The 57,671-nt window shown below is 62.9% G+C and carries 51 protein-coding genes (1 of these 51 running past the window's edge); 34 read left to right on the top strand and 17 right to left on the bottom strand.

From position 1 onward, the window contains the following. The 9 genes from NKJ00_RS28285 to NKJ00_RS28245 form a co-directional block, all read left to right on the top strand. Positions 1-21 carry the 3' end of a hypothetical protein gene (locus NKJ00_RS28285; RefSeq protein WP_352610374.1) on the top strand. Its footprint begins 363 nt before the window's first position, so only the last 21 of its 384 coding nucleotides appear in the window; its start codon lies off the left edge, out of view; its stop codon occupies positions 19-21. Between the two features lie 179 nt (positions 22-200). Next, positions 201-1,286, top strand: coding sequence for an ABC transporter ATP-binding protein (locus NKJ00_RS28280; RefSeq protein WP_352632093.1), 1,086 nt, complete (start codon positions 201-203; stop codon positions 1,284-1,286). 38 nt (positions 1,287-1,324) lie between these two features. Beyond that, a complete protein-coding gene (locus NKJ00_RS28275) occupies positions 1,325-2,650 on the top strand; it encodes an ABC transporter substrate-binding protein (protein ID WP_352610372.1) in 1,326 nt (441 codons plus the stop codon). Positions 2,651-2,843: 193 nt separating this feature from the next. Further along, positions 2,844-3,695 carry a carbohydrate ABC transporter permease gene (locus NKJ00_RS28270; RefSeq protein WP_372337954.1) on the top strand — a complete coding sequence of 284 codons (852 nt, stop codon included), beginning with the start codon at positions 2,844-2,846 and terminating at the stop codon, positions 3,693-3,695. Between the two features lies 1 nt (position 3,696). Then, the gene (locus tag NKJ00_RS28265) at positions 3,697-4,590 is read left to right on the top strand and encodes a carbohydrate ABC transporter permease (protein WP_023810030.1); all 894 of its coding nucleotides are present in this window, start codon (positions 3,697-3,699) and stop codon (positions 4,588-4,590) included. 128 nt (positions 4,591-4,718) lie between these two features. Continuing rightward, positions 4,719-5,330, top strand: a complete 612-nt coding sequence (locus NKJ00_RS28260; protein WP_352441887.1) for a rod-binding protein — start codon at positions 4,719-4,721, stop codon at positions 5,328-5,330. Positions 5,331-5,342: 12 nt separating this feature from the next. Then, positions 5,343-5,768 carry a hypothetical protein gene (locus tag NKJ00_RS28255; RefSeq protein WP_352632091.1) on the top strand — a complete coding sequence of 142 codons (426 nt, stop codon included), beginning with the start codon at positions 5,343-5,345 and terminating at the stop codon, positions 5,766-5,768. A 97-nt stretch (positions 5,769-5,865) separates the two neighbouring features. Continuing rightward, positions 5,866-6,381, top strand: coding sequence for a hypothetical protein (locus NKJ00_RS28250; RefSeq protein WP_023810033.1), 516 nt, complete (start codon positions 5,866-5,868; stop codon positions 6,379-6,381). A 197-nt stretch (positions 6,382-6,578) separates the two neighbouring features. Continuing rightward, positions 6,579-6,863 carry an SCP2 sterol-binding domain-containing protein gene (locus NKJ00_RS28245; RefSeq protein WP_013529756.1) on the top strand — a complete coding sequence of 95 codons (285 nt, stop codon included), beginning with the start codon at positions 6,579-6,581 and terminating at the stop codon, positions 6,861-6,863. A gap of 95 nt (positions 6,864-6,958) precedes the next feature. On the opposite strand, the gene NKJ00_RS28240 is transcribed toward NKJ00_RS28245, so the two are convergent. Next, entirely contained in the window at positions 6,959-7,528 is a 570-nt protein-coding gene (locus NKJ00_RS28240; protein ID WP_352554065.1) for a GNAT family N-acetyltransferase, read from the bottom strand. Between the two features lie 171 nt (positions 7,529-7,699). Then, positions 7,700-8,833: an ornithine/lysine decarboxylase gene (odc2, locus tag NKJ00_RS28235; protein ID WP_352632088.1), complete on the bottom strand. Its 1,134-nt coding sequence runs from the start codon at positions 8,831-8,833 to the stop codon at positions 7,700-7,702. Positions 8,834-9,373: 540 nt separating this feature from the next. Here odc2 and NKJ00_RS28230 point away from each other — a divergent pair. The 4 genes from NKJ00_RS28230 (at position 9,374) to NKJ00_RS28215 (ending at position 13,395) form a co-directional block, all read left to right on the top strand. Next, on the top strand, positions 9,374-10,570 hold the full coding sequence (locus NKJ00_RS28230) for an amidase (protein ID WP_023810037.1): 1,197 nt from the start codon (positions 9,374-9,376) through the stop codon (positions 10,568-10,570). Between the two features lie 2 nt (positions 10,571-10,572). Beyond that, a complete protein-coding gene (locus NKJ00_RS28225; protein WP_023810038.1) occupies positions 10,573-11,472 on the top strand; it encodes a LysR family transcriptional regulator in 900 nt (299 codons plus the stop codon). An 82-nt stretch (positions 11,473-11,554) separates the two neighbouring features. After that, entirely contained in the window at positions 11,555-12,223 is a 669-nt protein-coding gene (locus NKJ00_RS28220; protein WP_023810039.1) for a DUF1007 family protein, read from the top strand. Then, complete coding sequence (locus NKJ00_RS28215) at positions 12,220-13,395, top strand: nickel/cobalt transporter (protein WP_352632085.1); 1,176 nt, start codon at positions 12,220-12,222, stop codon at positions 13,393-13,395. Before NKJ00_RS28220 ends, NKJ00_RS28215 begins: the two co-directional genes overlap by 4 nt. Positions 13,396-13,420: 25 nt before the next feature. Here the strand turns inward: NKJ00_RS28215 and denD are convergent, their stop codons facing one another. The 4 genes from denD to NKJ00_RS28195 are packed head-to-tail and all read right to left on the bottom strand — an operon-like array spanning position 13,421 to position 16,398. Continuing rightward, positions 13,421-14,398 carry a D-erythronate dehydrogenase gene (denD, locus tag NKJ00_RS28210; RefSeq protein WP_352632082.1) on the bottom strand — a complete coding sequence of 326 codons (978 nt, stop codon included), beginning with the start codon at positions 14,396-14,398 and terminating at the stop codon, positions 13,421-13,423. 20 nt (positions 14,399-14,418) lie between these two features. Then, on the bottom strand, positions 14,419-14,703 hold the full coding sequence (locus NKJ00_RS28205; RefSeq protein WP_502895926.1) for a hypothetical protein: 285 nt from the start codon (positions 14,701-14,703) through the stop codon (positions 14,419-14,421). A 14-nt stretch (positions 14,704-14,717) separates the two neighbouring features. Beyond that, a complete protein-coding gene (locus NKJ00_RS28200; protein WP_352632080.1) occupies positions 14,718-15,701 on the bottom strand; it encodes a cation diffusion facilitator family transporter in 984 nt (327 codons plus the stop codon). Between the two features lie 10 nt (positions 15,702-15,711). Beyond that, positions 15,712-16,398, bottom strand: a complete 687-nt coding sequence (locus NKJ00_RS28195; protein ID WP_352632078.1) for a GNAT family N-acetyltransferase — start codon at positions 16,396-16,398, stop codon at positions 15,712-15,714. A gap of 83 nt (positions 16,399-16,481) precedes the next feature. Here NKJ00_RS28195 and NKJ00_RS28190 point away from each other — a divergent pair, with 83 nt between their 5' ends. Together NKJ00_RS28190 and NKJ00_RS28185 are read left to right on the top strand one after the other, a co-directional pair. Then, a complete protein-coding gene (locus NKJ00_RS28190) occupies positions 16,482-17,666 on the top strand; it encodes a pyridoxal phosphate-dependent aminotransferase (protein WP_023810044.1) in 1,185 nt (394 codons plus the stop codon). A gap of 151 nt (positions 17,667-17,817) precedes the next feature. Further along, positions 17,818-18,183: a YciI family protein gene (locus NKJ00_RS28185; protein WP_128303104.1), complete on the top strand. Its 366-nt coding sequence runs from the start codon at positions 17,818-17,820 to the stop codon at positions 18,181-18,183. Here NKJ00_RS28185 and NKJ00_RS28180 read toward each other — a convergent pair whose 3' ends face one another. The 3 genes from NKJ00_RS28180 to trhO all read right to left on the bottom strand — a co-directional run bounded on the left by NKJ00_RS28180 (position 18,184) and on the right by trhO (position 20,968). Continuing rightward, positions 18,184-18,939: an SDR family oxidoreductase gene (locus NKJ00_RS28180; RefSeq protein ID WP_023810046.1), complete on the bottom strand. Its 756-nt coding sequence runs from the start codon at positions 18,937-18,939 to the stop codon at positions 18,184-18,186. It abuts the gene before it with no gap. Between the two features lie 254 nt (positions 18,940-19,193). Continuing rightward, on the bottom strand, positions 19,194-19,931 hold the full coding sequence (locus NKJ00_RS28175) for a tellurite resistance TerB family protein (RefSeq protein WP_127809400.1): 738 nt from the start codon (positions 19,929-19,931) through the stop codon (positions 19,194-19,196). 116 nt (positions 19,932-20,047) lie between these two features. Continuing rightward, entirely contained in the window at positions 20,048-20,968 is a 921-nt protein-coding gene (gene trhO, locus NKJ00_RS28170; RefSeq protein WP_352632076.1) for an oxygen-dependent tRNA uridine(34) hydroxylase TrhO, read from the bottom strand. Positions 20,969-21,227: 259 nt separating this feature from the next. On the opposite strand from trhO, the gene NKJ00_RS28165 reads away from it, so the two are divergent. Together NKJ00_RS28165 and NKJ00_RS28160 are read left to right on the top strand one after the other, a co-directional pair. Continuing rightward, positions 21,228-21,866, top strand: a complete 639-nt coding sequence (locus NKJ00_RS28165; protein WP_352632073.1) for a 2-dehydro-3-deoxy-phosphogluconate aldolase — start codon at positions 21,228-21,230, stop codon at positions 21,864-21,866. A 209-nt stretch (positions 21,867-22,075) separates the two neighbouring features. Then, positions 22,076-22,291 carry a hypothetical protein gene (locus NKJ00_RS28160; protein WP_352632072.1) on the top strand — a complete coding sequence of 72 codons (216 nt, stop codon included), beginning with the start codon at positions 22,076-22,078 and terminating at the stop codon, positions 22,289-22,291. An 8-nt stretch (positions 22,292-22,299) separates the two neighbouring features. Here the strand turns inward: NKJ00_RS28160 and NKJ00_RS28155 are convergent, their stop codons facing one another. Then, positions 22,300-24,123: a peptidoglycan L,D-endopeptidase MepK gene (locus NKJ00_RS28155; RefSeq protein WP_352632070.1), complete on the bottom strand. Its 1,824-nt coding sequence runs from the start codon at positions 24,121-24,123 to the stop codon at positions 22,300-22,302. 406 nt (positions 24,124-24,529) lie between these two features. Continuing rightward, positions 24,530-26,065, bottom strand: a complete 1,536-nt coding sequence (locus NKJ00_RS28150) for a sigma-54-dependent transcriptional regulator (RefSeq protein ID WP_352632068.1) — start codon at positions 26,063-26,065, stop codon at positions 24,530-24,532. A 175-nt stretch (positions 26,066-26,240) separates the two neighbouring features. Between NKJ00_RS28150 and NKJ00_RS28145 the strand changes: the two genes are divergently transcribed. The 5 genes from NKJ00_RS28145 to NKJ00_RS28125 all read left to right on the top strand — a co-directional run bounded on the left by NKJ00_RS28145 (position 26,241) and on the right by NKJ00_RS28125 (position 32,040). After that, positions 26,241-28,073, top strand: coding sequence for a M3 family oligoendopeptidase (locus NKJ00_RS28145; protein ID WP_352632097.1), 1,833 nt, complete (start codon positions 26,241-26,243; stop codon positions 28,071-28,073). Positions 28,074-28,436: 363 nt separating this feature from the next. After that, complete coding sequence (locus NKJ00_RS28140; protein WP_352632066.1) at positions 28,437-29,177, top strand: helix-hairpin-helix domain-containing protein; 741 nt, start codon at positions 28,437-28,439, stop codon at positions 29,175-29,177. Between the two features lie 182 nt (positions 29,178-29,359). Continuing rightward, on the top strand, positions 29,360-30,505 hold the full coding sequence (locus tag NKJ00_RS28135) for an aminodeoxychorismate synthase component I (RefSeq protein ID WP_352632064.1): 1,146 nt from the start codon (positions 29,360-29,362) through the stop codon (positions 30,503-30,505). Next, positions 30,454-31,116, top strand: a complete 663-nt coding sequence (locus tag NKJ00_RS28130; RefSeq protein ID WP_352632062.1) for an aminotransferase class IV family protein — start codon at positions 30,454-30,456, stop codon at positions 31,114-31,116. Before NKJ00_RS28135 ends, NKJ00_RS28130 begins: the two co-directional genes overlap by 52 nt. 3 nt (positions 31,117-31,119) lie before the next feature. Beyond that, a complete protein-coding gene (locus NKJ00_RS28125; protein ID WP_023810057.1) occupies positions 31,120-32,040 on the top strand; it encodes a heme-dependent oxidative N-demethylase family protein in 921 nt (306 codons plus the stop codon). Here NKJ00_RS28125 and NKJ00_RS28120 read toward each other — a convergent pair. Together NKJ00_RS28120 and NKJ00_RS28115 are read right to left on the bottom strand one after the other, a co-directional pair. Continuing rightward, complete coding sequence (locus NKJ00_RS28120; RefSeq protein ID WP_031212814.1) at positions 32,037-32,480, bottom strand: hypothetical protein; 444 nt, start codon at positions 32,478-32,480, stop codon at positions 32,037-32,039. The two genes, NKJ00_RS28125 and NKJ00_RS28120, sit on opposite strands and share 4 nt — an antisense overlap. 95 nt (positions 32,481-32,575) lie before the next feature. After that, positions 32,576-32,905 (bottom strand): MoaF-related domain-containing protein, encoded by a 330-nt coding sequence (locus NKJ00_RS28115; protein WP_352632060.1) that lies wholly within the window; start codon positions 32,903-32,905, stop codon positions 32,576-32,578. Positions 32,906-33,118: 213 nt separating this feature from the next. On the opposite strand from NKJ00_RS28115, the gene NKJ00_RS28110 reads away from it, so the two are divergent. The 8 genes from NKJ00_RS28110 to NKJ00_RS28075 all read left to right on the top strand — a co-directional run bounded on the left by NKJ00_RS28110 (position 33,119) and on the right by NKJ00_RS28075 (position 42,662). Continuing rightward, positions 33,119-34,150, top strand: a complete 1,032-nt coding sequence (locus tag NKJ00_RS28110; RefSeq protein WP_164892874.1) for a LacI family DNA-binding transcriptional regulator — start codon at positions 33,119-33,121, stop codon at positions 34,148-34,150. Positions 34,151-34,369: 219 nt separating this feature from the next. Further along, positions 34,370-35,815 carry a homospermidine synthase gene (locus NKJ00_RS28105; protein ID WP_352632058.1) on the top strand — a complete coding sequence of 482 codons (1,446 nt, stop codon included), beginning with the start codon at positions 34,370-34,372 and terminating at the stop codon, positions 35,813-35,815. A gap of 183 nt (positions 35,816-35,998) precedes the next feature. Further along, positions 35,999-36,376 (top strand): outer membrane lipoprotein Omp10, encoded by a 378-nt coding sequence (gene omp10, locus NKJ00_RS28100; protein ID WP_127259982.1) that lies wholly within the window; start codon positions 35,999-36,001, stop codon positions 36,374-36,376. A 187-nt stretch (positions 36,377-36,563) separates the two neighbouring features. Next, positions 36,564-38,549 carry a 5'-nucleotidase C-terminal domain-containing protein gene (locus NKJ00_RS28095; protein ID WP_352632056.1) on the top strand — a complete coding sequence of 662 codons (1,986 nt, stop codon included), beginning with the start codon at positions 36,564-36,566 and terminating at the stop codon, positions 38,547-38,549. 236 nt (positions 38,550-38,785) lie between these two features. Continuing rightward, on the top strand, positions 38,786-39,850 hold the full coding sequence (hemH, locus tag NKJ00_RS28090) for a ferrochelatase (RefSeq protein ID WP_352632054.1): 1,065 nt from the start codon (positions 38,786-38,788) through the stop codon (positions 39,848-39,850). Positions 39,851-39,902: 52 nt separating this feature from the next. Further along, positions 39,903-41,114, top strand: coding sequence for an NAD(P)/FAD-dependent oxidoreductase (locus NKJ00_RS28085; protein ID WP_352632053.1), 1,212 nt, complete (start codon positions 39,903-39,905; stop codon positions 41,112-41,114). A gap of 121 nt (positions 41,115-41,235) precedes the next feature. Then, a complete protein-coding gene (locus tag NKJ00_RS28080) occupies positions 41,236-42,186 on the top strand; it encodes an SPFH domain-containing protein (RefSeq protein ID WP_127259978.1) in 951 nt (316 codons plus the stop codon). 11 nt (positions 42,187-42,197) lie between these two features. Continuing rightward, entirely contained in the window at positions 42,198-42,662 is a 465-nt protein-coding gene (locus tag NKJ00_RS28075) for an NfeD family protein (RefSeq protein ID WP_352632051.1), read from the top strand. A 52-nt stretch (positions 42,663-42,714) separates the two neighbouring features. Here the strand turns inward: NKJ00_RS28075 and NKJ00_RS28070 are convergent, their stop codons facing one another. Further along, entirely contained in the window at positions 42,715-43,716 is a 1,002-nt protein-coding gene (locus NKJ00_RS28070; RefSeq protein WP_352632049.1) for a KpsF/GutQ family sugar-phosphate isomerase, read from the bottom strand. A gap of 250 nt (positions 43,717-43,966) precedes the next feature. Here NKJ00_RS28070 and NKJ00_RS28065 point away from each other — a divergent pair, with 250 nt between their 5' ends. After that, complete coding sequence (locus NKJ00_RS28065) at positions 43,967-45,754, top strand: outer membrane beta-barrel protein (protein WP_352632047.1); 1,788 nt, start codon at positions 43,967-43,969, stop codon at positions 45,752-45,754. A 40-nt stretch (positions 45,755-45,794) separates the two neighbouring features. On the opposite strand, the gene galU is transcribed toward NKJ00_RS28065, so the two are convergent. After that, entirely contained in the window at positions 45,795-46,700 is a 906-nt protein-coding gene (gene galU, locus NKJ00_RS28060; RefSeq protein ID WP_023810070.1) for a UTP--glucose-1-phosphate uridylyltransferase GalU, read from the bottom strand. Between the two features lie 209 nt (positions 46,701-46,909). On the opposite strand from galU, the gene NKJ00_RS28055 reads away from it, so the two are divergent. Together NKJ00_RS28055 and NKJ00_RS28050 are read left to right on the top strand one after the other, a co-directional pair. Beyond that, the gene (locus NKJ00_RS28055) at positions 46,910-48,130 is read left to right on the top strand and encodes a lytic murein transglycosylase (RefSeq protein WP_352632045.1); all 1,221 of its coding nucleotides are present in this window, start codon (positions 46,910-46,912) and stop codon (positions 48,128-48,130) included. A 127-nt stretch (positions 48,131-48,257) separates the two neighbouring features. Next, positions 48,258-49,472 carry an SGNH/GDSL hydrolase family protein gene (locus NKJ00_RS28050; protein ID WP_352632043.1) on the top strand — a complete coding sequence of 405 codons (1,215 nt, stop codon included), beginning with the start codon at positions 48,258-48,260 and terminating at the stop codon, positions 49,470-49,472. A gap of 161 nt (positions 49,473-49,633) precedes the next feature. On the opposite strand, the gene NKJ00_RS28045 is transcribed toward NKJ00_RS28050, so the two are convergent. Then, positions 49,634-51,088, bottom strand: coding sequence for a glutamate synthase subunit beta (locus NKJ00_RS28045; protein WP_352632041.1), 1,455 nt, complete (start codon positions 51,086-51,088; stop codon positions 49,634-49,636). 140 nt (positions 51,089-51,228) lie between these two features. Beyond that, positions 51,229-55,965: a glutamate synthase large subunit gene (gltB, locus tag NKJ00_RS28040; protein WP_352632039.1), complete on the bottom strand. Its 4,737-nt coding sequence runs from the start codon at positions 55,963-55,965 to the stop codon at positions 51,229-51,231. Between the two features lie 510 nt (positions 55,966-56,475). Here gltB and NKJ00_RS28035 point away from each other — a divergent pair. Then, positions 56,476-57,525, top strand: a complete 1,050-nt coding sequence (locus tag NKJ00_RS28035; RefSeq protein WP_352632037.1) for a threonine aldolase family protein — start codon at positions 56,476-56,478, stop codon at positions 57,523-57,525. Positions 57,526-57,671 lie beyond the last annotated feature (146 nt).

The raw sequence follows: 57,671 nt of genomic DNA, 5'->3' as shown, positions 1-57,671 counted from the left end.
CAGAAGCGGACGCAGGAGTAGCTGGGACGATTGTGTGGCGCGAAGCGGCCCCTCCAAGGTTCGGCTTTCCCGTAAACGCTTTACAGCCCGGTTTGGTAGCGCTACCGTTTCGGCCTAGCGTGAGCTTGGGAGGAGCCAGGGCTGTCGCTAGCGGAAGCGTTGTTCCTTCGACGACGTCGCGGGAATTGTTGGGAGGACCGATGGCGTTTGTCGCAATTGGCGAAGTCTATAAATCATTCGGCGCTGTCGAGATCCTGCACGGGGTCAGCGTGAACATCGAGGACGGCGAGTTCGTCACTCTGGTCGGACCCTCGGGCTGCGGAAAATCAACCCTTCTCAGAATGATCGCCGGCCTGGAAAAGATTTCACGCGGCCAGATCGCGATTGGCGAACGTGTCGTCAACAACGTTGCGCCCAAGGAGCGCGACGTCGCCATGGTCTTCCAGAACTATGCGCTCTATCCACACATGACCGTCGCCGAGAACATGGCGTTCTCGCTGATGCTCAAAGGAGTTTCCAAGCCGGAGAGTGATGCCGGCGTGCGCCGCGCAGCCGAAATCCTTGGGCTGGTGCCGTTGCTGGCGCGCTATCCTCGGCAGCTTTCCGGCGGCCAGCGCCAGCGCGTCGCAATGGGCCGCGCGATCGTGCGTGATCCGGCGGTGTTTCTCTTCGACGAACCGCTGTCCAATCTCGACGCCAAACTCAGAGTGCAGATGCGCGCCGAGATCAAGGAACTGCACCAGCGCCTCAAGACCACGACAGTCTACGTCACCCACGATCAGATCGAAGCCATGACCATGGCTGACAAGATCGTGGTCATGCATGACGGCATCGTCGAGCAGATAGGGCCGCCGCTGGAACTTTATGACCGGCCGAACAATCTTTTTGTCGCCAGCTTTATCGGCTCGCCGGCCATGAATTTGCTGAGGGGCGAGATCGCTACCGACGGCTCACCCTCGTTCCGCGGCGCCGGAGGGATTTCAGTCCCGTTGGCCTCGGCACTTTCCATCCGCAATGGCGAGCCTGTGGTGCTGGGAATAAGGCCCGAGCATTTGCGGCTGTCCGACGAGCAGGGCATTCCGGTCACCGTCGCGGTGGTTGAACCAACCGGGTCCGAAGTGCAGCTCATCGGCAGGACAGCCGGCGGCGAAGAGATCGTCGCCAATTTCCGGGAACGACATTCCTTTACGCCGGGCGAAACCATTCGGCTTACGGCCGAGCCCAGCCTTATCCATCTCTTTCACGCAGAAACCGGACAGAGGTTCCAAACACGTACCGATCAGTAGGACCACAAGGCAAGGACAACAAACAGGAGGAAACGAGCATGAAGTTCACCAGACGCGACGTGATCCGCACCACCGCCGGCGCGGCGGCGGGTGCCTTGGGAAGTCGGTTCATCAGCTCTCCGGCCCTTGCCCAGGACGGACCGAAATACAAACCCGAGGATGGCGCCAAGCTTAGACTGCTGCGCTGGTCGCCCTTCGTCCAGGGCGACGAGGACCAATGGCTGGCCAACACCAAGCGCTTCACCGAAGCGACCGGTGTCGCGGTCCGTGTCGACAAGGAAAGTTGGGAGGACATTCGCCCCAAGGCGGCAGTCGCGGCAAATGTCGGATCCGGCCCCGACCTGATGTTCGTCTGGTTCGACGACCCGCACCAATATCCCGACAAGCTGCACGACGTGAGTGAACTGGGCGAGTATCTCGGCTCGAAATATGGCGGCTGGCATGATGGACCAAAGCAATATGCGACCCGGGAAGGCAAATTCATCGGCCTGCCACTGGCCACGATCGGAAATGCCATCGTCTATCGCGAAAGCTGGGTGAAAGAGGCCGGCTTTTCGGAGTTTCCAAAGGACACGAAAGGCTTCCTGGAACTTTGCAAGGCCTTGCAAGCGAAGGGACATCCGGCCGGATTCACGCATGGCCACGGCGTCGGCGACGGCAACAACTATGCTCATTGGCTGCTGTGGAGCCATGGCGGCCAGATGGTCGACGAGGGCGGCAAGGTAACGATCAACAGCCCCGAGACCCTCAAGGCGATCGAATACGCGCAGGAGCTCTACAAGACCTTCATTCCAGGCACCGAAAGCTGGCTCGACGTCAACAACAACCGCGCCTTCCTGGCCGGCGAACTGGGGGTGATCGCCAATGGAATTTCCGCCTACAACACCGCCAAGATCAACAAGGACAAAGATCCAAAGCTGGCTGAAATCGCCAAGGACATACGCACGACCAACCTGCCCATCGGTCCTGTCGGCAAATCCGTCGAATTGTTCCAGGTGACCACGGCTGTCATCTTCAATTACACGCCCTACCCCAACGCGGCCAAGGCGTATTTGCAGTTCATGTTCGAGGAACCGCAAATGAAGGACTGGATCACCTCCTCGGCCGGATATTGCTGCCAGACACTGAAGGCATTCGACAACAACCCAGTGTGGACCGCCGATCCCAACAACGCCGCCTACGCCAAGGCTTCGGCTACTCTGCGGCCCAACGGCTATGCCGGGCCGCTCGGCTATGCTTCGGCGGCAACCATGGCCGACTACGTGCTGGTCGACATGTTCGCCAAAGCGGTGACCGGCCAGGCCACGCCGCAAGAGGCAATGGAAGAGGCCGAGAAGCGGGCAAATCGCTATTATCGCGTTTGAGCCTGCTCAGCCGGGCAGCGCGGCTGCCCGGCTGGCTTCGGATTGCGTCGCGGCCGATCCGGCCTATCAATGAGACCTCAGCAGGAGCCAACCCATGGCCGTGCCGTCAGCTGCCATCCAGCCGCGACCTTCGATCTTCTCACGGATTCTGTCGCGCTGGAGCGAAAGCCGGAACGCACTTGGCTTCGGCTTCATGCTTCCGGCGGCTGCACTGCTGCTTGTCTTCCTGACCTATCCGCTGGGGCTCGGCGTCTGGCTCGGCTTCACCGATGCCCGCATCGGCCGCCCCGGCATCTTCATCGGCATCGAAAACTATGAATATCTGTGGAGCGACGCCGTCTTCTGGCTCTCCGTCTTCAACACCTTGCTCTATACGATCAGCGCTTCGATCCTGAAATTCGCGCTCGGCCTCTGGCTAGCGCTCCTCCTCAACCAGAACCTTCCCTTCAAATCGTTCTTCCGCGCGATTGTCCTGCTGCCGTGGGTGGTGCCGACGGTGCTCTCGGCCATCGCCTTCTGGTGGATCTACGATTCGCAGTTCTCCATCCTGTCGTGGGCGCTTATGGAAATGGGACTGATCGATCACCGCATCAATTTCCTTGGCGATCCGGAGAACGCACGCGCCTCGGTGATCGCTGCCAATGTCTGGCGCGGCATTCCTTTCGTGGCCATCACGCTGCTGGCCGGCCTGCAGACGATTCCCCAATCGCTTTACGAGGCCGCGACGCTCGACGGCGCCAGCCGTTGGCAGTTGTTCCGCTATGTGACGCTGCCGCTGCTGACGCCGATCATCGCCATCACCATGACCTTTTCGGTCCTGTTCACCTTCACCGATTTCCAGCTGATCTATGTGCTGACTCGCGGCGGGCCGGTGAATGCTACCCATCTGATGGCGACGCTCTCGTTCCAGCGCGGCATTTCCGGCGGCCAGCTTGGCGAGGGAGCCGCAATCGCGGTGGCGATGATCCCATTCCTGCTAGCGGCGATCCTTTTCAGCTATTTCGGCTTGCAACGTCGTAAATGGCAGCAGGGCGGTGGAGACTGACATGGCCGCGATCGAAACGAACAATCGTCCGAACACGGATGAAGGCGGCATGGGCTATCTCCAGAGCCTGCCCCGGCGCGTGGTGACCGTTTATCTGCCGCTCCTCATCTTCGTCATCGTGCTGCTGTTCCCGTTCTACTGGATGACGATCACGGCGGTGAAACCCAATCTCGAGATGACGGATTATGCCAATTTCAACCCGTTCTGGGTCGTCCATCCGACGCTCGAGCATATTCGGTATCTGCTCTTCGACACGTCCTATCCGGGTTGGCTTCTCAACACGATCATCATCTCGACCGCCGCAACTTTCCTGTCGCTGCTGGCGGCGGTGTTCGCTGCCTATGCGATCGAGCGCTTGAGGTTTTCCGGGGCGCGGCAGGTCGGCTTGGCGATCTTCCTGGCCTATCTCGTGCCGCCCTCGATTCTGTTCATTCCCCTGTCGGTGATGGTTTTCAACCTCGGCCTTTACGATACGCCGTTCGCGCTGATCCTCACCTATCCGACGTTCCTCATTCCATTCTGCACGTGGCTCTTGATGGGCTACTTCCGCTCGATCCCCTTCGAACTGGAAGAATGCGCGCTGATCGACGGCGCCAGCCGCTGGCAAATCCTGACCAAGATAGTTCTGCCGCTGTCGGTGCCTGGCCTGATTTCCGCCGGCATCTTCGCTTTCACCCTGTCATGGAACGAATTCATCTACGCTTTGACTTTTATCCAGTCGTCCGAAAACAAGACCGTGCCGGTCGGCGTGCTTACCGAGCTCGTACGTTCGGACGTCTATGAATGGGGAGCCCTGATGGCAGGCGCGCTGATCGGCTCCCTGCCGGTGGTGGTGCTCTATTCATTCTTTGTCGAGCACTACGTCTCCTCGATGACGGGCGCGGTCAAGGAGTGAAGCTGAGGCGGAAATCGACGATGGAAAAAACTGCCCGACAACGCATGGCGCGAAGCCGGCAGCTTCGATCGATCCCCGCACTTCCGCTCCCTCTCCTTCCCGCAAGCCTGCCACAAGCTTGTTGAGGCATGGTCTGGCTAAGGAAAACCGGTAAAAGGCGGACTTTCTTGGCGATTTCTCCACCCAGCGACATCGTTATGGATGTGGCCCGAGCCGTCGACCCGGCGGATATCGAGACCGCCCGCGCCGCGCTGGCAAAACGGGCCGGCGGCGCTGCGGGCACGTTTTCACTCGACACCGCCGCTTCGGTCGATGCCGGCTCGATCCTGTCGCGCGCCACCGCCGACAAGGCCGCCGCTGCAACCGACCCGGCCAACAAATTCAAGAAGTTCGAGGCGATGGTGCTGCAGACCTTCATCCAGAACATGCTGCCAAAGGATACCGAGGGCGTCTACGGCAAGGGCCTGGCCGGCGACATGTGGAAATCGCAGCTTGCCGAGCGGGTGGCCGACGTGATGGCCGAACGCGGCGGCATCGGCATCGCCAAGTCGATGCTTGCCGACCACTATCTCGAAGGCAAGCGCGTGGTTCCGGTCGGTCCGGTTTCGGGCGGGTTGGAAAAGACCGAGATCGACCAGCAAAACAGCCTGTCGACCTCGCTGGTCCACCAATTGCAGCGCAAGGCTGCGGGGTCGATGACCGGTGACGAGACCACCATAAAAACAAATATCAAGATCTAAACGGGAAACGCCATGGCCGACTTTTCGGAATCCACCTCCAACCTGCCAGCACGCACGACCGCGTCGGAAGCGCCGATCCCGTTCGCGCGGCCCGGCAACCTCGCCGCCATCATCGGTCGCATCGAGGAAGTGGTCGAGGAAGAGACCGCCGGTATCCGCAACGCGACCAACTATGATCTCAAGGCGTCGAACGCCCGCAAGAGCCGCTACCTCTACGAGTTGACCCGCGCCATGAAGGGCAGCAGCGAAGCCGAATTCCTCGAACAGCACCGCGAGGGCCTGACCCGGCTGCGCCAGAAGCTGGCGAAGAACGAAGCGGCGATCCTCGCGCATCTCAGCGCGGTCAACGAAGTCGCCAGCCTGCTGCGGCACGCCATCCAGCGCGCCGAGACCGACGGCACCTACTCCGCCGGCGAGTTCGGCTGGATGAAGGCATGATGCCGAACACGAGCGACACTTCGGAGATACTGCCGAAGCAACGGCGCAGTGCCGCGTCGCCTTCGCAAGGGACGGATCAAGGGACTGACAAGAGCCGATGATCAAGGTCATCGCCATCGCCGTCTGGATTTGCGCCGCAACCCTCGGCGCCGTGTTCTATTCTTTCCAGGCGGCCGGCGAGCGCGGTGTCGGCGAAACGCCGAAGCCGATGCTGGGCGGTCTCGACTACGTCAAGACCGACATCATTTCGGTGCCGCTGATCCGCGATTCTGAGATCGGCGGCTATTTCCTGACCAAGCTCGTCTACACCGTCGAACCCGAGCAGATAAAGAAGCTGTCCATTCCGGCCGAAGCGCTGATCACCGACCAGGTCTATTCCTACCTCTATTCCAATCCGCAGATCGACTTCACCAACAAGGCGACCATCGATCTCGATGCCTTCCGCGCCGCAATCCGCGATACCGTCAACGCGCGTGTCGGCGCGCCTTTGGTGCATGAGGTTCTGATCGACCAGGTCAATTTCCTGTCGAAGGACGAAATCCGCGACAACTGGCTGCGCCGCAAGAAAAGCGAAACGGCGACCGAAATGACCAAGGCGTTCAAGGAACACTGAGTTGCCCTGCTCACAGGCCTGGTCACATCGAGCCTCGCCTGCCGCAAGGGCAGGAACCAGCCACCCGAATCCGCGTTGACGTAAACGTCAACCCAAAGCTATATGCGGCAGCGACCGTGATCGCGAAACCGCGGCATGGGCTTCGGCTGGATCGAAGCGCCGTTGCGAGACAGATGCAACCAGACAAGGAGAACAGCGTGAGCGTTCAGGAGATTGCCGAGAAGATCAAGTCGCGGGTGGCCAGCAGCGGGTTCGATCGTTCCGTGAAATTCGACACCGGCAGCGACGGCGTCATCGTCATCGACGGCGCAACCGTCTCGAACACCGATGCACCCACCGACTGCACCATCAAGCTCTCGCTCGACGATCTGGATTCGCTGATCGCTGGCGACCTGAACCCGACAATGGCGTTCATGACCGGCAAGATAAAGGTCGAAGGCGACATGACCGTCGCCATGGCGCTCAGCCAGCTGATCGGCTGAAGGCATCCAGCCGCCCAGGCGGCACCCACCAATTGCGAAAAACGCCGCCCTTTTTCGGGCGGCGTTTTTGCATGAAATGCTGCCGGCTTCGTGTCTCAGGCCGCCGATATCAGTTCCTGCGCCTTCAGCTTGCGGCCGGCCGCCTTCAGCGTGCCGTGCACGCCGTCAAGCGCGCCTTCCACCAGTTCCAGCGCCAGCAGGCGGTGCCGCTCATAGGGTCCTGGCATGGCAAGTGAACCGGTCTTCTCGGCCGAGAAGCCGAAGCGCGCGTAATAGGGCGCATCGCCGACCAAAAGGATAGCGGCATGGCCGAGACGCGCCGCTTCGGCGATGGCATGGCGCATCAGCGCCGAGCCGATGCCGGCATTCTTGAGCGACGGGTCGACGGCAAGCGGGCCAAGCAGCAGCGCGGCCGCACCGCCCTCGCCCAGCCTGACATCCCACAGCCGCACGGTGCCGGCCACGCCGCCCGAAGCATCGCGGGCGACGAAGGCCAGCCCTTCCGAGGGCCGCCGGCCACGCCGCAACTTCTCCGACGACTTTTTCCTGCGCTTCGGCCCCATGGCCCGATCGAGCAACGCCTCGCGCGCCGCAACATCGGCGGCGGTTTCGGCGACCATCCCAAAGGCCGGTGCGTGGCCCCCAATTTCAACTGGCATTTCCATTTCAAATGACATTTCCATTTCCGCAATCCCGGGCGAGCGGAGATCTGTTCCACAGGCGAGCCCGGGTGGACGACAGGCGCCCACCTGGGATGATCTGATCGGCTCTCTCAGCGCATTTTCAGGCGAAGTTGTGTCCGGTTCGCCGTCCGAAAATGCGCTGAGGAAGCGCCGTCAGATCACGTAGGATCGGAGAGGCTCGAAGCCGTTGAAGGCGACCGCCGAGTAGGTGGTCGTGTAGGCGCCGGTGCCTTCGATCAGCACCTCGTCGCCGATCGTCAGCGACAAAGGCAGCGGATAGGGCGTCTTCTCGTACATCACGTCGGCCGAATCGCAGGTCGGGCCGGCGAGCACGCAAGGTGCTGTCTCCGTGCCGTCATGCGCGGTGACGATCGGGTAGCGGATCGCCTCGTCCATCGTCTCGGCCAGGCCGCCGAACTTGCCGATGTCGAGGAACACCCAGCGCACATTGTCGTTGGCCGCTTTCTTCGAGATCAGCACGACTTCCGACTTGATGACGCCGGCATTGCCAACCATGCCACGGCCCGGCTCGATGATGGTCTCGGGAAGCGCGTTGCCGAAATGCTTGCGCAGCGCCGAGAAGATCGCCTGGCCATAGGCCTGGGCGGCCGGCACGTCACGCAGATAGCGCGTCGGGAAACCACCACCCATATTGACCATCTTCAAGACGATGCCTTCTTCGGCGAGCGTCGCGAACACCACCTTGGCGTCGGCCAGCGCACGGTCCCAGGCGGTCAGGTCGGTCTGCTGCGAGCCGACATGGAACGATACGCCATAGGCGTCGAGGCCGAGCCCCTTGGCATGGCGCAGCACGTCGACGGCCATCGCCGGCACGCAGCCGAACTTGCGCGACAGCGGCCATTCGGCGCCCTCGCCATCGGTCAGCACGCGGCAGAACACGCGCGCGCCTGGAGCGACGCGGGCGATCTTCTCGACCTCTTCGACGCAGTCGACCGCGAACAGGCGGATGCCGAGCTGGTAGGCGCGTGCGATGTCACGCTCCTTCTTGATGGTGTTGCCGAAGGAGATGCGGTCCGCCGGCGCACCAGCGTCCATCGCCATCTCGACTTCGGCAACGGAAGCGGTGTCGAAGGACGAGCCCATCGCAGCAAGCAGGCGCAGGATTTCCGGCGCCGGGTTTGCTTTCACAGCATAGTAGATCTTGGAATCAGGCAGCGCCTTCTCGAAGGCGCGGAAATTGTCGCGCACGACATCGAGGTCGATGACGAGGCAGGGGCCGGTCGGACGTCGGGTGGCGAGAAAGTCAAGAATGCGCTGGGTGGCCATCGGGGTCTCTCCATCAGCGCCTTTCGGCGCGCAATAAGGCTGCGGGACGCGGGCTGTCGGCCTCGCGAACTCGCGGTGGACAAAGGCGGGACGGAAATTCATGGAACCAGCCGGTGGAGACCCCGGAACCATGAAGCGCCGTCTCGCGGCGGTGAACCTTGGCCTTGCCCGGCCTCGGTTCGCTTTGTCTGCCTTGGCTTGGATGGGAGACCCGTCCGCACTGCCGGCAATGAAGGTGTGCCTCTTCAGTAACCCCGGTTTTTGGACAACCGGCAGAACACCAGAAAGGCCCGCACCGTCGTTGCTTCAAGGTGTCCTCGGGCTGGCGGTTGGCCGCTAGACCGACTGGAGGGGTTAGCTCCAGTTACCTTACCGATTTCCCTCACCATTCGAGGATCGGCGGACACCCACAGGCACGTGCGACTTTGGGCAAGCGCGATATAAGGGCGAAGACTTTCACAATCAATAAAAATCGTATCGCAGGTTGTAAAATTTCTGGCGTCGAACAATGTTGCGGCAACCGTATCCGGATATCGAACGATGACAGGCACGCACGGCCCTCTCAACGCCTTTCTCGATCTTCGCCAGATGCCAGTGGCACATGCCCAGCTAGGCCCGCTGGCCGGCCTGCGGCTGGCCGTCAAGGACATCTACGACGTCGCCGGCTACCGCACCGGTTGCGGCAATTTGCAAAAATTCGCCGAAAGCCACGCAGCCTCGCGCACCGCACCCGCCGTGCAGATGATCCTCGATGCCGGCGCACGCTTCGTCGGCAAGACGCAGACCGACGAGCTTGCCTTCGCGCTGTTCGGCCAGAATGCGCATTTCTCGTTTCCGGTGAACCCGGCGGCACCCGACCGCGTCACAGGCGGCTCCTCATCGGGATCGGCGGCGGCGGTGGCGGGCAGGCTGGCCGATATCGCCACCGGCTCCGACACCGGCGGCTCGATCCGCGCCCCGGCGAGCTTTTGCGGACTGATCGGGCTGCGCACCACGCATGGCCGCATTCCGCTCGACGGCACGATGAAGCTGGCGCCGAGCCTCGACACGTTCGGCTGGTTCGCCGACGACATCGAGACCTACGAAACCGTCGGCAAGCTGCTGCTCGGCCGCGATCCGCACCAGCATGTGTTGGACCGGCCGCTGGCACTGGATTGGCTGGATGGATTGGTCGCCCGCCCGGCGCTTGCCGAATATGGTGAAATGAAGGGGCTGGCGGGCAAGGTCTTCGGCGCGCCGATGACGCCGGGAGTGCGCTTCTCCTCATCTCCCGATGAACTCTACTGGTGCTTTCGCCGGCTGCAGGCCAGGGAGGCCTGGGCGGTGCATGGCGAATGGATCACCAGCGGCGAGCGCGGCCTTGGCCCCGGCGTCGAGGAGCGTTTCGGCTTTGGCCGCGCCGTCGACGACAAGACAGCCCAGGCCGAGAAGGTGCGACGTCTGACCTTTCGCGGCGAACTGAGCGCCCTGCTCGGCAAGAACGGCTTTCTTGTCCTGCCGACGGTGCCTGGTCCGGCACCTTACGTGGACAGCACGCCGGAGCAGTTCCAGGCCTATCGCGAACGGGCGCTCCAACTTCTGTGCCTGGCCGGCCTGTCCGGTTTTCCACAGATCACACTGCCCGTCGGCTCGGTCGCCGGCGCCCCGTTCGGCCTGTCGCTGCTTGGCCCTTCCGGCAGCGACATTGCCCTGATACGGCTCGGCCGGAAACTTCTCGACGCGGCACGAAAGGCCTGACCATGGACACACTGACGCGCATGCGTGCCTTCATCGACGTGGTCGAGGCCGAGGGCTTTTCGGCGGCGGCGCGCAAGATCGGCCGTTCCAAGGCCTTGCTGTCGAAATATGTGCGCGAGTTGGAGGACGAACTCGGCGCTTTGCTGCTCAACCGCACCACGCGCCAGTTCTCGATGACAGAGGCCGGCCACACCTATTACCGGCGCGCCTCGGAGATCGTGCGCGAGGTCGACAGCCTGGCCGACGCGGTGCGTGAATCCTCCGGTGACGTGCGCGGCCGGATCAAGCTGTCGGCGCCGCGCACCTTCGCCGATGCGCCGATCGGCCAGTCCCTGATCGACTTTGCCAAGCAGCATCCCGACATCGTCCTCGACATCCAGCTCGACGACCGCTTCGTCGATCTGGTCGAGGAGGGCTTCGATCTTGCGGTGCGCATCTCGCGGCTGGAGAACTCGTCGCTGATCGCCAGGCGGCTGGCGCCGTTTTCGATAAAGCTCTGCGCCTCCCCCGAACTGATCGCCAAGCATGGCATGCCGACAAGGCCGCAGGATCTCAGCCGCATGCCTTGCATCGTCGACACCAATGGCCGCGGACTGAACAACTGGCCGTTCAAGGGCGACAATGGCGATCCGGTGAGCGTTTCGGTGTCCGGTCCGGTCGAGGTCAACAGCCCGATGACGGCGAGAGCCGCGGCCGTGGCGGGTCTCGGATTTACCGTCCTGCCGGATTTCATCGCCGCGCCCGACCTCGCGAGCGGCCGGCTGGTGGCGGTGATGGATGACCGTATCCTGTCGGGCGGCGGCATCTTCGCCGTCTACCCGCACCGTCGCTATCTGCCGGCGAAAGTCCGCGTCTTCGTCGACTTTTTGGTGCAGTGGTTCAGGACGCGCGAGGCTGGCTGACCGGCGTCAATAGTCTCGTGGTCCCAATTTCGCCCCCTTTCTGGTAACTCTCGGCAACTCTTCCGAGGCCTATGGACCGAGAATGAATCTGAAACGGCACGCAATCATGCTGGCTTCGGCCTTGGCGGCTACTTTTGCCGCCACTGGACCCGCTTACGTGCATCCGCATGTCTTCGCCGAGGCCCGCCTCGATGTGATTCTCTCCCCGGATCACCAAAGCGTGAAGGCTCTGCGTCATCTCTGGCGCTTCGACGATCTGTTTTCCTCGACCGTGATGATGGAGTTCGACAAGAACTCCGACCTGAAGCTCGACGACAAGGAGCTGAAGGAAGTCGCCGACACCGTTCATGCCTCGCTGGCCGAGTTCAATTACTTCCAGCTCGTCACCGTCGACGGCAAGGATGTGGCGATGACGCCGCCGCCGCATCTGATGGCCAATTTCGACAACGATCAGCTGATCATCCTTTTCGAGTCCGAACCTAAGGTGCCGATCAAGCTCCACGGCAAGATCGATATCGGCGTCTACGATCCGACATTCTACACGGCGATCGACTTCACCGAGGACTCCAACATCACGGTTGAAGGCCTGCCCTCGAACTGCACCAGCAAGGTGGTCCGTCCAGACCCGGACGAGGCCATCAAGGAAAACCAGAAGACCCTCACCGATGCCTTTTTCAATGACCCGACCGGCACCGATATGAGCAAGATCTTCGCCACCAAGCTCGAACTGACCTGTCAGCCAGAAGGATGAAGCCGGTGACGAAACCGTCCCTGCGTTTGGCATTCGGCCTGTTGGCCCTCACTGTCGCAATGATGCATTTCGCCGACGCCGCTCATGCCCAGAGTTCGCTCGGCATCGGCGTCAATGACGGCATGGCGCCCACCACCGGCCCGTTCGCCCACATCCTGATGTGGATCAATCTCAGGCAGCAGGAATTCTACCGCGCGCTGGCGACGGCGATGAAGGCGATGCGCCAGGACGGCAGCAAGATCTGGGTACTCGTCGGCCTGTCCTTCGCCTACGGTATTTTCCATGCCGCCGGCCCCGGCCACGGCAAGGCGGTGATCTCGTCCTACATGGTGGCCAATGAGGTGGCGTTGCGGCGCGGCATCCTCTTGTCCTTCGTCTCGGCGCTGCTGCAGGGCCTGACCGCGGTCGCAGTGATGGGAGTCGCCTACTTCGTCCTGCGCGGCACCTCCGTCTCGATGACGGACGCAGCCTGGTTCATGGAGATCATGAGCTTTGTCTTCGTCACCCTGTTCGGCGCCTGGCTCCTGTGGCGCAAGCTCGGCCCTTCCATCCTGCGCCTGTTTGGCAGAGGACCGGCCTACAGCCTGTCGGCGGCTCACGCCGGCCATTCTCACGCCGGTCATTCTCATGGGGGTCATTCGCATGCCGGTCACTCCCATGCAGCTCACAGCCATTCGGCGCATGCTCATGCGCACGCGCTACACGCGCATGACCATGTGCACGGCCCTTCGCACGATCACGATCATGCCGAACACGATCATGCTCATCACGATCACGCGGCGGGCGAAGTCTGCGACACCTGCGGCCACTCGCACGCACCCGATCCGGCGCTGCTGTCGGGCGACCGCTTCGACTGGCGCACGGCCTGGACGGCGGTGGCGGCGGTTGGCATCCGCCCCTGCTCCGGCGCGCTGATCGTGCTCAGCTTCGCCCTGCTCAACGGGCTCTGGCTCGGCGGTTTGCTGTCGGTGCTGGCGATGTCGCTTGGCACCGCCATCACCGTTTCGGCACTGGCGACACTGGCGGTGACCGCCAAGAACTGGGCGGTGTATTTCGCCGGCGACGGCCGCATGGGCAACCGCATCCACTCGATCGTCGAGATCGGCGGCGCCGCCTTCGTGTTCCTGTTCGGACTGCTGCTGCTGTCGGCGAGCCTGGCGGCAGGCGGATGATGCCCGACGCAGCGAGGCTCGGAGTTTAACCCGCGATCTTGCCGCCGAGCTCATCCTCGATGTGAGCGCGGATGATCTCGTCAAAACTCTTTTCGGCGCTGAAGCCGAGCTCCCGTGACCGCTTTGCCTCGAAGCGCGTCGGCCAGCCCTTGACGATCGCCCAGATCGTGTCATCCGGAACCTCGCGGATCAGGCTTACCGCCTTCGGCCCGGCGATGCGTTCCAGCGCCTCGATCTGTTCGCCGACGGTGACGGCGACGCCAGGCATCGTCAGGTTGCGGCGTGGCCCGACGGCGCTGCTGTCGATCCCTGCCGCATGGATCAGGAAGTTGACCGCCGAGCGCGGGCTGGCATGCGTGTGCACGACCGAGCGCGGCACCGGCAGGATCGCCTCCTGGCCGCTCAACGGCTCGCGGATGATGCCTGAGAAGAAGCCGGACGCCGCCTTGTTCGGCTTGCCCGGCCGCACGCAGATGGTCGGCAGCCTGATGCCGATGCCGTCGAAGAAACCGCGCCTGGAATAGTCGGCCAGCAGCGCTTCGCTCATCTGCTTCTGGGTGCCGTAGGAGGTCAGCGGCGTCGGATGGAAGTCATCGGGAATGACATCCGGGAACGGCGCGCCGAACACCGCGATCGACGAGGTGAAGACGACGCGCGGCGCAAAGCCCGCCAGCCGGATGGCATCGAACAGGGCGCGCGTGCCATCGAGATTGACGCGGTAGCCGAGATCGAAATTGGCTTCCGCCTCGCCCGATACGATGCCCGCGAGATGAAAGACGACATCGGGACGCGATGCGACCAGGCGCTCAGCGGCACCCGCTTCGGCGAGATCGCCGGTGTGCAGCGTGACGCTGACGCCATCCAGGCTCGGGGCCTGCGGCGGCACGATATCGTGTAAATCGAGCGCGGTGATCTTGCCGCCGCGCAGCGTGCCGTCCTTGGCCAGCCGGGCGATGAGCTTGCGGCCGACCATGCCCGCGGCGCCAGTGATCAGAATGCGCATATCGAAAATCCCTTGCCTATTTACCTTGGTTTTTTGCGCTGGTTGCGGGCGCGCAGCCAGAACACCGAGAAGAACGCCAGCACGAAGACGACGCCGAAGGCGCCGGCCAGCACGGTCGAAAGGCTGCCGAGTGCCAGCATTACGGTCGGCAGATAGTAGGCGCCGATACCGAACAGAAGCATGATCCACACTGCGGCGATAAGAGCATTCCTGGTGTCGCGGTCCATCATGCCGCACCAGGGCAGCGGGCGTTCGTCAAGCTGGTTTTCAAGGTTTTGCAACTCCCGAGGCAGGACGATCGACATCGATCGATCCGGTCCTAGTGATGGTGGTCGTGATAGGCTGCCGCTTCATGCTCGTGCCCATGCTCGTGCTCGTCGCCGTCGTCGGCGCACTGGCCGAATTCCGGTTCCACGGTGGCATGGCTGATGCCGTGCTCGCTGGCAAGCCGCTTCTTGACGGCACTCACCGCCTGATGCGCATCGACGCCCTCGTCGAGACAGGCATGCAGTGTCGTCATGTTGCTGGTCCCGTCGAGCGACCAGACATGCATGTGGTGCACTTCGCGCACGCCCTGGATCGTCGCCTCGATATCCCTGGCGATCAGATCGCGGTCGAGGCTTGGCGGCACGCCCTCGAGCAGCACATGGGCGGCTTCACGCATCAGCGACCACGCCGTGTAGAGGATCAGCAGCGAGACCAGGACCGACAGGATCGGGTCGACCGGCGTCCAACCGGTCGCCAGGATGACCAGCGCCGCCGCTATGGCCGCCGCCGAGCCGAGCAGGTCGCCAAGCACATGCAGGATGGCGCCGCGCATGTTCAGGCTCTCGCGGTCGCCGCCATGCAGCACGACGAACGAGCCGATGTTGACCAGCAGGCCAAGGATCGCCACCACCAGCATTGGCCCGCCAAGCACCGGTGCCGGCGCCTGCAGGCGCTCCCAGGCTTCGTAGACGATCCACAGGGCGATGACGAAGATGGCGATGCCGTTGGTATAGGCCACCAGCGTTTTGACCCGCCCGAAGCCATAGGTGAGACGAACGGTCGCCGGGCGGCCAGCCAGATGGAAGGCATACCAGGCAAGGCCGAGCGCGATCGAGTCGGCGAGCATGTGGCCGGCATCGGCCAGCAGCGCCAGCGATCCGGTGAGGATGCCGCCAAGCGCTTCGGCGACCATGAAGCCGCCGGTCAGGCAGGCTGCGATCAGAACGCGTTTCTTGTCGGTCGAGCCATGCACATGACCGGGGCTGTGATCATGCCCAGTGTGATCATGCCCGCTGTGATCGTTTGTATGTGCCAATGGCGAACTCCTAAGCGCCGAATTCCGCGCGACAATCCTCGAGCCGTCGCTTCTGCTGGCCGTCGCCATCGAAATTGGCCGGATCGAGCCACGCCTCATAGGCACTGCGCAGAGCCGGCCACTCCTTGTCGATGATCGAATACCACGCGGTGTCGCGGTTTTCACCCTTGACGATCAGATGCTGGCGGAAAATGCCTTCGAACTTGAAGCCGAACCGTTCGGCCGCCCGCTTCGATGGCTCGTTGCGGTTGTTGCACTTCCATTCGTAGCGGCGGTAGCCGAGTTCGTCGAAGATGTATTTCATGAACAGGAACTGCGCTTCGGTTGCTCCCGGCTTGCGCGAGATGAGCGGTCCCCAATAGATGTTGCCGATCTCGATGACGCCGTAAGCCGGATCGATGCGCATCAGTGTCTGGCGTCCGGCGACCTTGCCGCTGGCCTTGTCGATGACGGTGAAGAACAGCGGATCCTCGCTGGCCTCGACCTTGTCCAGCCATGGCTGGAAGGCGGCGCGGGTCTCCGGCGGATAGTCCGGCAGCCAGGCGAAGCGGCCGCCGATGTCGGACACGGAGGACGCTTCATAGAGGCCGTCGCCGTGTTTTGCGGCGCTCAGCGGTTCAAGCCGGACATACCGGCCATCGATGGCCGTGCGTTCAGGCCGCGGGCGCGGTTGCCAATCCCTGAGATTTTCCGACACCGAAAGCTCCAATCCGTTTGACTTTTGCCAGCCGAAGCTCACAAAAACGCGACCCAACAGCAAGAACCACACGGACGGGAAAAATGCTCCACACGATTTCGGCCTTCGACCGTCTCGGCGAGGAAAATGCATTCGCGGTGCTGGCGCGGGCGACAGCCCTTGCAAGCCAAGGTCGGGACATCGTCAATCTCGGCATCGGCCAGCCCGACTTCAAGACGCCGCAGCACATCGTCGAGGCGGCGATCAAGGCGTTGCGCGACGGTCACCACGGCTACACGCCGGCCAATGGCTTGCTGGCGACGCGCGAGGCGGTGGTGCGGCGCACGCTGACCACCACCGGTGTCGAAGTATCGCCCGAAACGGTGATGATCCTGCCCGGCGGCAAGCCGACCATGTTCGCGGCGATCCTGATGTTCGGCGAACCTGGCGCCGAAATCCTCTATCCCGATCCGGGCTTCCCCATCTATCGCTCGATGATCGAGTTCACCGGTGCGGCGCCTATTCCGGTGCCGATGCGCGAGGAGAACGGCTTTGCCTTCTCCGCCGAGGAGACGCTGGCCTTGATCACCTCGAAGACCAGGCTGCTGATCCTCAACTCACCCGCAAATCCGACCGGCGGCGTCACGCCGCGTGCCGAGATCGAGAAACTGGTCAAGGGGTTGGAGGCGCATCCGCACGTCGCCATCCTCTCCGACGAGATCTACGACGTCATGACCTATGATGGCGAGACGCATTGCTCGCTGCTCGGCTTTCCCGAGATCCGCGACCGGCTGATCGTGCTCAATGGCTGGTCGAAAACCTGGGCGATGACCGGCTGGCGCATGGGTTGGTCGATCTGGCCGAATGGCGACAAGGGCGCCCATCTCTACGACAAGGTGCGCAAGCTGGCTGTCAACTGCTGGTCCTGCGTCAACGCGCCGAGCCAATTCGCCGGCATCGCGGCAATCGACGGCCCGCAGGACGATGTCGCCAATATGATGCGCGCCTTCGACCGCCGCCGGAAGATCGTCGTCGAGGGACTGAACGCCCTGCCTGACATCTCCTGCATCACGCCCAAGGGCGCGTTCTACGCTTTCCCCAACGTCTCGAAGACCGGCTGGAAGGCCAAGAAGCTGGCCTCGGCGCTGCTCGACGATGCCGGTGTGGCGCTGATCGGCGGCCCGGATTTCGGCATTCTCGGCGAAGGCTATATCAGGCTCTCCTACGCCAATTCCGAGGAGAACATCTTGCGGGCGCTGGAACGGATCGGGGCATTCCTGGCGAAGTAAGCTTGAAAGCGGCCCGCTGTCCTCTTCCGAACAATTTGCGGCTGTGGCATGACGGTGTCATGAGCCGTCCGGAGGCGCGCGGCCAAGACTGGGCGTGCATGTCGAGAACGGCTACGGTCCTCGGATCAGGATCGAAGTGGGGTGACATCGGATGTTCTATGCAATCCTTGCCTATCATGTGGAAGACGCAATCAAAGCGCTGACGCCGCAGGAAGATACGGCGCTGATGGCTGACTTGCTCAAGATCCATGAAGGGCTCTATGCCGACGGCAGCCTTGGCCCGTCGGCGCGGCTTGACGCGACACAATCGGCCTGCACCTTGCGCGACGGCATGATCGTCGACGGCCCCTTCGCCGAAACCAAGGAACAGCTTCTCGGCCTCTATGTCGTCGACTGCCCGACGCGGGACGATGCCATCGCTATCGCGCGCGAGTTTCGTCGCGTCAATCCGACCGCCGTCTACGAGATCCGTCCTATCGCGCTCTATCTACCCGGCGCAGAGCTACCGGGAGAATAACTACCCACGCCCGACAAACGGCATCTTGGTCGCCATGACGGTCATGAACAGCACGTTGGCCTCGAGCGGCAGGCTGGCCATATGGACGACGGCGTCGGCGACGCGCTGAACATCCATCACCGCTTCGGCTGATATCGAGCCGTTGGCCTGCGGCACGCCGACCGTCATCGGCTGCGCCATATCGGTCAGCGCATTGCCGATGTCGATCTGGCCGCAGGCGATGTCATAAGGCCGGCCGTCGAGCGCCAGCGTCTTGGTCAGCCCGGTGATGGCATGCTTGGTCGCCGTGTAGGGCACCGAGCCCGGGCGCGGCGCATAGGCCGACACCGAACCGTTGTTGATGATGCGGCCACCCATCGGCTTCTGCTTGCGCATGGCGCCAAAGGCGGCACGGGCACACAGGAACGAACCGGTGAGATTGACGCCGACGATATCGTTCCACACTTCGACCGGTATCTCGTCGATCGGCGCCGATTTGTAGCCCATGCCGGCATTGTTGAAGAGCAGGTCGACACGGCCGAAGGCCGCCGCCACGGTCTCGAACAGATCGTCGACCTCGCCTGCCTTGCTGATATCGCAGGCTACCGCCAAGGCCTTGGCGTCGGTGCGGCCGGCCTCGGCGACCGCAGCGTCCAGCACCGACTTGCGGCGCCCGCAAAATACCGTGTTCCAGCCGTTCTTGAGCAGCGCCGTGGCGACGCTCTTGCCGATGCCCGTGCCGGCCCCGGTGACGATGGCGGTTCTTTGCTCGGTCATGGCTGTTGTCCTCCGGCAGAGCTGCGCTTGCTCGACTGATTTTCGGGTTTTGACTCGAAAAAGGAAGGCATCGCAAATGAGGGCGGCGATGGCAAGCGTGTCCATCCGATCGGACCGACAAAAAGGGCGGCCATTGGCGACCGCCCCTGATCTGAACCGGGCTTGGGAGGAGGAAAAGCCGATCCGACTGTGTTGATGCGCTTGCTGGGTTAACGAGAGGTTAACCCGGAAAGTGCCTCCTGTGCCGTTTTGGCCTACCAGCGCGGATTGGGTGATGTCCCTGCCTTGGCCGGCACCTTGGCCGCCGAAACCGTTGCCTCGACATGGTCGACCAGCGCGTCCGGCAGGCCGAGCCGGCCTGCAAGCAGGTCGAGATAGCCACGCTCGGCGCGGGTGTCGGGATCGATGGTCAGGCGCGACGCCGTGTAGAGTTCGAGCTTCTGCGCGTCGGTCTTGGCGCCGGCCACCAGCGTGTCGAGGTCGAGCGGGCTTGCCAGCTCCGCCATCAGGAACTTTTCGGCATCGGAGTCTATGCCGGCCAGGCTGAGCTTGCCGGCGATCTTCTGGCGCTCTTCATCGTCGATATGGCCATCGGCCTTCGCCGCCGAGATCATCGCCCGTATCAGGGTCAGCGTGAATTCGTCCTCGCCTTGCGGCGCCTGCGACGGGTGGAAGGCGGTGTCCTTGGGCGGCGGCAGCAATTCCGGTTCGCCGGCCGCCGGTGCTTCGGCGGGTGCGTTGCCGGCCTTGTAGTTCTGGTAGGCCTTGTAGGCGAGACCGCCGATGGCAGCCAGTCCGCCAAGCTTCACCGCGGCGCCCGTTACGTTACGACCGGCACCAGTTCCAAGTAGCACGGCGGCCAGTGCGCCGGCGGCCAGCGGATTGTCCTTGGCCATCTGCACGGCCTGCCCCGCCTTGTCGCGAACGGTGCCGCTGGTGCCGGGGATTTGCGAGCCGAGCAGATCGTCGAGAAGCTTCTTGGGATCGAACATTCAGTGCCTCCAGGATTTGCCCGGCCGAACGGGCAGGTTTCGAACGTCGAAGACGTAAGTCCCGAAACTTGACATTGCAATGACAGCGGCCGCTTTGCAGCAGCTCGATGCCTGGATCAGGAGCCGATATGCGGCTCTCTGCCCCGCGCCTGCGCAAGCTCGACCTGGCGCTGGCGCTCGGCATAACGCTGGCGGTCCTCGTCCGAACGCGCATCGAAGCAATGCGGGCAGGAAATACCGGCGGCGAATTTGGGCGACGTCAGGTCGCCCGGCGTCAGCGGGCGGCGGCAGGCCCGGCACAGTTCCGCTTCGCCCTCGGCGAGGCCGTGCGACACCGAAACGCGCTCGTCGAAGACGAAGCACTCGCCTTGCCAGAGGCTCTGTTCGGAGGGAACCTCTTCCAGATATTTTAGGATGCCGCCCTTGAGGTGGAACACGTCCTCGAAGCCGAGCGACTTGACGTAGGCGGTCGCCTTTTCGCAGCGTATGCCGCCGGTGCAGAACATCGCGACCTTGCGGCCCTCGAGCTCCGCCCGGTGCGCTTCCACCCAGGCCGGGAACTCGCGAAAGCTTGACGTGGCTGGATCGACCGCGCCCTTGAAGGTGCCGATCGACACCTCATAGGCGTTGCGCGTGTCGATGATAACAGTATCGGGCTCGGAAATCAGCGCGTTCCAGTCGGCCGCCGCGACATAGGTGCCGGCGCTTTTCGAAGGGTCGATATCATCGACACCCATGGTGACGATCTCGCGCTTCAGCCGCACCTTCATGCGATGGAACGGCATGTCCGCGGCCACGCTGTACTTGACCTCGAGGCCGGCGAGCCCTTCGATGGCTTCGAGATACTCGATCAGTTCGGCAATCGCCGTTTCGCTGCCGGCGACAGTACCGTTGATGCCTTCATGCGCCAGAAGCAGCGTGCCCTTGATGCCGCGCCCGCAACAGAAGGCAGCGAGCGGCGCGCGCAGCTCCTCGAAGGCGTCGAGCCGGGCAAACCGGTAGAGCGCGGCCACGCGAAGGGGCAGAAGTGATGTCATTGCCAAAGCCACTAAACGCTCACGCAAGCCGATTCAAGGCAGAGCCGGAATCCCGGCAAGCATCGACGGCGCGTGACATCGCGACACGCTTCGTTTCATGGACAGAAAAACACCCGTCTGCTAATCGGTTGAATTGTCCTAAAGCGCGTCGCGCCGAAACGAATTCATGTGACGCGCTTTAGGTCTTTGTTTTATGCATGTCGTCTTCCCAAAACCAGGGGCACTTTTGGGCGACATGCACTAGGATATGGAGAGACAGATGCCCAGCAAGACCGAAAACCTCCTGTCGCTCCTCAACGGCCAGCCGGTCATCCCGGTGCTGAAGATCGCCAATGTCGCTGACGCCGTGCCGCTGGCCCGCGCCCTGGCGCGTGGCGGCCTGCCGGCGATCGAGATCACGCTGAGGACCGCCGACGCGCTGGAGGCGATCCGGCGTGTGGCTGGTGAGGTCGAGGAAGCCATCGTCGGCGCCGGCACCATTCTCGATATCAGGCAGTTCGAAAAGGCAGCGAGCGCAGGCTCGCGATTCATCGTCAGCCCGGGCATCACCCGCGAGCTTCTGGCGGCAGCCGCCGACAGCGATGTTCCGCTGCTGCCCGGCGCCATCACGCCCGGCGAGATCATGGCCGCGCGCGAAGCCGGCTTGCGCTTCCTGAAATTCTTCCCGGCCGAGCAGTCGGGCGGCATCGCTTCGCTGAAGGCCTTCGCCTCACCGCTCGCCGATGTGAAATTCTGCCCGACCGGCGGGATCTCGGCCAAGAACGCGGCCGACTATCTAAGCCTGCCCAACGTGGTCTGCGTCGGCGGTTCCTGGGTGGCGCCCGACGACCTCGTCAAGGCCGGCAAGTGGGACGAGATCGAAGCCCTGGCGCGCGCGGCGAGCAAGCTTGCGAAATAAGGCTTCGGCCACGGCATGAAAAAACCCGGCCGACTCGCGTCGACCGGGTTTGCCAAATCGGCTCCGAACCGGATCAGCTGCAGACCCGAACCTTTTCAACCACCCTGTGGTGATGCTTCCAGCTTGTGACCACCTTGGTCCGGCAGTGCTTCTTCATGTGCATATGGTCATGAGTCTTGACGACAATGGTCTCGGCCTGCGTAGGGGCGATGGCCGCCGAAGCGGTTGCCAATGCGATGACCGATGCCAATAGGATGTTCTTCATGGATCTCCCCGGGTTTGAACGAACACCGGAGAAACCTTTGAAAAGCCGGGCAGTTCCACGATCACGGCAATGTCAGGCCGGCGTGATTGGACCAGCGGCGAGCAATGCGGCCGCGCAACAAAAAGCCGCGCGGGTTACCCGGCGCGGCTTTGTCGATTGATTGTCGCTTTACTTGGTCTGGAAGCGGGCGACCGACATGAACTTGACGGCGTTGCCGGTGAAGCGATTGGCATCGGCCACCTGGCTGCTCGGCTGGAAGCCGGCCGTGTAGACCTCGCTCGGCGGCGTGTGCACGATGCTGTAGGCGTAGCCAGGCGCCGTCGTCGCGCTTGAAACGGCGGCGACATGCTCGCCGCTGGTCAATGCCCAGCGGGCCGCCTGCGGTGCGGCTGCAACCACCATGGCCTTGGGGCCTGGCTTCAGGTCGCGGGCGGTGGCTCTCGATTCCTTGCGGGTTGTCTTGACGCCGGCGCCGATCGCGGCGGCCGGATCGGAACCGGCCGGACGGGCAACGACAGCATCGCGCGGCCATGCGGCGTTGGTGCCCGGATCGTTGAACGCCGAACGCGGCTCGGATCCGGACAAGGAAGCAAGCTGGTAATCGGCCGCACCGACCTGTGCATTGGCCTCGTCGAGCACGGCCTTGACCGCATCCGGCCTGGCCATCTCGGGCCGCGCCGTCGGCAGCACCGAGAACGCATCGGTCGCGGTCTTGCCTTGATCAGCCGTCTCGGCCAGCGCCATCAGCACATCCTTGCTGGGCGGCGCAGCCAGAGCGGCCGGCAGCGAATTGTCGGGACGCCATGTCGGCAACGGTATGTTGTTGACCGCGACCTGGGCCGGATTAGCCGAAGCCGTTGCATCGGCCAAGCCGAAAGGAACGCTCGCCGGCGCATGCGCGGTCGCCACAGCCTGCTCGGTGGTGGCTGTCGCCTCCGCCATCGCAAAAGGAACGTTCTCAGGCTGCTGAGCGCCGACATCGGCTTTCGGCCGCGGTGCGAAATCCGGCAGCGGAATGCTTCGGGCCGGCAATGCCGCGATGATCGTCTCCGGCGTGTCCTCTTCCGGCTCCGGAGCCTGCTGCTCGGTCACCTGCGGAATCTCGGCGCGCCGCGCATTCTCCGGCGCCACGATGGCAATGCCCGGGAGGTTGCTGGTCTTGGCTGCTGCTGCCGGCTTCAGGTTTCTCGCCTTGGGCGGGGGGGCGGCCGAAGCGGTCTGGACATCGGCGCTGTCTTCGGCCTCGTCGTCGCCGCCGCCGAAGAATGCCGACAGGAACCCGCCTGACTTCTTGCCGCTGCCACCGGCACTGGCCATTTCGATCGCCGGCGAGCCTGAACCCTTGCGCGCCTTGTAGGAGGCGAGCGCCTGCTCAAAGCCGGGCAGCGGCCTGCCGTCGCTCGGCACATGCAGCGTCTTGCCATTGGGGAACAGGCTGACCAGTTCCTGCCGGCTGATACCCGGCCAATGGCGCACATTGCCGACATCCATGTGGACGAACGGCGAACCGGATGACGGATAGTAGCCGACGCCGCCGCCCTGCATCTTGAGACCGATGTTACGCAGCTTCTTCAGCGGCACGCCGGGGATGTAAAAATCCATCGCCTTGCCGAGCATGTGCTGGCTCTTCTCGGCGACGCCCCTGCTGCGGCCGCGCAGCATCGAGTTCGTCGACGGCGAGCGATAGCCGCAGATGACCTGGATGTAGTCCGTGGCACCTGCTTCCCGATACGCTTCCCAGACCAGATCCAGCAGACGCGGATCCATCTTGGTCGGCTCGTTGCGACGCCAGTCGCGCAAAATGATGTTGATCTTCCTGAGACCCTCGGGAACGTAGCGGCCGTTGCGCTTGTAGACGATCTCGGCCTTCTCATGGGTGTGGAGATGATAAAGCTTCAGCGACCGTGTTTCGGCGCTGGCTCCGCTCGCAGCCGCGGCAACAAAACCAAAAGCGACAACCAACACTGCCAGCCACTTCGGCCAGACGCTCAAATGATGGTGCCGCCTGTTTGTGTGTCGTTCGATTCTGTTCAAATCAAAAGGCCTTGCAGGCTGCCGTTTGTCCCCGGATTTGTCCAAACGGATGTGGCATTAGCACACCCGAATATCGATCCTAATGGTTAATCATCGCTTATTGAAGCCGAAATGCGGTAACACCGTGGCGATATCCCGTCAAAAATTGTTCACAAGGTTTCTTGGTAAACCGCTGGTTTAGATCAGATTTTCGCCTTCGGCCCGAACACGATCTGTTACCGTTAGCCTTAATGCGTGAACAGAGCTGTCCATGACACAGCCACAATGCCGCTGAAACGGCGACACAAGGGCTGTTATGGCATTGCAGCTGGCGCCGGTCTTGTGGCAAAGCCGGATTCGGGCCGAAGCTCAGCCCGGCATCGCCCTAGGAGGCGAGTCGGTCCACGCGGCCTGTCTCCGGATCGATGCCGTGTTCCTTGAGCTTGCGATAGAGGGTCGAGCGACCGATGCCGAGTCGGCGGGCGACTTCGCTCATCTGTCCGTTGTAGTGATCGATGGCAAGCTTGATCATCTCGAGTTCGACATCGGCAAGTGCCCGCACATTGCCGCGCTCGTCGAGCGCCCGCAACGTGCCGAAGCGAGGCTGCAGCCTTGCCGGCGGATCGAACGCGATTGCCGGGCCGCCCTCGCCGGGAAAGGCTTCGTCATCGCGCCCCTCCAAAGACAGGGACGGCGACGACGCGTCGCCATCCAAACCGAGGTTGACGGTGCCTTCCACTTGCGCCCGTATCTGCGGGAAGTCCTCGGCGGAAAGCACATCGCCTTCGCAAAGCACGGAGGCCCGGAAGACGGCATTTTCGAGCTGCCGGATGTTTCCGGGCCAGTCATAGGCCTGCAGCACGGCGAGCGCTGCCGCCGAAATACCTTGCAGGCGACGGTGCGGGTCGGCCGGCGCCACCTTCTCCATGAAATGGGTGACCAGATACGGGATGTCGTCGCGGCGGTCGCGCAGCGGCGGCACGAAGATCGGATAGACGTTCAGCCGATAGAACAGATCCTCGCGGAACTTGCCGTCCTTGACCTGCTGCAGGAGGTTGCGGTGCGTCGCCGAAATCAGCCTGATGTCGACCCTGACGGTCGAGCGGCCGCCGACCGGGTCGACCTCGCCGTCCTGGACCGCGCGCAACAGCTTGACCTGCACGTCGAGCGGCAGGTCGCCGATCTCGTCGAGGAACAGTGTGCCCGAATGCGCTTCGACGAACTTGCCCGTGTGCTTGTCGGTGGCGCCGGTGAACGAGCCCTTCTCATGGCCGAACAGGATCGATTCGACCAGATTGTCGGGGATGGCGCCGCAATTGACCGTGACGAAGGGTTTCGAACGGCGGTCGCCACTGCCCTGGATGGCGCGCGCCACCAGTTCCTTGCCGACGCCGGACTCGCCCTCGATCAGGATCGGGATGTTGGATGCCGCCGCTTTCTGGCCAAGGCGGATCACCCTGTCCATGGCCGGGCTGTGCGTGATCATGTCCTTGAAGGTCAGGAGGCCGCCGCGCCGGCGCGACGTGCGCTTGACCTCGCCCTCGACGGCCTCGACCTTGAGCGCATTGCCGATCGACGCCTGCAGCCTGTCGGGAGACGCCGGCTTGACGACGAAATCGAAGGCGCCATGACGCATCGCCGAAACCACGGTCTCGATGCCGCCCTGCGCGGTCTGCACGATGGTCGGCACGTTGATGTCGCGTTCGCGCATCGCCTTCAGCACGCCGATACCGTCGAGACCGGGCATGACCAGATCGAGGATGACCACCGACACCTCGCGGGCGCCGGGTCCATCGAGGATATCGAGAGCGGCCGCGCCGCCGTCGACGACGATTGCGCTGTAGCCGAACCGCGTCACCGCCGCTTCGAGCAGCCGGCGTTGCACCGGATCGTCATCGACTATGAGTATGGAACCTGTCATGACTGGTATGACTGCCCGCCCGAGGAATTCTGCCCTGTGGACCATCTTGGCACAGGGTTCTAAATAAGGTTTCAAAAAACCAGGTGAATGAATTCCTTAGGATTTGACCGGCTTCTCGTTTCCCCTCGAGCCTTGGCCACGGAAGGTGTCGGCAATGCATAAGGATTCTGGCAACATGGTCTCTGCTCGGCGGCTTGCGGCGCCGGCGTCCGGTCAGGGCGCGGCCGAGCTGGGCGACCTGCCGGAATGGAACCTTGCCGATCTCTATGCCGGCATGGATGCGCCGGAGCTGAAGCGCGACATCGCCAAGGCCGCCACTGATGCGGTCAACTTCGAGAACCGCTGGAAGGGCACGCTGGCCGCCGAGGCCGAGCGCGGCAGCGCCGGCAGGCTGGGCGAGGCGCTTGTCGCCTACGAGGCGCTGGAGGAACTGATCGGCCGCATCGTCTCCTATGCGGGACTGGTTTATGCCGGAAACACCGCTGATCCCCAGCGCGCCAAGCTCTATGGTGACGTCCAGGAGAAGATGACCGACGCCAGCGCGCACCTTCTGTTCTTCGCGCTCGAACTCAACCTGATCGACGATGCGTCCATCGAAGGCGCGCTCGTCGGCGATCCCGCCTTCGGTCACTACCGGCCGTGGGTGCTCGATCTGCGCAAGGACAAGCCCTACCAGCTCGAGGACCGCGTCGAGCAGCTCTTCCACGAAAAGTCGATCACCGGACGCGGCGCCTGGAACCGCCTGTTCGACGAGACGATGACCGACCTTCGCTTCGACATCGACGGCGAGGAACTGACGCTGGAGCCGGCGCTGAACCGTTTGCAGGACGCCGACGGCGGGGTGCGCCGCCGGGCGTCCGAGGCGCTGGCCACGACCTTCCGCAAAAATTTGCGCACCTTCACGCTGATCACCAACACGCTGGCCAAGGACAAGGAAATATCCGACCGCTGGCGCGGCTTCGAGGACATCGCCGATTCACGCCATCTCGCCAACCGCGTCGAGCGCAGCGTGGTGGACGCCCTGGCTTCCGCCGTTCGCGATGCCTATCCGCGCCTGTCGCACCGCTATTACGCGATGAAGGCACGCTGGCTGGGCATGGAGGTGATGAACCACTGGGACCGCAACGCGCCGTTGCCGGATACGCCCCAGGCGATCATCGGCTGGGACGAGGCCAGGAACACGGTGCTGTCCGCCTATCAGCGCTTTTCGCCCGACATGGCCGAGATCGCGCGAACCTTCTTCGACCGCAACTGGATCGACGCGCCGGTGCGGCCCGGCAAGTCGCCTGGCGCCTTCGCCCATCCGACCGTACCGTCGGCGCATCCCTATGTCCTGCTCAACTACATGGGCAAGCCGCGCGATGTGATGACGCTGGCGCACGAGCTTGGCCATGGGGTGCATCAGGTGCTGGCCGGCGGCCAGGGCGCACTGATGGCCTCGACGCCGCTGACGCTGGCCGAGACGGCATCGGTCTTCGGCGAGATGCTGACCTTCCGCTCGCTGCTCGACCAGACCACCGACCGGCGCGAGCGCAAGGCCATGCTCGCCCAGAAGGTCGAGGACATGATCAACACGGTCGTGCGCCAGATCGCCTTCTATGAATTCGAGCGCAAGGTGCATGCCGAACGCAAGAACGGCGAACTGACCTCCGACAGGCTCGGTCAGTTCTGGCTCGAAGTGCAGGCCGAAAGTCTGGGTCCCGCCATCAAGCTGCGCGAAGGCTACGAGGTGTTCTGGACCTACATCCCGCACTTCATCCATTCGCCCTTCTATGTCTATGCCTATGCTTTCGGTGACTGCCTGGTGAACTCGCTCTACGCGGTCTACCAGAACGCCGAGCGCGGCTTTCAGGACAAGTATTTCGAAATGCTGCGCGCCGGGGGCACCAAGCATCATTCCGAGCTTCTGGCGCCCTTCGGGCTCGACGCCACCGATCCCGCCTTCTGGCAGATCGGACTTGGCGTCATCAGTGGCCTGATCGACGAGCTGGAAGCGCTCGACACTTGAAACGCATCCCTCAGGCGTCGCTCTGACAGTTTAGCCGGAATGCATGTTGGGACAGCTCTACTATCGCCCTAAATATCTGTTCTTGAAGTACTCTCCACCGAAGTTTTCCGATAGCTTTCCACAAGCTCTATGATAGCCTTCGCTCCAAGCTCAGCCGGAGCGCATGCGGATCGGCGAGGAGAAATCTCAGCCGGCCGTGGCGCTCAGGCGAACGCGACAACGGCCGTTGACCATGGGCAAGCAAAAGCCGATCGCCGACAGCTCGAACGGAAGCCGGCTGTTCTGCTTACCGCGGAACCACCAAGAGTAGTCCTTCGCCGAAGGTCATGACCCACGGCAGACGGATCTGACTGGAGAGAGACAATGGGCACTTTTTTCTACGTGGTCCTGGCGTTCCTGATAGGCGTGTTGGTCGGTTGGTTCCTTTGGGGGCGCCTGCGCGGTGAACTCGACAGCTTGCGCGGCGACCTCGACCGTACACGCAGCGAACGCGACAGGCTTCGCACCGACAGCGACCGCCTGACCGGCGAACTCGATGCATGCGGCAAGACCCGCGCCGACCTCGAGCGCCGGCTGCGCGACGCGCCGGCCGCGCCTGCCGCCGGAAGCAGCGCGGCAAAGCCGGCAAGCCAGGCGCCGGCGGCCCTGATGTCGACCCCAGCGACGGCCAAATCCGCCGCCACAAAGCCCGCGCCGGCCAAGCCGGCCGCGGCAAAAGCAGTCTCTGCCAAGGCGGTCTCTGCCAAGGCGGCGGCGAAACCCGCCGCCACCAAAGCCTCGGCTCCAGCCAAATCCGCGACGAGCAAGCCTGCAACAACAGCCAAGCCAGCAGCCGGCCCAACATCCAGCAAGCCCGACAATCTGCGCCGGCTGATCGGTATCGGTCCGGTCAACGAGAAGTTGCTCAAGGCGCAAGGCGTCACCAGCTTCGCCCAGATCGCGTCCTGGACAGCGGCCGATGTCAAACGGATCGAGGACGTCATGAATTTCGACGGCCGCATCGCGCGCGAACGCTGGATCGAGCAGGCCAAGCTGCTCGCCGCCGGCAACGAGAAGGAATTCGCCAAGCAGTTTCCAACAGCCGGAACCTCCAGCAACAGCTGATCGCCAGGCGAGTACTGAAGATTGCAAACGGCGGCGCCATATCGGCGTCGCCGTTTACTCTTGGTTCCTGAGTTGGCCCAAAGGTCGGCTTTAAGAGGCAGCGTGCCGTTCCCTCGATTGCGCGCGGGCGGCACCCCATATAGAGCGGTTGATGGCTTCATTGACCCCAGCATTCGGTGCCCATGTCCCTGCCCGCCGCAATTTTTCGCAATGACAAAAGCGCGCGCCAGCTCGTTTTCGACCAGCCGGCCGATATCATCGTGGCGCACGAAGCAGGGGATTTCGGGCCGGCTCTGGAAGCAGCACAAGCCGCGCATGATGCAGGTAAATGGCTTGCCGGCTATTTCTCGTATGAGGCGGGCTACCTGCTCGAACCCAAGCTCGTTCCCCTGCTGCCTCACGGACGCCGCTCCCCGCTCGTGTGCCTTGGGGTTTTCGATGCCCCGGTCGAAGAGGCGGTGCCGCCGCGCAACACCACGGCGACCAACGGCCCGATATTCGACGCCCGTGCGACGTGGTCGCCCGAGGATTATGAAAAACGCTTCTCGCGACTGCACCAGCACATCCGGCAAGGTGATTGCTACCAGGGCAATTTGACCTTTCCCGTGCATGCGCAGTGGTCGGGCGAGCCGCTGGCCGCCTTCAATGCATTGACCGAACGTCAACCGGTGAAATATGGCGCGCTGATCGCGCTCGGTGAACCCATCGTGCTGTCGCGCTCGCCTGAACTGTTCTTCGAGATCGACGCCGAGGGCATGATCGAGACGCATCCGATGAAGGGAACGGCACCGCGCGGCGCCACCAAAGCCGAGGACGAACGGCAGAAGATCTTCCTGCGCAATGACGAGAAGAACCAGGCCGAAAACCGGATGATCGTCGATCTTCTGCGCAACGATATCTCGCTGATCAGCGAGGTGGGCACGCTGGACGTGCCGGCGCTGTTCCGCATCGAGACCTACCCGACCGTGCATCAGATGGTAAGCGACGTCAGGGCCAAACTGCTGCCGGGTCTCTCTATCCGCCAGATTTTCGCGGCGCTGTTTCCTTGCGGTTCGATTACCGGCGCGCCTAAGATCCGTGCCATGGAGATCCTGCGCGATCTGGAAGGCACGCCCCGCGATGCCTATTGCGGCGCCATAGGCTGGATCGCGCCCGGCGGCCCGATGCGCTTTTCCGTGGCGATCCGCACCATCTCGCTCTTTTCGGGCGGCGAGGCCGTCTACAATGTCGGAGGCGGCGTCGTCTTCGATTCGACGGCGCAGGAGGAGTATCAGGAGTGTCTGCTGAAAGCGCGCTTCGCGACGGGAACACCGCCGACTTTCAGTTGATCGAGACCATGCGCTGGGAACCCGGCTCGGGCTTCCTGCGCTTCGATCGTCATCTTGCGCGCCTCTATGGCTCGGCGGCGGAGCTCGGCTTCCACTGTGATCCAGGCACGGTCGGCGAGGCGCTGAGCAGCGCGGCCGGCGGTTCCGGCGTTGCCATGCGCACGCGGCTTGTCCTGTCGCACGATGGTGAGGTGACGGCCTCGGCGCAACCTTATGAACCGCTCGCCGCCGACAAGGTCTGGATACTGCGGCTGGCGCGGACGAGTCTCGATTCGAACGACACGCTGCTGCGCCACAAGACCAGCCGACGACAGCTCTACACGCATGCCCGCGCCGAATATCTCGTCACCCAGGCCGACGAGGTGCTTATGGCCAACGAGCGCGGCGAGATCTGTGAAGGCACGATCACCAATGTCTTTGCCGATCTCGGCGACGGCGTGCTGGTCACACCCCGGCTCGACTGCGGCCTGCTGCCTGGTGTATTGCGCGCGCAGCTTCTGGATGAAGGCCGCGCCCGCGAAGCAATCTACAGCTACAGCGACCTGAAGTCGGCCAAAGCACTTTTTGTCGGCAATTCGCTGCGCGGACTAATCCCTGCGAGACTGATCTGAAGCATGACCTCTTTGCCCACCCACACGCCCTATGACGGCTCGTCGAAACTCTTCAGCATCGGGCTGAAGCCGCTCGATCCGGCGGACTGGATCGAGATCGACGACCATCTGCTGCCGTATCTCGCCGAGAAGTACCGGCTCTATGCCGAAATCCCCGAGCGGGTTTTTGTCGAGGAGGACGGCACGCGGGACGCTCAGCAGGAGGTGCTCGACTTGCTCAGTGCGCATCTGTTGGACAGGTTTCCAGAAATCTATCGGTGCATCGGATCAGGCGTCGAGGTGGTGGGCGCGGCGCGCCGTCTGCCTGCTTCCCTCGCCGAGGCTCCGCTGGCCAAGGCCTCACAGCTCATCCAGGAGGACCTGATCCTGATGCGCCGCGGCGACAATGGCTGGCGTCTCGTTGCCGGCTCGCTGTGCTTTCCCTCGTCCTGGTCGCTCCTGGAAAAATTCGGCAAGCCGCTGCACGACATCCACGCGCCGGTGCCGGGTTTCGGCCCGGGCACGCGTCCGGCGGAACTCATCAACCGGATGTTCGATGGCCTCCAGGGGCAGGCCGTCGAGCGCTACAACTGGTCGATCCAGTCCGATAACGCGCTCTACCATCCGCTTTCCGACCTGCAGCGCATCGACCGCGCTACAAATCGGCGGTCGCGCTTTCCCGATGGCGACATCGACGCCCATGCCTTCATCCGCGTCGAGCGGCAAACCCTGCGCAAACTGCCTGTTTCACGCGATATCCTGTTCACCATCCGCATCCATCTCGACCCGCTCGCCGTGCTGGCCAGGCACCCTGATCGGGCGAAGCTCGCGGCGTCTTTCGCCGCCCAGCTCAAGGCGCTCGATCTCGCGCATCTCGACTACAAGGGCCTGACATCAGACCGCGATCGGCTAGTCGACCGGCTCGGGGCGCTGGCGCTGTCCTAAATCGCGGCTAGGCCCAGCAGCAGGATCGCGGACATCGCGCTAAAGACGGTGACGTTGACATCCCACCGCCAACCCGCCGGTCCGAACGGCGGTCGGAATGGCAGATAGCCGTTCTCGTCGTAGAGCACGCCGCCATAAATCGGTCGTGAGAGCATTGCCACGAAGAACGCTCCGTACATAGCGACGCCCAATCCCCCTGCGAGATAGAGCCGCTCGGCTTCGAGTGGCCCCTCGATCCAGATAAGCCCCAGCGCAATCAGCGCAACTCCGGTGTAGCTCAGCACCTGCCAAACGACGTGAAACCGGGCGTGCGGGGTCCACAGCGGATTGGTGGCGTGGGTGGCGTTGAGGTCGGCTTTGATCGTCACCACACCGTAGCCCACGGTCGCGACGCTCAACAGAATTCGGGCAAGCAGATGACTGTCGTAAGCGAGTTCCATCGCACTTTCCTCCTCCATTAGGGAAATCGATGACAGGCACTTCAGCAGATCGGAGTCCGGCCGCACGCGGTCGGCCGGGCCAAGACGCGGCAGTGTCACGCCACCGCAACGGATTGAATGGCACCTTGGGCACAGAAGAGCTGCCCATCGGCCAGACGCGCATAATTATGGACGATCCCGTTTTCATGATCCTGCAACTGCACGATGAAGTTGCCGCTCTGCTCCGTCCAGCTCATGAGAACGAGGTTCGGGCGTACGCTGGTCATGTCGATCTTGACCATCTCGTCAATTTTGGTGGCACCGATCGACGCCTGCACATGCAATTCCTCCGGCGAGAAAAACGTCAGCCGGGGTACGAACGGGCCGAAAACGCAGTCGAAAGACTTACCGACAAGCGAGGCTGGAAAAACATTGGTTTCTGCCATGACTCTCTCCTTGGGCATGGCCGCCGCTGTGACCAAGCCTTTTGACAATCTCCGTTGTTTCAGACGCGAAATATAGCAGATATGTTTATTTGGAGCGCTCCAAGTGATACGATCCCCCTTTTTCACTTTCGAGTCAACGAAATTCTTGGAGCGCTCCAAAAAATGGTCTAACTGAAGGGAAATGGGTGAATCACAATGCCAACGCTAGCCGATGTGGGCAAGGCTGCCGGTGTCTCCCGGGGCACTGTTTCCAACGTCTTCAACCGGCCGGAACTGGTCAGGCCTGAATTGCGCCAACGTGTTGAAGCGGCCGCGAGAGCGCTCGGATTTGGCGGCCCCGACCCGAAAGGACGATTGCTGCGGGATGGCAAGTTCAATGCCATCGGGTTCATGCCACCTGGCGCCTACGCCATCGCCGAGGTGATGAGAAGCCCCTATGGCCGCGAGTTGGTGCTGGGCGTTTCGCTCGCCTGCGACGAGGCCGGAACGACGCTCAGCCTTGTAAACGGCACCGACAATACCCGCTTCGCCAGCATCCGCGAGGCCCTCGTTGACGGCTTCATCCTTGGTCACAGCGGGGACATCGGTCTCATAACATCGGCACAACGACGGCGCCTGCCCTTCGTCATTCTCGAAAATGACGCAGGTCCCGACATCAATTCGATAAAGATCGACGGCAGAAGTGGCGCGGTCGCCGCCGTCCGGCATCTGACCGGGTTAGGGCACCGGCATTTTGCCATCCTTTCCATACGGAGGACTCCAGGCCCTCCGATCGTGCACATGCCCGGACAGGCAGAGCGCCCGCTTCTAGCCGGCTTCTCACTCGACGACGAAAGGCTCGACGGTTTCAAACAGGGTTTGGCGGAGGCGAACTTGTCGATCGACGATGTTCCGATCATCGAGACGACGCCGGGCGATCCATCTGCTGGGGCGGTGGTATTCGACAATGTGCCCGAAGCAACCGCAATCCTGACCATGTCGGATTGGCAAGCGATCACAATACTCGACGAGGCGGTTCGTCGTGGCATAGAGGTGCCGCGCCATGTGTCGGTTATCGGCTTCGATGGCACTGCCGAATCCGCACGCACCACGCCTCCGTTGACGACTGTCGCGCAAGACGTGATCGGAAAAGGCAGGCTCGCCGCCCGCATGGTTCTTGACAATCAACCGCCCCGCCAAGTCGTTCTGCCCGTGGAACTGGTGGTTCGGGCGTCCACAGCCGCTCCGAGGGCAAAAATCCGTTAAACCGGTGCGCTTGGCGAATGGGCAAGCTCAGGCTCGGATAGAGCCACTCATCCACGGTTTCGGCCTTAACCACGTAGCCAACGCAGCGTAGCCGCTGGTTGGCGCTTTTCGCTGGTTTGTGACAATGATCTATGATGTAGCGCATGGCCGCCGGGCAGAAATTCCCGGTTTTGCGCGTGTTTTCCCAGTTTCCTGGGTTTTGAAGGAGTGCTCGATAAAATGGCGAATGAAAACTGGCCCGTTTACGGTGAGATCAGCGGCCCCGTCGTGATGATCGGCTTCGGCTCGATCGGCCGGGGAACGCTGCCGCTGATCGAACGCCATTTCAAGTTCGACAAGTCGCGCATGACGGTCATCGACCCGCGCGACACCGACCGCAAGCTGCTCGACGAGCGCGGCATCGCCTTCGTCCAGGAAGCGGTGACCGAGAAGAACTACAAGAAGCTCTTGACCCCGCTTCTGACCAATGGCGGCGGCCAGGGCTTTTGCATCAACCTGTCGGTCGATACCGGCTCGGTGGATCTGATGCGGCTCTGCCGCAAGCTCGGTGTGCTCTACATCGACACCGTCGTCGAGCCGTGGCTCGGCTTCTATTTCGACGCCAACGCGGACAACGCCAGCCGCACCAATTACGCGCTGCGAGAGTCGCTGCTCAAGGAAAAGCACGACAAGCCCGGCGGCGCTACGGCGGTCTCCACCTGCGGCGCCAATCCAGGCATGGTCTCGTGGTTCGTCAAGCAGGCGTTGGTCAATCTCGCCACCGATCTTGGCCTGGAATTCTCGGAGCCCGCGCAGGACGACCGCGAGGGCTGGGCCAAGCTGATGAAGAAGGCCGGCGTCAAGGGCATCCATATCGCCGAACGCGACACCCAGCGCACCAAGAAGCCGAAGCCGATGAATGTGTTCTGGAACACCTGGTCGGTCGAAGGCTTCATCTCCGAGGGCCTGCAGCCTGCCGAACTCGGCTGGGGCACGCATGAGACGTGGATGCCGAAGAACGCCAAGAAGCACAAGCAAGGCTCGAAGGCCGCCATCTATCTGGAGCAGCCGGGCGCCAACACGCGCGTGCGCTCATGGTGCCCGACGCCCGGCGCGCAATACGGCCTGCTGGTGACGCATAATGAGGCGATCTCGATCGCCGATTTCTTCACCGTGCGTTCCAAGAAGGGCAAGGTGCATTACCGCCCGACCTGCCACTATGCCTACCATCCCTGCAACGACGCGATGCTGTCGCTTGACGAGATGTTCGGCGCCGCCGGCAAGCCTCAGCCGGTGCATCATGTGCTCGACGAGAACGAGTTGATCGACGGCGTCGACGAACTCGGCGTGCTGCTCTACGGCCACGACAAGAATGCCTACTGGTACGGCTCGCAGCTGTCGCTCGCCGAGGCCCGCAAGCTGGCGCCCTATCAGAACGCCACCGGCATGCAGGTCACCTCGGCGGTGCTCTCGGGCATGGTCTGGGCGCTGGAAAACCCCGAGGCCGGCATCGTCGAAGCCGACGAGATGGACTACAGGCGGTGCCTGGAAGTGCAGTCCCAGTATCTCGGACCGGTCAAGGGCTACTACACCGACTGGACGCCGCTCGATAACCGTCCCGGCCTGTTCCCGGAAGACCTCGACCGGAACGACCCGTGGCAGTTCCGCAACATCCTTGTGCGATAGCAGCACCGCCTACCTGCCTCACTGCCTTGCAATCGCCCGGAAATCGGGCGATTGAAGGGATGCGGACCACAGCGATACGTGTTCATCTGGACGCACGTCGCTCTGGAAACTTGGATGCACGCCTCGTGCCTGTCGAAAATCGATTCCGATTTTCGGGCCGATGCGAGAGGAGAGGATTTTCACATGATCATTGCGCGCAAAATTCTTTCGATGAGCGTGGCGGGTGCCATTGCGACGATGCTCGCCGCCTGTGCGACCAGCGGCCCCGATGAACCGCCGATGGCAGCGGCGCCGAAAGGCGTCGAGGGCTCGTGGATCGACGCCAAGGGCACCGGCCTGTCGACCTTTGCCGGCGGTACCTTCACGACCGTGGCCACCGACACCGGCCAGAAGCTTGCCGACGGCAGCTACACGATGACCGGCGCCACGTCGGTGCAGATCAACGGCACCTCGCTGATCCGCCAGACCGCGGTCAGCTTCAACTGCCTGATGGTGTCGACAAGCCAGCTCAACTGCACCAGCTCCAGCGGTCAGAATTTCGTGCTGACAAGGCGCGTCTGAACCCACGACCATTCGTTTTCCAAGGACGGCGGCCGGTTGGCCGCCGTCCTTTTTTATGCCGGCAAAGGGTCCCGGATTCCGCTTGCGTCATCCGGAACGCGATGGGAACATGGCCGAAGTGCCGGCTGTTATGTTCCAGTCAAGCAACGGCGCTAATGGCCTCTGATCAGCTTTCCGGGAGACGAAGATGAAGAAGCTTGCCGCCATTGCAGCCCTGTCAGCCTCAGTACTCGGCCTGTCGGCCGGCGCGTCCTTTGCCGACTACACGCTGAACATCCTGCATATCAACGACTGGCACAGCCGCATCGAAGGCAACAACAAATATGAATCGACCTGCTCGGCGGACGAGGAGACCAAGGGCGAGTGCATCGGTGGCGCGGGCCGGCTGATCACCGCGATCGCCCAGGAGCGCAAGAAGCTGGAAGGCCAGAACGTGCTGCTGCTCAGCGCAGGCGACAATTTCCAGGGCTCACTGTTCTACTCCACTTACAAGGGCAAGGTCGAAGGCGAATTCCTCAACGACATGAAGTTCGATGCCATGGCGCTCGGCAACCATGAATTCGACGACGGCGAAGTGGCCCTGGCGCCGTTCCTCGACATGATCAAGTTCCCGGTGCTCGGCGCCAATGTGAAGGCCAACGCGCAATCCAAGCTCGGCGACCGCATCAAGCCGTCTGTTGTCGTCGAGGTCGGCGGCCAGAAGATCGGCATCATCGGCGCGATCACCAACGACACGCCGGACCTCGCTTCCCCCGGACCCAACGTCACTATAGAGGACGACGTCAGGTCGATCACCGCCGAGGTCGAGAAGCTCAAGGGCGAAGGCGTCAACAAGATCATCGCCGTGACCCATATCGGCTACAGGCGCGAACGCGACGTCATTGCCAAGATCCCGGGCATCGATGTCGTCGTCGGCGGCCACAGCCATTCCCTGCTGTCGAACACCGATCCGAAGGCCGAAGGCCCCTACCCGACGATGGTCGACAATCCGGACGGCTACAAGGTGCCGGTGGTGCAGGCGGCGTCCTACTCGAAATATCTCGGCGAGTTCAAGGTGGTGTTCGACGACAATGGCGTCGTCAAATCGGCCAGCGGCGACCCGATCTATCTCGACAAGTCGATCACCCCCGACCCGGCCGTGCTCGCCCGCATCAAGGAACTTGGCGCGCCGATCGAGGCGCTGAAGAACAAGGAAGTGGCGGAAACCACCGACGTCATCGACGGCAGTCGTGAGAGCTGCCGCACCCGAGAATGCGCGATGGGCAACCTCGTTTCCGACGCCGTCCTCGACCGCGTCAAGGGACAGGGCGTCGAAATCGTCATCTCCAATGGCGGCGGCCTGCGCGCCTCGATCGACAAGGGCACCGTCACCATGGGCGAGGTGCTGGCCGTGCTGCCGTTCCAGAACACGCTGGCGACCTTCCAGATTTCGGGCAAGGATCTGGTGGCCGGCCTCGAGGGCGGCCTCAGCCAGGTCGAGGACGGCGCCGGGCGCTTCCCCCAGGTCGCCGGCCTGAAATATTCCTTCGATAAATCCGTCGCGCCCAATGCCGGCCGCGTCAAGTCGGTGGAAGTCATGGAAGGCGGCGCCTGGACGCCGATCAAGCCGGACAAGGACTATCTGGTCGCAACCAACAACTATGTCCGCCAGGGCGGCGACGGCTACAAGATCTTCGCCGACAAGGCCAAGAATGCCTACGATTACGGCCCCGGCCTCGAACAGGTGGTTGGCGACTATCTCGGTGCCCACCGACCCTACACGCCAAAGCTCGACGGCCGCATCACCGAAATAGCCGCGACCGTCGCCGCGGCGCCTGCGGCCCCGGCAACCGATCCGGCTGAAGCCGCCAAGCCTGCTGAAGCGGCACCTGCAATGCCTGAATTGCCGGCCAACTCGGGCGATATCGCCAACACACCACCGGCCATATCGACGGAAGGAGCACCTCCCCCGCCAGCGCCACCAGCCGCGCCGGCTCCGGCCGAGCCGGCAAAGCCAGCGGAGGCGGCGCCGGCCGAAGCCAACCATGTCATCGTTGCCGGCGACACCTATTGGGATCTGGCCAAGAAGGCCTATGGCGACGGCGCCAAATGGAAGGTTATTTCGGGTGCCAACAAGGGCTATGAGCCGCGCCGGCTTCCTGTCGGCGCAACGCTGACCATCCCGCCGAAATAGCCTCGCTTATATGCCTGAATGACACCGTCCGTCCGAAAACCGGACGGGCGTCCTGTTTTCGGGCTAATGCATGTCGCCCAAAAGTGAACTCGGTTTTGGGAGAACGACATGCATAAAAACAAAGACTTAAAGCGGGTCGTCTGAATCCATTCAGACAATCCGCTTTAAGGTGCGGCCAGACGCTGCATTGAATGCGCGCGCAAGATGGTTAGGTTCGCGTCTTCCGGAGAACCCTTATGACGCTTCCCACCCCTGCCGAACCCAAGGCCGCAAAGGCGCTCGGCCCGTTGCCCGCTGGGCATCCGCCGGTCAAGGCGGGCAAGATCGGCGTCATGCTGGTCAATCTCGGCACGCCCGACGGCACCGATTTCAAGCCGATGTGGCGGTATCTGCGTGAATTCCTGTCCGACCCGCGCCTCATCGAACTCAACAGGGCAATCTGGTATCCGATCCTCTATGGCCTTGTGCTCACCACGCGGCCCAAGAAGTCGGGCGCCAACTACGCACGGATCTGGAACCGGGAAAAGAACGAGTCGCCGCTGCGCACCTATACCCGCGCCCAGGCCGAAAAGCTGGCCGACGCGCTGAGCGACCTGCCTGATGTCGTCGTCGACTGGGCGATGCGCTACGGCAACCCTTCAACCGCCAGCATTGCCCAGCGTCTGGTCGACCAGGGCTGCGACCGCATTCTTTCCTTCCCGCTCTATCCGCAATATTCAGCGACGACCACGGCAACAGCCAACGACCAGCTGTTTCGCGCGCTGATGAAAATGCGCCGTGCGCCGGCCGTCCGCAGCGTGCCGCCCTACTATGACGAACCGGTCTATATCGAAGCGCTGGCGCGCTCGATCGAACGGCATCTGGCGACGCTGGACTTCGAGCCGGAGGTGGTCATCACCTCCTATCACGGCATTCCAAAACCGTATTTCGAGAGGGGCGACCCCTATCATTGCCACTGCCAGAAGACGACGCGGCTGCTGCGCGAACGGCTTGGCTGGGATGACAAGAAACTGATCATCACCTTCCAGTCGCGCTTCGGCGCGCAGGAATGGCTGCAGCCCTATACTGACAAGACGGTGGAAAAACTCGCGCAGGACGGCGTCAAGTCGATCGCCATCGTCAATCCCGGCTTTTCCGTCGACTGCATCGAGACGCTGGACGAGATCGGCCGCGAGGCGGCCGAAACCTTCCACCATGCCGGCGGCAAGAATTTCGCCCATATCCCTTGCCTCAACGATAGCGCGGAAGGGATGGCGGTGATCGAGGCCATGGTGCGGCGCGAACTGTCCGGCTGGGTCTGAACCGGAACAACGCCTGCTCCGAGGCGTTAAGGCGCGCCCTCCGGAGAATTCGATGTCCCGCAAACTCGACCTCAGTAGTGGCCGGCCCGTGTGGTCCGCCTATCGGGCGCCTGCGGTACCGACGGACAGCCTGATCCGGGACGTCAAGACGGATGTGCTGATCGTCGGCATGGGCATCAGCGGCGCCATGATGACCGAGGCGCTGACGGCCGATGGCCATCGGGTGATCTGCATCGACCGGCGCGGCCCGCTGAAGGGCTCGACGGCCGCAACCACCGCACTGGTGGCATTCGAAATAGACCAGCCTCTCTCCACGCTCTCGAAGATGGTTGGCAGAGCCTCGGCCCAGCAGGCCTGGCGACGCTCGCGGCTCGCCGTTTCCAATCTCGCCGGACGGATTGCCGAACTCGGCATCAACTGTGGCCTGAGCCGCATGCCATCACTCTATCTGGCCGGCACGATGCTTGGTCCGTCGGAACTGCGCGACGAGGCCGAGGCACGTCGGCTAGCCGGCATCGGCGCCATCTGCTTAACCCGACAACAGCTAGCTGAGAAATTCGGCATCGACCGCGAAGGCGCCATTCTCGGCCACGGCAACATCGCGCTCGACCCGCGCAAGCTGACGGCTGGGCTGCAGCTGAAATCCCTGGAGCGCAAGGCACGCTTCTATGCCCCCGTCGAAGCCACAATGATCGAGGACAGCGCCGAAGCTGTTGTCGTCGCGACCAGGGATGGCCCAACCATAACCGCACGACATGTTGTTCTGGCCACCGGCTACGAACTTGTCGACATCGTGCCGGCCGCGGCCCACCGGATCATCTCGACATGGGCGATTGCGACACGCCCGCAACCGCGAAAGCTCTGGCCGGACGCAGCATTCATCTGGGAAGCGTCGGAGCCGTATCTGTATATGCGCACGACGGTCGACGGCCGGGTCATATGCGGCGGCGAGGACGAGGATTTTATCGACGAAGCGCGGCGCGACGAGCTGATCGCCGACAAGAGCACACGCATCGCCGAGAAGCTCGGCCTGATATTTCCGCATCTCGACACCAGACCCGATTTTGCCTGGACCGGCTCGTTCGGCACCACGACCACCGGCCTGCCTTATATCGGCGCCATTCCCCGCCACCCGCGCATCCATGCGGTGCTGGGCTACGGCGGCAACGGCATCACCTTCTCGCAGATCGCTTCCGAAATTGTCCCGGCTTCGATCAACGGGCTGGATGACACGGATGCAAGGCTGTTCGCCTTCAACCGCTGAGTGCAAACCTATAAACAATCCATCATCACCTGATTGTAACGCATCTGAAACACACTTAAGTCTTTGGTGAAGTCGGCTGCGCGAGAATGGCTTGAGTGGCCTTCGTCTGAGGGAGAGCCAAATGGATTTCAGTGGTTTCGATATTGCGGTTGGTGCACTTGCCCTTCTGGTATTGGTGCTGCTGATCAAAGGCATCAGGACAATCCCGCAAGGCTACAACTATACGGTGGAGCGCTTTGGCCGTTACACCAAGACACTGAGCCCGGGTCTCAATTTCATTTACCCGTTCATCGACCGCATCGGCGCCAAGATGAACATGATGGAGCAGGTGCTCGACGTCCCGAGCCAGGAAATCATCACCCGGGACAACGCCATCGTCGGTGTCGACGGCATTGCCTTTTTCCAGATCCTCAACGCGGCGCAGGCCGCCTACCAGGTTTCCGGCCTGCAGAACGCCATCCTCAATTTGACGATGACCAACATCCGTACCGTCATGGGTTCGATGGACCTCGATGAACTCCTGTCGAACCGCGACGCCATCAACGAGCGCCTGCTGCGCGTCGTCGATGAAGCAGCCCACCCGTGGGGCATCAAGATCACCCGCGTCGAAATCAAGGACATCAACCCGCCGGCCAACCTTATCGAATCGATGGGCCGGCAGATGACCGCGGAACGCAACAAGCGTGCCCAGATCCTTGCCGCCGAAGGCCTCAAGCAGTCGCAGATCCTCGAGGCCGAGGGCCGCAAGGAAGCCGCCTTCCGCGATGCCGAGGCGCGCGAGCGCTCGGCCGAGGCGGAAGCCCGCGCCACCCAGGTGGTGTCGGAAGCGATCTCCAAAGGAGATGTGCAGGCGCTGAACTATTTCGTAGCGCTGAAATACACTGAAGCGCTTGGCAGGATCGGCACGGCCACCAACAGCAAGATCGTGCTGATGCCCTTCGAGGCATCGTCGCTGATCGGTTCGCTCGGCGGTATTGGCGAGATCGCCAAGGAAGTCTTCCGCAGCGAAGGCACGACCGGCTCGCAAAGGCAGGCCGCGCGCCCGCCGGTCGTTCGCCCAACCGACAACTGAGGTCGAAACCAATGATCGACCGCATCGTTTCCGAACTCGGCCCGTGGAACTGGATGGTACTCGGTTTCGTCCTGCTGGTGATGGAAATCATCGCACCGGGTATCTTCATGCTGTGGATCGGCATCGCCGCGCTGATCATCGGCGCTGTGTCGCTGCTGGTCTGGGACGCCGGCTTCTGGACCTGGCAGGTCCAGGTCCTCGCCTTCCTGGCGCTGTCGCTGGTCTCGGCCTATGTCGGCAAGAAGCTGGTCGGCAGCCGCAATGACCCGACCGACCAGCCGCTGCTCAACCGGCGTGGCGCGCAAATGGTCGGCAGGATGGCGACACTTGCCGAACCGATCCGGGATGGACGCGGCCGCATCAAGCTGGGCGATACGCTGTGGCGTGTCTCCGGGCCGGATTTGCCGGCCGGCACGCAAGTGCGCGTAACGGGTGCGGCCGATACGGATCTGGAACTGACCGTCGAGGCGGTCTGAACGAGCGCGCAGATTCAGGTCAGGCCGGCATCACCTGAATATCAGCACACCCTTAGGCGGCGCCGATGCGCAGCAGGTCGTGCAGGTGGATGAGGCCGACTGGTTTCCGGCCCTCCACCACCATCAGGCTGGTGATGGCTGAATTGTTGATCGTTTGCAGCGCCGTTGCCACCAGCGTGTCCGGCGTCGCGGTCTTCGGGCCTTTTGTCATCACCTGATCCACCGTCATCGCCAGCAGATTGCTGCCGATGTGACGGCGGATGTCGCCATCGGTGATGATGCCGACCAGCGCACCGTCGGCGTCGGTGATCGCGACGCAGCCAAACCCCTTGCGCGACAGTTCCAGGATCGCGTCCTGCATGCCGGTGCCCGCGACCACCACCGGCAGCCTGTCGCCGACATGCATGATCTCGCGAATCTGTGTCAGGTTGGCGCCGAGCTGTCCGCCCGGATGAAAGGTGCGGAAATGGTCCGGCGTGAAGCCGCGTGCCTCGAGCAGCGCGATCGCCAGCGCGTCGCCCATCACCAGTTGCAGCAGCGTCGATGTCGTCGGCGCCAGGCCGTGCGGACAGGCCTCTGGAGCGCGCGGCAAAAGCAGCACCACGTCCGCCGCCCTTGCCAGCGCCGATGTCTCTCCGGCGGTGATGGCGATCAGCGGAATGGAAAAGCGCCTGGAATAGGCGACGATGCCCATCAGTTCCTTGCTCTCGCCCGACCACGACATGGCGATGATGGCGTCGTCCCTGGCGATCATGCCGAGATCGCCGTGATTGGCCTCCGCGGGATGGACGAAAAAGGCCGGCGTGCCGGTCGAGGCCAGCGTCGCCGCGATCTTCGAACCGATATGGCCGCTTTTGCCGACGCCGGTGACGATGAGCCGGCCTTCAATCCCCGAGATCATCTCGACCGCCTGCGCGAAAGGCGCGGCCAATCCGTTCTCCAAGGCCTCGGCAAGGGCTGCAACCCCAGCTTGTTCTGTCGCCACCGTCCTCAGCGCCGAAGCGATCGAGGCTTGCCTGTCCGAAGGCTTCTTATCCAGGGATCCCGCATGCATGGCTGATGCGATTAGCGCTTTGCCGGCGCGCTGTCCAACAGAAATGGCCCAAGGCATGTTGCCCGAACGTGCGCGGTGGTTTTTGACGACGGCAGGCGCGAAAACCAAAAGCTTGACGCACGCGGTATGAATGCCTTTGGAAATCAGCGCTTCAGGCGGCTGACGGGCCGCCGCCTCAACTCTCCGTTAACCATCCCCATTTACGGTTCGGTAAGTATGGCGCGCGTGCGCCGCGCAAGCAGTGGTGGCGATGTTCGGGGCCCAGCCAGAAAATTCGACAGGACGAAAGGGCAAGGCGGTCTGCGCCTTGCTGCTGGCAACCAGCATGTTTGCCTTGCTGCGCCCGACTGCGCTCCATGCCCAGGAAACCGAACTGCGCGGCGAAGTTTCGGAATCGGCGATCCTGTCCGACCAGCAGCGCAAGGCGAGACAGCTGGCCCTGGCAGCGCAGGGTCAACAGCCGGCCAATGCCGCGCAGGACAATGCGCCGGCCCGCACCTACCTGCCGGCCAGCGCCGGTGCCGTGCCTGACGACGCCGACACTGGCGACGCCACCGCGACCGGCAGCCTCTTCGACCCGCCGGCAGCCACTGACGACACGTCCGCCGACACTGCCGCGCCGCCCAAGCCTCGCCGCCGCTCATCGACCGCCAGGCAGAATGCGGCTGACCAGGCCAAGGACAAGGCTGCCGACAAATCGAAAAAGAAGAAATCGACGGCCGATACCACCGACATCACCGCTTCCACGACCGCCTCCACGACGGATGCCACCGATGGTGAAGAGACCGATACGGACACTGCCAACCGCCGCGCTCTCACCATCGACAGTGCCGACAGGCAGAAGCTCGACCCAGGCGCGGAGCGCACGGACGCCATCGAAGGCCAGAAAAAGAAGCCGGAGGATGATCCATTCGCCGCCACCGGCGTCAAATGGGGTTCCTTCGTCATCCGGCCGACGATCGAACAGGGCCTGACCGCCACATCGAACGGCGATTCGAGCAGTGCCGGCAAGTCGGCGCTGCTGTCCGAGACGGCGCTGCGCTTTTCAGCCGCCTCCGACTGGCGCGAGAACTCAGCCACGATCGACGGCTATGGCCGTTTTCGCGAGACCGTCTCGGGTTACCCGGTTCACGACGAGCAAGGCCGCATCGAAGGCCAGCTCAATGTCGACCTCGACAATGAGTTGCGCGCCATCGCCAAGCTCGGCTACGAGGCCGTGCCGGAATCAGCATCATCGCCGGACGCCATCGCGGGCGTCAGCAAGCAGCCGTTGCGACAGACCATCGATGGCAGCCTCGCCGTCGAAAAGCATCTCGGCAAGATGCAGTACACGTTGACCGGCGCGGTCTCGCATGACTTCTACGGCGACGCCAAGCTCTCGGACGGCACCTCGCTGTCGCAGAAGGATCAGGACTCCACGCTCTACACGGCGACGTTGCGCACCGGCTACGAGATCTCCCCTGCCCTGACCCCTTTCACCGAAATCGAGGTCGGCCGCCGGACTTATGATCAACGCATCGACAATGAAGGCTTCGAGCGCTCGTCGACGCGGCTCGGCGCCCGCGCTGGCCTTGCACTCGATATGGGTGAGAAGCTGTCGGGTGAATTCTCGGCCGGCTGGCTCAGGGAAGCGATCGACGACAAAAACCTTGATGCGATCTCTGGTGCCACCGTCAACGCCGACCTCAAATGGTCACCCGAGCGCGGCACAACGATCGGCCTGACCGGGCGGACCACCGTCGAGCCCACGACCACATCGGGCGAAAGCGGCAACATCCTCTATTCCGGTCGCCTGACCGGCGAGCGCCAGATTCGCGCCAACCTCACCGCCAATGCGGCTCTGGGCCTCGACTGGCGTGATTACATCGGCATCGACGGCCATGACAGGGTGTTGAGCGCCGAGGCCGGACTGACCTGGTGGTTGAACCGCTACGCCGGCCTGACCACAAGAGTGAGGACCGAGAAGCTGACCAGCAATCTGCCGGGCCGGGACTACACCGCCAACAGCATCTTCCTCGGCGTGAAGGTGCAGCGCTGAACGGCCGCACCAACGACATCCGGCCGCTCGCTATAATACCTTAAAACGCAGCGCCGCGGCGCTCAGACGGCTTCAACTCGTCCAGAAGCGTGCGGATGACGCCAGCCATGTTCTCGTTCATGTCGCTGCGCCACAGCGCGAAGGCGACGTTGGCCTCGACGAAGCCTTCCGGCGATCCGCAGTCGAACGTGCGGCCCCGATAGTGGTAGCCGTAGAAAGGCTGCTGCTTTTCCAGCTTCAGCATGGCGTCGGTGAGCTGGATCTCGTTGCCGGCGCCTTTTTCCTGGCCTTCGAGGATCTTGAATATCTCCGGCTGCAAGATGTAGCGGCCGTTGATGTAAAGGTTGGACGGCGCGGTGCCGGCCTTCGGCTTTTCCACCATCTCGGTGATGCGGAAACCGTGATGCGTGTCCTCGCCGCGGCCGACGATGCCGTATTTGTGGGCTTCGGCGGGAGCGCATTCCTGCACCGCGATGATGTTGTTGCCGGTCTCCTCGTAGAGCTCGACCATTGCCTTCGTGCAGCTCTTCTCCGACTGCATGATCATGTCGGGCAGCAAAAGCGCGAAGGGCTCGTCGCCGACGAGCTCGCGGGCGCACCAGACGGCGTGACCAAGTCCCATCGGCACCTGCTGGCGTGTGAAACTGGTCTGCCCCGGCGCCGGCTGCAGCCGTTGCAGGCGGGCGAGCTGGTCGTCTTTGCCGCGCTGGGCCAGCGTGTCATAGAGTTCGAACTGGATGTCGAAATGGTCCTCGATGACGGCCTTGTTGCGGCCGGTGACGAAGATGAAATGCTCGATGCCGGCCTCGCGCGCCTCATCCACCACATACTGGATCACCGGCCGGTCGACGACGGTCAGCATTTCCTTGGGGACAGCCTTGGTGGCCGGGAGAAACCGTGTGCCGAGACCAGCGACCGGGAAGACTGCCTTGCGAACTCTCTTCATGCTTTCAATTATCCGTTTGAGGGCCAGCTCCGCAATCCCCGTTCCAAGACATTTTCGCGCCGGAATTGGGGACTACTGGGCAACTGAGAGGAATGTCCACCGGTAAAGCTTCGAAGCGTCTTTTCGTTCCCGGTGGCGCCTATGGTAAACTAATTCCTAACCTGGTTCGGCGATGAATGGTCTTTCCTGAGACAGAGAAGGAGGAAAAGATGTCCGTTCGCAATGCCGCAAAACGTTTTACCAGCGTCATAGCGGCAGCCAGCCTATCGCTCGCTCTGCTGATGCCTGGCCCCGCTTTCGCCGATGCCGGTTTCCGGCAGTGGGTCGCCGGCTTCCGCGCCACCGCCGTGCAGAGCGGCGTTTCCGGCGCCCTCTACGACCAGGCCTTCAGGAACATCAGGGATATCGATCCGGTGGTGCTGGAAAAGGCGCGTACGCAGCCTGAATTCACGGCCCCTGCCTGGGACTATTTCGACAACCGCGTCCATGACCAGTCGGTCGCCGTCGGCCAGCAGATGGCCAGGAAATGGAAGCCGTGGCTGGATCGGATCGAGGCCAGGTTCGGCGTCAACCGTTACATCCTGCTGGCCATCTGGTCGATGGAATCGAACTATGGCGAGATCCTCAAGCGCGACGACATCATGCGCAATGTCGTGCGCTCGCTGGCGACCTTGGCCTATGCCGATCCGAAGCGGGCGAAATTCGCTCGCACCCAGTTGATCGCCGCACTGAAGATCCTGCAGACCGGCGACATCGACGAAAGCCATCTGAGCGGATCCTGGGCCGGCGCCATGGGCCATACCCAGTTCATCCCGACCAGCTATCTCCACTATGCCGTCGACATGGACGGCAACGGCAAACGCGACATCTGGAATTCGATTCCCGATGCGCTGGCGACCTCCGCCAATCTGTTGAAGAAGAATGGCTGGCAGGCCGGCAAGACCTGGGGCTACGAGGTTGCCTTGCCCGCTGGAAAGCTTCCCGGCGGCTCGAAAACACTGTCGCAATGGCAGGCGCTCGGCGTGGTCAGGGCCAACGGCAAGCCGTTCAAGAACGGCTCCGACAAGGCGACGCTGAAGGTGCCGGACGGCCGCAACGGGCCGGCCTTCCTGATGATCAAGAATTTCACGGTCATCAAAGCCTACAACAATGCCGACAAATATGCGCTTGCCGTCGGCCTTCTTGCCGACGAAATCGCCGGCTCCAGCGGTCTCGTGCAGGACTGGAAGCGGCCTTTCACCAAGCTCACTTTCGAGGAAAGGCAGGAGCTGCAGCAGCGGCTTTCCCAACATGGCCTTTATGACGGCAAGTTCGACGGCAAGATAGGCGACGGCTCGAAATCAGCCATCTTGGCTTTCCAGGCCAAGGCCGGCTTGACCCAGGACGGTTACCCGAGCATGGAAGTGCTGAAGTGGCTCCGGCAGAAATAGAGCCGCCTGCGGTGCCGCGCGGCCTTTCGGCCGCGCAAAGGACGCTGTAGCAATCTGGTTGGCGCAAAGTCCGTTTGAAAAGTACGACTTTTCAAAAAAGGGCTGCGCCAAGGGATGGAGGAAACGATTGGCTTCGGCTGCGCGCATCGCAGGGCTTGTTCGTCGCATGCCGGTGCTCATCCTGGCCGTGATCGTGCTCACCGTCGGTGTGGCTGGCGCCTTTCATGCGCCCGCAATGGCGCAGGAGCAGCAAAACCGCGGCTGGTCGCTGCGCGACCTTCTGTTCCCGCGCCGCAGCGAGCGCATCGAGCCGCCGCAGGACATCCAGAAAGCAAGGCCCAGGCCCAAGGCGAAAAAACCCCGCGCCCCTCGCCCGCCCGCGGAACCGGAAATCCCGGTGGTCGACAAGGCACCGGACGCCCGCACCGTCCTGGTAGTCGGCGACTTCATGGCGGCCGGCCTCGCCGAAGGCCTCGACACCGCCTTTGCCGAGAATACCGGCGTCAGGATCGTCGTTCGCAGCAATGGCTCGTCCGGCTTCGTACGCGACGACTTCTACAACTGGCCCGAACAGATCAAATCGCTGATCGAGACCGAAAAACCTGCCGCCGTGATCGTCATGCTGGGTTCCAACGACCGCCAGCAGATGAAGGTGGGAGACGTGCGCGAACAGCCCCGCTCTGAAACCTGGACCAAGGAATATGAGCGCCGGACCGAGGCGTTCGGCAAAGCTATCGCGGAGGCAAAGGTACCTTTCCTATGGGTCGGCATGCCGGCGTTCCGGGTGCCGAAGATGACCTCCGACATGCTGGCCTTCAACGACATCTACCATCAGGCCGCTGAAAGCCATGGCGGTGAATTCGTCGACGTCTGGGACGGCTTCGTCGATGAGAACGGTGCTTTCGTCACCAGCGGCCCCGACATCAACGGCCAGCCGGTGCGGCTGCGCGCCGATGACGGCATCAACGTCTCGAGGGCGGGCAAGCGCAAACTCGCCTTCTATACCGAAAAACCGCTGCTGAAGATTCTCGGCCTGACCGCGCCGGGAAGCGTGGTTACGCCGTCCGCTCCGGCGGGCGCCCCTGTCGAGGCGCCGGCGCCGGCCGCGGCACCCATCGTCATCGACCGCACCGCGCCGATGCTGCTCAGCGATCCGGCACTCGATGGCGGCTCCGAGCTGCTTGGCGCGGCCCCGCCGGCGAAGGCAAGTCCGGACCTGCCCGGTGAAAAGCTTGTGGTCGAGGGCAAGGCACCGATTGCATCGCCCGGCCGCGCCGACGATTTCTCCTGGCCGCCGAAGGCTGCAGCCGCAACCGACACCACGACCGCGATCAATCGTTAGTATCGCTTCGCACCGGCTCCGAGGCCGTTTCGAAACTCGCTCCTGCGAGTCATATGATGGTGTTTTCGAGAACCGGAGCGGAGCGTACATTTGAGTACGCGAGCACCGGAAGCGCAGAAAACGCCTTCAGATGGCCGCAGGAGTAGAGTTTCCAAACGGGCTCAGCGCGGGAGGACGCTCGACCCCACCAACGCCTCGTCGATCGAGCGTGCCGCCTGGCGGCCCTCGCGGATCGCCCAGACGACCAGCGACTGGCCACGACGCACGTCGCCCGCCGCATAGAGCCTGTCCACGCTGGTCCTGTAGTCGCGGTCATTGGCCTCGACATTCCTGGAACGGCGGCTGTCGGTGGCGATCTTCATCTGCCCGTCCAATTCCCTCGCCACACCGGCCGCGGCCGGCCCGGCAAAGCCGATGGCGATGAAAGCGAGATCGGCACGAATGACGAATTCGGTACCGGCGATCGGCTTGCGCTTGTCATCGACCTCGCAGCACTTGACGCCGGTCAGTTGGCCTTCCTCGCCGATGAATTCGAGCGTCGCCACCTGGAATTCGCGCTCCGCGCCTTCGGCCTGCGAGGACGAGGTGCGCATCTTGGTTGCCCAGTAGGGCCAGACCGAAAGTTTGTCTTCCTTCTCCGGCGGCTGCGGGCGGATGTCGAGCTGGGTGACACGCACGGCGCCCTGGCGGAAGGCCGTGCCGACACAGTCGGACGCTGTATCGCCGCCGCCGACGACGACCACATGCTGGCCGCCGGCGATGATCGGATGCGACGGCCACGCCACCGACTGAATCGGTTCGCCGCCGACTCGCCTGTTCTGCTGCACCAGATAGGGCATCGCGTCATGCACGCCGCCGAGATCGTCGCCGGGAATGCCGGCCGCGCGCGGCGTTTCCGAGCCGCCGCAATAGAGCACGGCATCATGTTCGGCGAGCAGCTCGGCAACCGACTTGTCGACGCCGACATTGACGCCGCAATGGAATGTCACGCCCTCACCCTGCATCTGCTCGATGCGCCGGTCGATGTAGTGCTTCTCGATCTTGAAGTCGGGAATGCCGTAGCGCATCAGCCCGCCGGGCCGGCTTTCGCGCTCGTATACATGAACATCGTGGCCGGCGCGGCCAAGCTGCTGGGCCGCCGCCATGCCGGCAGGGCCGGAGCCGATGACGGCGACGCGCTTGCCGGTTTTCTTTTCCGGCGGATAGGGCCTGATATGGCCGGTTTCATAGGCCTTGTCGGCGATCGCCTGCTCGACCGTCTTGATGGCGACGGGAATGTCCTCGAGGTTCAGCGTGCAGGCTTCCTCGCAGGGCGCGGGGCAGATGCGGCCGGTGAACTCCGGGAAATTGTTGGTCGAATGCAGGTTGCGGATCGCGTTGTCCCAGTCGCCATTGTAGACGAGGTCGTTCCAGTCTGGGATCTGGTTGTGGATGGGGCAGCCGGTCGGCCCGTGGCAGAACGGAATGCCACAATCCATGCAGCGCGCGGCCTGTTTCTCGACCTCCTTGTCCGACATCGGCAGCGTGAATTCGCGGAAATGCCGGATGCGATCGGAGGCCGGCTGGTACTTGTGCACCTGCCGGTCGATTTCGAGAAAGCCTGTTACCTTGCCCATAGTCCAGTTCCTGCTGTCCAGATGGTACGGTTTTCGCCGCACCCGTTAACCCCTTGAGGCAGCCATGGCAACCTTTCGCACGAGGTCAAACTATCGATGAAGATGGGCCGGGAAACCTGGGCCTCCCGGCAATTCCAAATCTATTCCGCCGCCACGCCCATGCGCATGCGTTCCATCTCGATCAGCGCGCGGCGGTATTCGACCGGCATGATCTTGCGGAATTTCGGCCGGAATGTCGTCCAGTCGTCAAGGATCTCGCGGCCACGTACCGACCCGGTGTAATGCACATGGTTGGAAATCAGCTGGTAAAGCCGCTCCTCGTCATGGCTGGTCATGTCGCCGGAGACGTCGACGCGGCCCTTGTGATCGAGGTCGCCGCCATGGTGCAGCAGCCTTTCCATCAGATCGTCTTCTTCGGGAACCGGCTCCAGCTCGACCATCGCCATGTTGCAGCGCTCGGCGAAATCACCCGCCTCGTCGAGCACATAGGCGACGCCGCCAGACATGCCGGCGGCGAAGTTGCGGCCGGTCTGGCCGATGACGACGACGATGCCGCCGGTCATGTACTCGCAGCCATGGTCGCCGACGCCTTCGACGACGGCGGCGACGCCCGAATTGCGCACGGCGAAACGCTCGCCGGCGACGCCGGCGAAGTAGGCCTCGCCCTCGGTCGCGCCATAGAGCACCGTATTGCCGACGATGATGGATTCGGCCGCGACGATCTTGGCCTCTTCGGGCGGCCGGATGATGATGCGTCCGCCCGACAGGCCCTTGCCGACATAGTCGTTGCCGGCGCCGACAAGCTCGAACGAGATGCCGCGCGCCAGGAAGGCGCCGAAGGACTGGCCGGCGGTGCCGGTCAGCTTCACCTGGATCGTATCCTCGCGCAGGCCTTTGTGCTTGAAGCGCTTGGCCACTTCACCCGACAGCATGGCGCCCGTCGAGCGGTCGACATTGCGGATATCGACCTCGATCTTGACCGGCAGCTTGCTCTCGATCGCGGGCTTCGCCAGTTCGATCAGCTTGCGGTCGAGCACGTCGTCGATCGGGTGCTTCTGCCGCTCGGTCCAGTGCACGGCCTCATGCGGCGCATCCGGCTTGAAGAACATCTTCGAGAAATCGAGCCCTCGCGCCTTCCAGTGCACGATAAGGTCGCGCTTTTCCAGAAGATCGGTGTCGCCGATGATCTGGTCGAGATGGGTGTAGCCCATCTCGGCGAGCAGCTCCCTCACCTCTTCCGCCACGTAGAAGAAGAAGTTGATGACATGCTCGGGCGTGCCCTTGAAGCGCTTGCGCAGCACCGGATCCTGAGTCGCGACGCCGACCGGGCAGGTGTTGAGATGGCACTTGCGCATCATGATGCAGCCGGCCGCGATCAACGGCGCGGTCGAGAAGCCGAATTCATCGGCGCCGAGCAGCGCGCCGATGATCACGTCGCGCCCGGTGCGCAAGCCGCCGTCGACCTGCAGCGCGACGCGCGACCGCAAGCCGTTCAGCACCAGCGTCTGGTGCGTCTCGGCAAGGCCCATTTCCCAAGGGCTGCCGGCATGCTTGAGCGACGTCAGCGGCGAGGCGCCAGTGCCGCCATCATAGCCCGAAATGGTGATGTGGTCGGCGCGTGCCTTGGCGACGCCCGCCGCAACCGTGCCGACGCCGACCTCCGACACCAGCTTGACCGACACGTCGGCGGCCGGATTGACGTTCTTCAGATCGTAGATCAGCTGTGCCAGATCCTCGATCGAATAGATGTCGTGATGCGGCGGCGGCGAGATCAGGCCGACGCCCGGCGTCGAATGCCGGACCTTGGCGATGGTCGCGTCGACCTTGTGGCCGGGCAACTGGCCGCCCTCGCCGGGCTTGGCGCCCTGCGCCACCTTGATCTGCATCATGTCGGAATTGACGAGGTATTCGGCCGTGACGCCGAAACGCCCCGAGGCGATCTGCTTGATCGCCGAGCGTTCCGGGTTCTTGCCGCCGCCGGGCAGCGGCAGATAGCGGTCGGCCTCTTCGCCGCCCTCGCCGGTGTTCGACTTGCCGCCGATCTGGTTCATCGCGCGCGCCAGCGTCGTGTGCGCTTCGCGCGAGATCGAACCGAACGACATCGCCCCGGTCGAGAACCGCTTGACGATGTCGGCCGCTGACATGACGTCGTCGAGCGCCGCCTTCTTGCGGCCGGTTTCTCCGGCCAGCTTGATCTTGAACAGGCCGCGAATGGTCTGGGCGCGGGCCGTCTCGCTGTCGATCTGGGCGGAATAGTCCTTGAACGTTTCCCACGATCCCTGGCGCACGGCGTGCTGCAAGGTGGCGACAGCGTCGGGCGACCAGATATGGGCCTCGCCGCGCATGCGGTACATGTACTCGCCGCCGACCTCGAGGCTGTTGCGCAGCACGGGGTCGTTGCCGAAACCGTCATTGTGGCGGCTTAGCGTCTCGGCCGCGATCTCGTCCAGCCCGACGCCTTCGATCAGCGTCGCGGTGCCGGTGAAATATTGCTGCACGAAATCGGTCTTCAGGCCGATGGCGTCGAAAATCTGCGCGCCGCAATAGGACTGGTAGGTCGAGATGCCCATCTTGGACATCACCTTGAGGATGCCCTTGCCGATCGACTTGATGTAGCGCGTGACGACTTCGTAGGCGTCCACCTCCTTCGGCAGTTCCCCGCGCTTGTGCATGTCGAGCAGCGTGTCGAAGGCAAGGTAAGGGTTGATCGCCTCGGCGCCATAGCCGGCAAGGCAGCAGAAATGATGCACTTCGCGCGGCTCGCCGGATTCGACGACGAGCCCGACCGAGGTGCGCAGCCCCTTGCGGATGAGGTGATGATGGACCGCAGCCGTAGCCAGCAGCGCCGGTATGGCGATGCGGTCCGGCCCGACCTGGCGGTCGGACAGGATGATGATGTTGTAGCCGCCGGCGACCGCCGCCTCCGCCCGCTCGCACAACCGGTCGATGGCGCCCTGCATGCCCGCGGCCCCTTCGGCCGAGCCATAGGTGATGTCGATCGTCTTGGTGTCGAAGCGGTCCTCGGTGTGGCCGATGGAACGGATTTTTTCGAGATCGCCATTGGTCAGGATCGGCTGGCGCACCTCGAGCCGCTTGCGGCGCGAATTGCCGACCAGGTCGAAGATGTTGGGCCGTGGCCCGATGAAGGACACCAGGCTCATCACCAGCTCCTCGCGGATCGGGTCGATCGGCGGATTGGTGACCTGGGCGAAATTCTGCTTGAAATAGGTGTAGAGCAGCTTCGACTTGTCCGACATCGCCGAGATCGGCGTGTCGGTGCCCATCGAGCCCACCGCCTCCTGGCCTGTTGTCGCCATCGGCGACATCAAAAGCTTGGTGTCTTCCTGGCTGTAGCCGAACGCCTGCTGGCGATCGAGCAGGCTGACATCCTTGCGCAGCGCGCGCGGCTCGACCGGCTTCAAATCTTCGAGGATGAGCTGTGTGTTGGCGAGCCAGGTCTTGTAGGGATGCTTGGTCGCGATCTCCGACTTGAGCTCCTCGTCGGAGACGATACGCCCCTTCTCCAGGTCGATCAGCAGCATCCGGCCTGGCTGCAGCCGCCACTTCTTGACGATCTTCTCCTCGGGCACCGGCAGCACGCCGGCTTCCGAGGCCATGATGACGCGGTCGTCGTCGGTGACGATGTAGCGTGCCGGGCGCAGGCCATTGCGGTCGAGCGTGGCGCCGATCTGGCGTCCATCGGTGAAAACCACCGCCGCCGGCCCGTCCCACGGCTCCATCAGTGCCGCATGGTATTCGTAGAAGGCCTTGCGATCGGCATCCATGAGCTTGTTGCCGGCCCAGGCTTCCGGGATCAGCATCATCATGGCATGGCTGAGCCTGTACCCGCCCTGGAACAGGAACTCGAGCGCATTGTCGAAGCAGGCGGTGTCGGACTGGCCGTCATAGGAAATCGGCCACAGCTTCGAGATGTTGTTGCCGAACAGTTCGGAATCGACCGACGCCTGGCGCGCGGCCATCCAGTTGTTGTTGCCGCGCACGGTGTTGATCTCGCCATTGTGGGCGACCATGCGGTAGGGATGCGCCAGCTTCCAAGACGGGAAGGTGTTGGTCGAGAAGCGCTGGTGGACGAGGATCAGCGCGGTCTCGAAGCGCGGATCGATCAGGTCCTTGTAATAGGCGCCGACCTGGTAGGCCAGGAACATGCCCTTGTAGACGATGGTGCGCGCCGACAGCGACACGCAATAGGCGCCGATGTCCTTGTTGTCGTTCTCGGCGTAGATGCGGCCCGATATCACCTTGCGCAACAGATAGAGCCTGGCCTCGTATTCCTCGTCATCGGTAATGTCTGGCGTGCGGCCGATGAATATCTGCCGATGGAACGGCTCGGATGCCACGATGTCAGGCGCCTTCGACAGCGACGAATTGTCGACGGGCACGTCACGGAAACCGATGAGCGGAAGCCCCTCGGATTGCGCCGATTCGGCAATGATGTCCTCGATATGGGCGCGAAGGGCCACGTCTTGCGGCATGAACCAGTGTCCAACGCCGTACTGGCCGGCCGGCGGCAGGTCGATGCCCTGGGCCGCCATCTCCTCACGGAAGAATTGGTCGGGAAGCTGCACCAGCACGCCGGCGCCATCGCCGACCAGCGGATCGGCGCCAACGGCGCCGCGATGCGTCAGGTTTTCGAGCACAGCCAGCCCGTCCTTGACGATCTGGTGCGACTTCACCCCCTTCATATTGACGATGAAGCCGACGCCGCAGGCGTCATGCTCGTTGCGAGGATCGTAAAGGCCCTGGGCGGAAAGGCCGTTGGCGGTTCGGCCAATATCGGTCCGGGACATGGTTTTGACGGTTGCCGCTTTCGTCTGCGCGGCCTGACCGTTCGTCGCAGAGTGCGTCATGTCCGTCATCTCCTGTCCTCCATTCCCAGCCATTCAGGCGCTGGTTTGCCTCGGCAAGCGCTTGGCTCACCCTGATCCTTGTGGCACGTCTTGCGAAATCCTTGCCGAACCAGGCGGCTTTCCGCATGGATCGCATCTGGTAATCGTACAGGCCAGAGTCTGGCTGTCCACCTGTCGCTCGCGGCAACAGCCGGAGAGGCCCAAATGATACGCCAATCCAGCTCGTTTTGTGCGACAAAATAAGACAGCACTACTGTCCTAAATTTTTATTGCAGAAATCTGGGACGCACACAAGACCGATTCACAAAAAACTTGGGCTTTCCGCGACAGAAAATGTCGTGAAGTTGAGGAAAAACGTAAGCTTCAGTCTTCGACCCGGGCTTTGTCGGTTGGCTGGCTTTACCATTTTTCCGGCGCCTGGCCCCTTGCGGTCCGCTCGCGAAACCGGTCAACTTCAGGCTGATTTCCCCAAAACCCCGATCTCCCCAACCCCCGACCTCCCAAGACATAGGCAGATGCATGTTCTTCGCTTCCGACAATTGGGCAGGCGCCCATCCCAATATTGCCGCCGGCCTGTCGGGCAATGCCGGCGGCTTTTCCACCGCCTATGGCGACGGTGCGCTCGACCGGGCAGTCTACCAGCGCTTCAGCGAGATTTTCGAACGAGAGGTCGCGGTGTTCTTCGTCGCCACCGGCACGGCCGCCAATTCGCTGGCGCTCACCGCTTACAACAAGCCGGGCGGCATTTCCTTTGCTCATCGCGAATCGCATGTCATCGAGGACGAATGCGGCGCGCCGGTGTATTTTTCCGGCGGCTCTCGCCTGCATGAGATCGATGGCGCGCTGGGCAAGATCGATCCGCACAATCTGGAAAGGACCATCGGCCGTTTCGCACCGGAAATCGTCCATTGGGGACGACCGATGGCCGTTTCGATCACCCAGTCGACCGAGGTCGGCACCATCTACGGCCTGGATGAGATCGAGACGATCTCCGCGATCGCCAAACAATATTCGGTGCCCCTGCACATGGATGGCGCCCGCTTTGCCAATGCGTTGGTCGCACTCGAGACGACACCGGCCGAAATGACCTGGAGACGCGGCGTCGACATCCTCTCCTTCGGCGGCACCAAGAACGGCTGCTGGTGCGCCGAGGCGGTCGTGCTGTTCGATCTTGATCGTGCCAGGGAATTGGCCTTCCTGCGCAAGCGCGCCGCCCAGCTGTTTTCGAAATCGCGCTTCGTGGCGGCGCAGTTCGAGGCCTATTTCAAGGATGGACTGTGGCTGGACACCGCCCGCCACGCCAACGCTATGGCCGCACGCCTTGCCGCCGCGATCGAGGATTCGGCCACGGCCAAGCTGGCATGGCTGCCGCAGGCGAACGAGGTTTTCGCGGTGATCAAGAAAGCCGAGGCCGAGGGGCTGCAGGCCGCGGGGGCCGCCTTCTACGACTGGCACAAGCCGCATGGCTTTGACGGCCACATCGGCGAGGACGAGTTGCTCTACCGCTTCGTCACCAGCTTTGCGACGACAGCCGATGAAGTCGACCGTTTTGGCCAGCTGATCGCCTGATAACGGATATCCCCGACAACAAAAAAGCGGGGGGGGGGGGGGGGGCCGACGGGAGGGGGGGGGGGTTGTGGGTTTATTGGGGGGGGTGTGGCGGGTGTGGGTTTGGTTTGTGGGGGGAAGAGATGTTGGGGTGTTTGGGCGGGGGT

It is taken from the genome of Mesorhizobium sp. M0227 (assembly GCF_040321855.1).
Lineage (GTDB): Bacteria > Pseudomonadota > Alphaproteobacteria > Rhizobiales > Rhizobiaceae > Mesorhizobium.
This window is presented reverse-complemented; position numbering and strand designations above follow the sequence as displayed.

Coding starts and splice junctions, on each gene's coding strand:
- NKJ00_RS28280 (WP_352632093.1), top strand. CDS start 201: ATGGCGTTTGTCGCAATTGGCGAAGTCTATAAATCATTCGGCGCTGTC.
- NKJ00_RS28275 (WP_352610372.1), top strand. CDS start 1,325: ATGAAGTTCACCAGACGCGACGTGATCCGCACCACCGCCGGCGCGGCG.
- NKJ00_RS28270 (WP_372337954.1), top strand. CDS start 2,844: ATGCTTCCGGCGGCTGCACTGCTGCTTGTCTTCCTGACCTATCCGCTG.
- NKJ00_RS28265 (WP_023810030.1), top strand. CDS start 3,697: ATGGCCGCGATCGAAACGAACAATCGTCCGAACACGGATGAAGGCGGC.
- NKJ00_RS28260 (WP_352441887.1), top strand. CDS start 4,719: ATGGTCTGGCTAAGGAAAACCGGTAAAAGGCGGACTTTCTTGGCGATT.
- NKJ00_RS28255 (WP_352632091.1), top strand. CDS start 5,343: ATGGCCGACTTTTCGGAATCCACCTCCAACCTGCCAGCACGCACGACC.
- NKJ00_RS28250 (WP_023810033.1), top strand. CDS start 5,866: ATGATCAAGGTCATCGCCATCGCCGTCTGGATTTGCGCCGCAACCCTC.
- NKJ00_RS28240 (WP_352554065.1), bottom strand. CDS start 7,528: ATGGAAATGCCAGTTGAAATTGGGGGCCACGCACCGGCCTTTGGGATG.
- odc2 (WP_352632088.1), bottom strand. CDS start 8,833: ATGGCCACCCAGCGCATTCTTGACTTTCTCGCCACCCGACGTCCGACC.
- NKJ00_RS28230 (WP_023810037.1), top strand. CDS start 9,374: ATGACAGGCACGCACGGCCCTCTCAACGCCTTTCTCGATCTTCGCCAG.
- NKJ00_RS28225 (WP_023810038.1), top strand. CDS start 10,573: ATGGACACACTGACGCGCATGCGTGCCTTCATCGACGTGGTCGAGGCC.
- NKJ00_RS28220 (WP_023810039.1), top strand. CDS start 11,555: ATGAATCTGAAACGGCACGCAATCATGCTGGCTTCGGCCTTGGCGGCT.
- NKJ00_RS28215 (WP_352632085.1), top strand. CDS start 12,220: ATGAAGCCGGTGACGAAACCGTCCCTGCGTTTGGCATTCGGCCTGTTG.
- denD (WP_352632082.1), bottom strand. CDS start 14,398: ATGCGCATTCTGATCACTGGCGCCGCGGGCATGGTCGGCCGCAAGCTC.
- NKJ00_RS28205 (WP_502895926.1), bottom strand. CDS start 14,703: ATGTCGATCGTCCTGCCTCGGGAGTTGCAAAACCTTGAAAACCAGCTT.
- NKJ00_RS28190 (WP_023810044.1), top strand. CDS start 16,482: ATGCTCCACACGATTTCGGCCTTCGACCGTCTCGGCGAGGAAAATGCA.
- NKJ00_RS28185 (WP_128303104.1), top strand. CDS start 17,818: ATGTTCTATGCAATCCTTGCCTATCATGTGGAAGACGCAATCAAAGCG.
- NKJ00_RS28180 (WP_023810046.1), bottom strand. CDS start 18,939: ATGACCGAGCAAAGAACCGCCATCGTCACCGGGGCCGGCACGGGCATC.
- NKJ00_RS28175 (WP_127809400.1), bottom strand. CDS start 19,931: ATGTTCGATCCCAAGAAGCTTCTCGACGATCTGCTCGGCTCGCAAATC.
- trhO (WP_352632076.1), bottom strand. CDS start 20,968: ATGACATCACTTCTGCCCCTTCGCGTGGCCGCGCTCTACCGGTTTGCC.
- NKJ00_RS28165 (WP_352632073.1), top strand. CDS start 21,228: ATGCCCAGCAAGACCGAAAACCTCCTGTCGCTCCTCAACGGCCAGCCG.
- NKJ00_RS28160 (WP_352632072.1), top strand. CDS start 22,076: ATGGCCGCCGAAGCGGTTGCCAATGCGATGACCGATGCCAATAGGATG.
- NKJ00_RS28150 (WP_352632068.1), bottom strand. CDS start 26,065: ATGACAGGTTCCATACTCATAGTCGATGACGATCCGGTGCAACGCCGG.
- NKJ00_RS28145 (WP_352632097.1), top strand. CDS start 26,241: ATGGTCTCTGCTCGGCGGCTTGCGGCGCCGGCGTCCGGTCAGGGCGCG.
- NKJ00_RS28140 (WP_352632066.1), top strand. CDS start 28,437: ATGGGCACTTTTTTCTACGTGGTCCTGGCGTTCCTGATAGGCGTGTTG.
- NKJ00_RS28135 (WP_352632064.1), top strand. CDS start 29,360: ATGTCCCTGCCCGCCGCAATTTTTCGCAATGACAAAAGCGCGCGCCAG.
- NKJ00_RS28125 (WP_023810057.1), top strand. CDS start 31,120: ATGACCTCTTTGCCCACCCACACGCCCTATGACGGCTCGTCGAAACTC.
- NKJ00_RS28120 (WP_031212814.1), bottom strand. CDS start 32,480: ATGGAACTCGCTTACGACAGTCATCTGCTTGCCCGAATTCTGTTGAGC.
- NKJ00_RS28115 (WP_352632060.1), bottom strand. CDS start 32,905: ATGGCAGAAACCAATGTTTTTCCAGCCTCGCTTGTCGGTAAGTCTTTC.
- NKJ00_RS28105 (WP_352632058.1), top strand. CDS start 34,370: ATGGCGAATGAAAACTGGCCCGTTTACGGTGAGATCAGCGGCCCCGTC.
- omp10 (WP_127259982.1), top strand. CDS start 35,999: ATGATCATTGCGCGCAAAATTCTTTCGATGAGCGTGGCGGGTGCCATT.
- NKJ00_RS28095 (WP_352632056.1), top strand. CDS start 36,564: ATGAAGAAGCTTGCCGCCATTGCAGCCCTGTCAGCCTCAGTACTCGGC.
- hemH (WP_352632054.1), top strand. CDS start 38,786: ATGACGCTTCCCACCCCTGCCGAACCCAAGGCCGCAAAGGCGCTCGGC.
- NKJ00_RS28085 (WP_352632053.1), top strand. CDS start 39,903: ATGTCCCGCAAACTCGACCTCAGTAGTGGCCGGCCCGTGTGGTCCGCC.
- NKJ00_RS28080 (WP_127259978.1), top strand. CDS start 41,236: ATGGATTTCAGTGGTTTCGATATTGCGGTTGGTGCACTTGCCCTTCTG.
- NKJ00_RS28075 (WP_352632051.1), top strand. CDS start 42,198: ATGATCGACCGCATCGTTTCCGAACTCGGCCCGTGGAACTGGATGGTA.
- NKJ00_RS28070 (WP_352632049.1), bottom strand. CDS start 43,716: ATGCATGCGGGATCCCTGGATAAGAAGCCTTCGGACAGGCAAGCCTCG.
- NKJ00_RS28065 (WP_352632047.1), top strand. CDS start 43,967: ATGTTCGGGGCCCAGCCAGAAAATTCGACAGGACGAAAGGGCAAGGCG.
- galU (WP_023810070.1), bottom strand. CDS start 46,700: ATGAAGAGAGTTCGCAAGGCAGTCTTCCCGGTCGCTGGTCTCGGCACA.
- NKJ00_RS28055 (WP_352632045.1), top strand. CDS start 46,910: ATGTCCGTTCGCAATGCCGCAAAACGTTTTACCAGCGTCATAGCGGCA.
- NKJ00_RS28045 (WP_352632041.1), bottom strand. CDS start 51,088: ATGGGCAAGGTAACAGGCTTTCTCGAAATCGACCGGCAGGTGCACAAG.
- gltB (WP_352632039.1), bottom strand. CDS start 55,965: ATGACGGACATGACGCACTCTGCGACGAACGGTCAGGCCGCGCAGACG.
- NKJ00_RS28035 (WP_352632037.1), top strand. CDS start 56,476: ATGTTCTTCGCTTCCGACAATTGGGCAGGCGCCCATCCCAATATTGCC.